This is a genomic window from Winogradskyella rapida (assembly GCF_042675845.1).
In the GTDB taxonomy this organism is placed as follows: domain Bacteria; phylum Bacteroidota; class Bacteroidia; order Flavobacteriales; family Flavobacteriaceae; genus Winogradskyella; species Winogradskyella rapida.
Map to the genome: position 1 here is coordinate 576,716 of NZ_JBHTKM010000063.1, position 57,671 is coordinate 634,386.

Annotated in this window: 58 protein-coding genes (1 of these 58 cut by a window edge); 43 read left to right on the forward strand and 15 right to left on the reverse strand. The window is 36.0% G+C overall.

Annotated features, from left to right (window positions below):
• The 5 genes in view from ACFQ13_RS09975 to rodA are tightly spaced (at most 10 nt apart) and all read left to right on the forward strand, a layout consistent with a single transcriptional unit that may run on beyond the window.
• Positions 1 to 849: the 3' portion of a rod shape-determining protein gene (locus tag ACFQ13_RS09975; RefSeq protein WP_114310558.1), read on the forward strand. It extends 180 nt beyond the left edge of the window; the window shows 849 of its 1,029 coding nt (coding positions 181-1,029); the start codon falls outside the window, past its left edge; it ends in the stop codon at positions 847 to 849.
• A gap of 10 nt (positions 850 to 859) precedes the next feature.
• Positions 860 to 1,681 (forward strand): rod shape-determining protein MreC, encoded by an 822-nt coding sequence (gene mreC / locus ACFQ13_RS09980; RefSeq protein WP_386116873.1) that lies wholly within the window; start codon positions 860 to 862, stop codon positions 1,679 to 1,681.
• Positions 1,674 to 2,180 (forward strand): rod shape-determining protein MreD, encoded by a 507-nt coding sequence (locus tag ACFQ13_RS09985; protein WP_386116875.1) that lies wholly within the window; start codon positions 1,674 to 1,676, stop codon positions 2,178 to 2,180. Before mreC ends, ACFQ13_RS09985 begins: the two co-directional genes overlap by 8 nt.
• Positions 2,177 to 4,114, forward strand: coding sequence for a peptidoglycan D,D-transpeptidase FtsI family protein (locus ACFQ13_RS09990; RefSeq protein WP_386116877.1), 1,938 nt, complete (start codon positions 2,177 to 2,179; stop codon positions 4,112 to 4,114). The genes ACFQ13_RS09985 and ACFQ13_RS09990 overlap by 4 nt, the downstream gene beginning before the upstream one ends.
• 6 nt (positions 4,115 to 4,120) lie before the next feature.
• Complete coding sequence (gene rodA / locus ACFQ13_RS09995) at positions 4,121 to 5,401, forward strand: rod shape-determining protein RodA (RefSeq protein ID WP_386116879.1); 1,281 nt, start codon at positions 4,121 to 4,123, stop codon at positions 5,399 to 5,401.
• 251 nt (positions 5,402 to 5,652) lie between these two features.
• Here rodA and ACFQ13_RS10000 read toward each other — a convergent pair whose 3' ends face one another.
• Positions 5,653 to 8,283: a valine--tRNA ligase gene (locus ACFQ13_RS10000; protein WP_386116881.1), complete on the reverse strand. Its 2,631-nt coding sequence runs from the start codon at positions 8,281 to 8,283 to the stop codon at positions 5,653 to 5,655.
• A gap of 187 nt (positions 8,284 to 8,470) precedes the next feature.
• Here ACFQ13_RS10000 and ACFQ13_RS10005 point away from each other — a divergent pair, with 187 nt between their 5' ends.
• The 12 genes from ACFQ13_RS10005 to ACFQ13_RS10060 all read left to right on the forward strand — a co-directional run bounded on the left by ACFQ13_RS10005 (position 8,471) and on the right by ACFQ13_RS10060 (position 20,270).
• Positions 8,471 to 8,896, forward strand: coding sequence for a DUF1573 domain-containing protein (locus ACFQ13_RS10005; RefSeq protein ID WP_386119414.1), 426 nt, complete (start codon positions 8,471 to 8,473; stop codon positions 8,894 to 8,896).
• A gap of 125 nt (positions 8,897 to 9,021) precedes the next feature.
• Entirely contained in the window at positions 9,022 to 10,212 is a 1,191-nt protein-coding gene (locus ACFQ13_RS10010; RefSeq protein WP_386116883.1) for a pyridoxal phosphate-dependent aminotransferase, read from the forward strand.
• Positions 10,212 to 11,225 (forward strand): UDP-N-acetylmuramate dehydrogenase, encoded by a 1,014-nt coding sequence (murB, locus tag ACFQ13_RS10015; RefSeq protein WP_386116885.1) that lies wholly within the window; start codon positions 10,212 to 10,214, stop codon positions 11,223 to 11,225. Before ACFQ13_RS10010 ends, murB begins: the two co-directional genes overlap by 1 nt.
• Positions 11,226 to 11,426: 201 nt before the next feature.
• A complete protein-coding gene (locus tag ACFQ13_RS10020) occupies positions 11,427 to 11,960 on the forward strand; it encodes an RNA polymerase sigma factor (protein ID WP_114310567.1) in 534 nt (177 codons plus the stop codon).
• Between the two features lie 11 nt (positions 11,961 to 11,971).
• Positions 11,972 to 12,763, forward strand: a complete 792-nt coding sequence (locus tag ACFQ13_RS10025; RefSeq protein WP_386116887.1) for an RNA polymerase subunit sigma-70 — start codon at positions 11,972 to 11,974, stop codon at positions 12,761 to 12,763.
• Between the two features lie 195 nt (positions 12,764 to 12,958).
• The gene (locus ACFQ13_RS10030; RefSeq protein ID WP_114310791.1) at positions 12,959 to 13,162 is read left to right on the forward strand and encodes a membrane or secreted protein; all 204 of its coding nucleotides are present in this window, start codon (positions 12,959 to 12,961) and stop codon (positions 13,160 to 13,162) included.
• 6 nt (positions 13,163 to 13,168) lie between these two features.
• A complete protein-coding gene (locus ACFQ13_RS10035; RefSeq protein ID WP_386116890.1) occupies positions 13,169 to 14,281 on the forward strand; it encodes a glycosyltransferase in 1,113 nt (370 codons plus the stop codon).
• Positions 14,272 to 14,817, forward strand: a complete 546-nt coding sequence (locus ACFQ13_RS10040) for an RNA polymerase sigma factor (protein ID WP_386116892.1) — start codon at positions 14,272 to 14,274, stop codon at positions 14,815 to 14,817. The genes ACFQ13_RS10035 and ACFQ13_RS10040 overlap by 10 nt, the downstream gene beginning before the upstream one ends.
• Positions 14,817 to 16,061, forward strand: a complete 1,245-nt coding sequence (locus tag ACFQ13_RS10045) for an NRAMP family divalent metal transporter (protein ID WP_386116895.1) — start codon at positions 14,817 to 14,819, stop codon at positions 16,059 to 16,061. Before ACFQ13_RS10040 ends, ACFQ13_RS10045 begins: the two co-directional genes overlap by 1 nt.
• Positions 16,062 to 16,111: 50 nt before the next feature.
• Complete coding sequence (lipA, locus tag ACFQ13_RS10050; RefSeq protein WP_386116897.1) at positions 16,112 to 16,984, forward strand: lipoyl synthase; 873 nt, start codon at positions 16,112 to 16,114, stop codon at positions 16,982 to 16,984.
• On the forward strand, positions 16,984 to 17,988 hold the full coding sequence (gap, locus tag ACFQ13_RS10055) for a type I glyceraldehyde-3-phosphate dehydrogenase (protein WP_386116899.1): 1,005 nt from the start codon (positions 16,984 to 16,986) through the stop codon (positions 17,986 to 17,988). The genes lipA and gap overlap by 1 nt, the downstream gene beginning before the upstream one ends.
• Before the next feature lie 41 nt (positions 17,989 to 18,029).
• Entirely contained in the window at positions 18,030 to 20,270 is a 2,241-nt protein-coding gene (locus ACFQ13_RS10060) for an ATP-binding protein (RefSeq protein WP_386116901.1), read from the forward strand.
• Here the strand turns inward: ACFQ13_RS10060 and lpxK are convergent.
• Positions 20,263 to 21,261, reverse strand: coding sequence for a tetraacyldisaccharide 4'-kinase (lpxK, locus tag ACFQ13_RS10065; protein ID WP_386116903.1), 999 nt, complete (start codon positions 21,259 to 21,261; stop codon positions 20,263 to 20,265). The two genes, ACFQ13_RS10060 and lpxK, sit on opposite strands and share 8 nt — an antisense overlap.
• Before the next feature lie 126 nt (positions 21,262 to 21,387).
• Between lpxK and ACFQ13_RS10070 the strand changes: the two genes are divergently transcribed.
• The 3 genes from ACFQ13_RS10070 to msrA all read left to right on the forward strand — a co-directional run bounded on the left by ACFQ13_RS10070 (position 21,388) and on the right by msrA (position 24,077).
• The gene (locus tag ACFQ13_RS10070) at positions 21,388 to 22,482 is read left to right on the forward strand and encodes a Nif3-like dinuclear metal center hexameric protein (RefSeq protein WP_386116905.1); all 1,095 of its coding nucleotides are present in this window, start codon (positions 21,388 to 21,390) and stop codon (positions 22,480 to 22,482) included.
• Between the two features lie 2 nt (positions 22,483 to 22,484).
• Positions 22,485 to 23,270, forward strand: coding sequence for a zinc ribbon domain-containing protein (locus ACFQ13_RS10075; RefSeq protein WP_114310575.1), 786 nt, complete (start codon positions 22,485 to 22,487; stop codon positions 23,268 to 23,270).
• Between the two features lie 144 nt (positions 23,271 to 23,414).
• Positions 23,415 to 24,077: a peptide-methionine (S)-S-oxide reductase MsrA gene (msrA, locus tag ACFQ13_RS10080; protein WP_386116907.1), complete on the forward strand. Its 663-nt coding sequence runs from the start codon at positions 23,415 to 23,417 to the stop codon at positions 24,075 to 24,077.
• A 61-nt stretch (positions 24,078 to 24,138) separates the two neighbouring features.
• On the opposite strand, the gene ACFQ13_RS10085 is transcribed toward msrA, so the two are convergent.
• Positions 24,139 to 24,936, reverse strand: a complete 798-nt coding sequence (locus tag ACFQ13_RS10085) for a class I SAM-dependent methyltransferase (RefSeq protein WP_386116908.1) — start codon at positions 24,934 to 24,936, stop codon at positions 24,139 to 24,141.
• A gap of 42 nt (positions 24,937 to 24,978) precedes the next feature.
• Here ACFQ13_RS10085 and ACFQ13_RS10090 point away from each other — a divergent pair, with 42 nt between their 5' ends.
• The gene (locus ACFQ13_RS10090) at positions 24,979 to 25,671 is read left to right on the forward strand and encodes a hypothetical protein (protein ID WP_386116911.1); all 693 of its coding nucleotides are present in this window, start codon (positions 24,979 to 24,981) and stop codon (positions 25,669 to 25,671) included.
• A gap of 109 nt (positions 25,672 to 25,780) precedes the next feature.
• On the opposite strand, the gene ACFQ13_RS10095 is transcribed toward ACFQ13_RS10090, so the two are convergent.
• The gene (locus ACFQ13_RS10095; RefSeq protein ID WP_386116914.1) at positions 25,781 to 27,184 is read right to left on the reverse strand and encodes a sensor histidine kinase; all 1,404 of its coding nucleotides are present in this window, start codon (positions 27,182 to 27,184) and stop codon (positions 25,781 to 25,783) included.
• A 152-nt stretch (positions 27,185 to 27,336) separates the two neighbouring features.
• Between ACFQ13_RS10095 and kynU the strand changes: the two genes are divergently transcribed.
• The 12 genes from kynU (at position 27,337) to ACFQ13_RS10155 (ending at position 38,091) form a co-directional block, all read left to right on the forward strand.
• Positions 27,337 to 28,602, forward strand: coding sequence for a kynureninase (gene kynU, locus ACFQ13_RS10100; protein WP_386116917.1), 1,266 nt, complete (start codon positions 27,337 to 27,339; stop codon positions 28,600 to 28,602).
• Between the two features lie 402 nt (positions 28,603 to 29,004).
• Positions 29,005 to 30,420: an FAD-dependent oxidoreductase gene (locus ACFQ13_RS10105; RefSeq protein ID WP_386116919.1), complete on the forward strand. Its 1,416-nt coding sequence runs from the start codon at positions 29,005 to 29,007 to the stop codon at positions 30,418 to 30,420.
• 280 nt (positions 30,421 to 30,700) lie between these two features.
• On the forward strand, positions 30,701 to 31,135 hold the full coding sequence (locus ACFQ13_RS10110) for a RidA family protein (protein WP_386116922.1): 435 nt from the start codon (positions 30,701 to 30,703) through the stop codon (positions 31,133 to 31,135).
• An 85-nt stretch (positions 31,136 to 31,220) separates the two neighbouring features.
• The gene (locus ACFQ13_RS10115) at positions 31,221 to 31,790 is read left to right on the forward strand and encodes a DUF4240 domain-containing protein (protein WP_386116925.1); all 570 of its coding nucleotides are present in this window, start codon (positions 31,221 to 31,223) and stop codon (positions 31,788 to 31,790) included.
• Complete coding sequence (locus ACFQ13_RS10120; RefSeq protein WP_386116927.1) at positions 31,781 to 33,223, forward strand: aldehyde dehydrogenase; 1,443 nt, start codon at positions 31,781 to 31,783, stop codon at positions 33,221 to 33,223. Before ACFQ13_RS10115 ends, ACFQ13_RS10120 begins: the two co-directional genes overlap by 10 nt.
• Positions 33,224 to 33,259: 36 nt before the next feature.
• Positions 33,260 to 33,577, forward strand: a complete 318-nt coding sequence (locus ACFQ13_RS10125; RefSeq protein WP_386116929.1) for a GIY-YIG nuclease family protein — start codon at positions 33,260 to 33,262, stop codon at positions 33,575 to 33,577.
• Between the two features lie 35 nt (positions 33,578 to 33,612).
• Positions 33,613 to 34,395 (forward strand): SDR family oxidoreductase, encoded by a 783-nt coding sequence (locus ACFQ13_RS10130; RefSeq protein WP_386116931.1) that lies wholly within the window; start codon positions 33,613 to 33,615, stop codon positions 34,393 to 34,395.
• A 94-nt stretch (positions 34,396 to 34,489) separates the two neighbouring features.
• Positions 34,490 to 35,023 (forward strand): 3-hydroxyanthranilate 3,4-dioxygenase, encoded by a 534-nt coding sequence (locus tag ACFQ13_RS10135; protein WP_386116933.1) that lies wholly within the window; start codon positions 34,490 to 34,492, stop codon positions 35,021 to 35,023.
• Between the two features lie 93 nt (positions 35,024 to 35,116).
• On the forward strand, positions 35,117 to 36,205 hold the full coding sequence (locus ACFQ13_RS10140; protein ID WP_386116936.1) for an amidohydrolase family protein: 1,089 nt from the start codon (positions 35,117 to 35,119) through the stop codon (positions 36,203 to 36,205).
• Positions 36,206 to 36,284: 79 nt separating this feature from the next.
• Positions 36,285 to 36,926: an O-methyltransferase gene (locus tag ACFQ13_RS10145; RefSeq protein WP_386116939.1), complete on the forward strand. Its 642-nt coding sequence runs from the start codon at positions 36,285 to 36,287 to the stop codon at positions 36,924 to 36,926.
• A 6-nt stretch (positions 36,927 to 36,932) separates the two neighbouring features.
• Positions 36,933 to 37,712, forward strand: a complete 780-nt coding sequence (locus ACFQ13_RS10150) for a HipA family kinase (RefSeq protein ID WP_386116942.1) — start codon at positions 36,933 to 36,935, stop codon at positions 37,710 to 37,712.
• Entirely contained in the window at positions 37,702 to 38,091 is a 390-nt protein-coding gene (locus ACFQ13_RS10155; RefSeq protein ID WP_386119416.1) for a DUF3037 domain-containing protein, read from the forward strand. The genes ACFQ13_RS10150 and ACFQ13_RS10155 overlap by 11 nt, the downstream gene beginning before the upstream one ends.
• Before the next feature lie 72 nt (positions 38,092 to 38,163).
• Here ACFQ13_RS10155 and ACFQ13_RS10160 read toward each other — a convergent pair whose 3' ends face one another.
• From ACFQ13_RS10160 to ACFQ13_RS10185, 6 genes are all read right to left on the reverse strand, one after another.
• A complete protein-coding gene (locus ACFQ13_RS10160; RefSeq protein WP_386116945.1) occupies positions 38,164 to 39,666 on the reverse strand; it encodes a S8 family peptidase in 1,503 nt (500 codons plus the stop codon).
• 115 nt (positions 39,667 to 39,781) lie between these two features.
• Positions 39,782 to 40,072, reverse strand: coding sequence for a Sec-independent protein translocase subunit TatA/TatB (locus ACFQ13_RS10165; protein WP_114310591.1), 291 nt, complete (start codon positions 40,070 to 40,072; stop codon positions 39,782 to 39,784).
• A 98-nt stretch (positions 40,073 to 40,170) separates the two neighbouring features.
• The gene (locus tag ACFQ13_RS10170) at positions 40,171 to 42,471 is read right to left on the reverse strand and encodes a M1 family metallopeptidase (protein WP_386116947.1); all 2,301 of its coding nucleotides are present in this window, start codon (positions 42,469 to 42,471) and stop codon (positions 40,171 to 40,173) included.
• Positions 42,472 to 42,537: 66 nt separating this feature from the next.
• On the reverse strand, positions 42,538 to 43,044 hold the full coding sequence (locus ACFQ13_RS10175) for a DUF6702 family protein (RefSeq protein ID WP_386116949.1): 507 nt from the start codon (positions 43,042 to 43,044) through the stop codon (positions 42,538 to 42,540).
• A 42-nt stretch (positions 43,045 to 43,086) separates the two neighbouring features.
• Entirely contained in the window at positions 43,087 to 43,899 is an 813-nt protein-coding gene (locus ACFQ13_RS10180; protein ID WP_386116951.1) for a hypothetical protein, read from the reverse strand.
• A complete protein-coding gene (locus tag ACFQ13_RS10185) occupies positions 43,886 to 44,704 on the reverse strand; it encodes a hypothetical protein (protein WP_386116953.1) in 819 nt (272 codons plus the stop codon). Before ACFQ13_RS10185 ends, ACFQ13_RS10180 begins: the two co-directional genes overlap by 14 nt.
• Before the next feature lie 141 nt (positions 44,705 to 44,845).
• On the opposite strand from ACFQ13_RS10185, the gene pepE reads away from it, so the two are divergent.
• A complete protein-coding gene (gene pepE / locus ACFQ13_RS10190) occupies positions 44,846 to 45,553 on the forward strand; it encodes a dipeptidase PepE (protein ID WP_386116956.1) in 708 nt (235 codons plus the stop codon).
• A gap of 1 nt (position 45,554) precedes the next feature.
• Here pepE and ACFQ13_RS10195 read toward each other — a convergent pair whose 3' ends face one another.
• Both ACFQ13_RS10195 and ACFQ13_RS10200 read right to left on the reverse strand, forming a co-directional pair.
• Complete coding sequence (locus ACFQ13_RS10195) at positions 45,555 to 45,980, reverse strand: GNAT family N-acetyltransferase (RefSeq protein WP_386116959.1); 426 nt, start codon at positions 45,978 to 45,980, stop codon at positions 45,555 to 45,557.
• 158 nt (positions 45,981 to 46,138) lie between these two features.
• Positions 46,139 to 46,525, reverse strand: a complete 387-nt coding sequence (locus tag ACFQ13_RS10200; RefSeq protein ID WP_386116962.1) for an ankyrin repeat domain-containing protein — start codon at positions 46,523 to 46,525, stop codon at positions 46,139 to 46,141.
• Between the two features lie 265 nt (positions 46,526 to 46,790).
• Here ACFQ13_RS10200 and gpmI point away from each other — a divergent pair, with 265 nt between their 5' ends.
• Positions 46,791 to 48,308 (forward strand): 2,3-bisphosphoglycerate-independent phosphoglycerate mutase, encoded by a 1,518-nt coding sequence (gene gpmI / locus ACFQ13_RS10205; RefSeq protein WP_386116964.1) that lies wholly within the window; start codon positions 46,791 to 46,793, stop codon positions 48,306 to 48,308.
• A gap of 43 nt (positions 48,309 to 48,351) precedes the next feature.
• Entirely contained in the window at positions 48,352 to 48,750 is a 399-nt protein-coding gene (locus ACFQ13_RS10210) for a BT0820 family HAD-type phosphatase (RefSeq protein WP_114310600.1), read from the forward strand.
• Positions 48,751 to 48,760: 10 nt separating this feature from the next.
• Here the strand turns inward: ACFQ13_RS10210 and ACFQ13_RS10215 are convergent, their stop codons facing one another.
• Positions 48,761 to 50,029, reverse strand: a complete 1,269-nt coding sequence (locus tag ACFQ13_RS10215) for an acetyl-CoA hydrolase/transferase family protein (protein ID WP_386116966.1) — start codon at positions 50,027 to 50,029, stop codon at positions 48,761 to 48,763.
• 350 nt (positions 50,030 to 50,379) lie between these two features.
• Here ACFQ13_RS10215 and map point away from each other — a divergent pair, with 350 nt between their 5' ends.
• The 4 genes from map (at position 50,380) to ACFQ13_RS10235 (ending at position 53,354) form a co-directional block, all read left to right on the forward strand.
• Positions 50,380 to 51,198: a type I methionyl aminopeptidase gene (map, locus tag ACFQ13_RS10220; RefSeq protein ID WP_114310602.1), complete on the forward strand. Its 819-nt coding sequence runs from the start codon at positions 50,380 to 50,382 to the stop codon at positions 51,196 to 51,198.
• Between the two features lie 13 nt (positions 51,199 to 51,211).
• Positions 51,212 to 51,985 (forward strand): DUF3050 domain-containing protein, encoded by a 774-nt coding sequence (locus tag ACFQ13_RS10225; RefSeq protein WP_386116968.1) that lies wholly within the window; start codon positions 51,212 to 51,214, stop codon positions 51,983 to 51,985.
• 203 nt (positions 51,986 to 52,188) lie between these two features.
• Complete coding sequence (locus ACFQ13_RS10230) at positions 52,189 to 52,971, forward strand: class I SAM-dependent methyltransferase (RefSeq protein ID WP_386116970.1); 783 nt, start codon at positions 52,189 to 52,191, stop codon at positions 52,969 to 52,971.
• 14 nt (positions 52,972 to 52,985) lie between these two features.
• Positions 52,986 to 53,354 (forward strand): DUF423 domain-containing protein, encoded by a 369-nt coding sequence (locus tag ACFQ13_RS10235; protein ID WP_386116972.1) that lies wholly within the window; start codon positions 52,986 to 52,988, stop codon positions 53,352 to 53,354.
• A 63-nt stretch (positions 53,355 to 53,417) separates the two neighbouring features.
• Here the strand turns inward: ACFQ13_RS10235 and ACFQ13_RS10240 are convergent, their stop codons facing one another.
• Positions 53,418 to 54,398: an FAD:protein FMN transferase gene (locus ACFQ13_RS10240; protein ID WP_386116974.1), complete on the reverse strand. Its 981-nt coding sequence runs from the start codon at positions 54,396 to 54,398 to the stop codon at positions 53,418 to 53,420.
• 60 nt (positions 54,399 to 54,458) lie between these two features.
• Positions 54,459 to 54,836, reverse strand: a complete 378-nt coding sequence (locus ACFQ13_RS10245) for a Na(+)-translocating NADH-quinone reductase subunit F (RefSeq protein ID WP_386116976.1) — start codon at positions 54,834 to 54,836, stop codon at positions 54,459 to 54,461.
• Positions 54,837 to 55,147: 311 nt separating this feature from the next.
• Between ACFQ13_RS10245 and ACFQ13_RS10250 the strand changes: the two genes are divergently transcribed.
• The 3 genes from ACFQ13_RS10250 to ACFQ13_RS10260 all read left to right on the forward strand — a co-directional run bounded on the left by ACFQ13_RS10250 (position 55,148) and on the right by ACFQ13_RS10260 (position 57,525).
• Positions 55,148 to 56,593: a sensor histidine kinase gene (locus ACFQ13_RS10250; RefSeq protein WP_386116978.1), complete on the forward strand. Its 1,446-nt coding sequence runs from the start codon at positions 55,148 to 55,150 to the stop codon at positions 56,591 to 56,593.
• Positions 56,586 to 56,981 (forward strand): response regulator, encoded by a 396-nt coding sequence (locus ACFQ13_RS10255; RefSeq protein ID WP_386116979.1) that lies wholly within the window; start codon positions 56,586 to 56,588, stop codon positions 56,979 to 56,981. The genes ACFQ13_RS10250 and ACFQ13_RS10255 overlap by 8 nt, the downstream gene beginning before the upstream one ends.
• 85 nt (positions 56,982 to 57,066) lie before the next feature.
• On the forward strand, positions 57,067 to 57,525 hold the full coding sequence (locus ACFQ13_RS10260) for a Na(+)-translocating NADH-quinone reductase subunit F (protein WP_386116981.1): 459 nt from the start codon (positions 57,067 to 57,069) through the stop codon (positions 57,523 to 57,525).
• Positions 57,526 to 57,671 lie beyond the last annotated feature (146 nt).

The following is a 57,671-nucleotide window of genomic DNA, read 5'->3' on the forward strand; positions in this document are numbered from 1 at the left end:
GAAAACATCAAAACCATCCGTCCTTTAAAAGATGGAGTTATTGCTGATTTTGATGCTTCTGAGCAAATGATTAGTATGTTTATTAAAAACATCCCGGCTTTGAAAAAGAAATTTTTCAATCCTGCGCTACGTATGGTCGTTTGTATTCCTTCTGGAATTACTGAAGTAGAAATGCGTGCGGTAAAAGAATCTTGTGAGCGTGTTAATGGGAAAGAAGTTTACTTAATCCATGAGCCTATGGCCGCTGCTATTGGTATTGGTGTAGATATTATGCAGCCTAAAGGAAATATGATTGTAGATATCGGAGGGGGAACCACTGAAATTGCAGTTATTGCCCTTGGTGGTATTGTTTGTGACAAATCTGTAAAAGTCGCCGGTGATGTCTTTACCAATGATATTATCTATTACATGAGAACACAGCATAACTTATATGTTGGAGATCGAACGGCTGAAAAAATTAAAATTCAGATTGGTGCTGCCACTGAAGATTTAGAATTACCACCTGAAGATATGAGCGTTCAAGGACGTGATTTATTAACAGGAAAACCAAAACAAGTTCAAATTTCATTCCGCGAAATCGCTAAAGCTTTAGATAAATCTATTTTACGAATTGAAGATTCTGTAATGGAAACCTTATCGCAAACGCCGCCAGAATTAGCTGCTGACATCTATAATACAGGAATTTATTTAGCCGGTGGAGGATCAATGTTACGAGGCTTAGACAAGCGTCTTTCTCAAAAAACAGATTTACCAGTTTATATTGCTGAAGATCCTTTAAGAGCTGTGGTTAGAGGAACAGGAATTGTTCTTAAAAGCTTACCTAAATACAAAAGTATATTGATAAAATAAGAAGTAAATAATGCAACAAATTTTCAATTTTGTTATTAGAAACAAAACTTTTCTGTTGTTTTTATTGCTTTTCGGTACGGGCTTAGCTCTTACTATTCAATCGCATTCTTACCACAAGAGTAAATTTATTAACTCTGCTAATGTTTTAACAGGGGGTGTTTACGGTACCATGAATTCTGTAGACCAGTATTTTCATCTTCATACAGAAAACGATATTCTTGCTGAAGAAAACAGGCGCTTAAGAGAGCAACTGCTTAATCTCTATACAAGTAAGGACACCACGTTTATAGACAGTTCTTATACCAAATCTAAATACCGTGTTACTACAGCCGAAGTGTATAAAAACAGTTATGCCTCGGTAAATAATTACCTGACTTTAAATAAAGGGACTAACGACGGAATCGCTCAAGATTTTGGCGTTATTACCTCTAATGGTATTGTAGGGATTATAGATAATACCTCTAAAAACTACTCCACGACGCTATCAATTTTAAATAAAAAAAGTCGTATTAACGCCAAACTTAAAGCCTCTAACCATATAGGTTCATTAACTTGGGACGGCGTATCTCCGGAATTTGTACAATTAGATGATGTCTCACAATTTGCAAATATAAAAGTTGGTGATACCATCCTTACCGGTGGAGAATCTTCAATTTTCCCAAAGGGCATTGGCATTGGTACCATTGCTAGTTTTGATACCGATATCAGTGGAGATACCTATACCATTCAAGTCAAATTATTTAATGACATGACCAATATTGGTAAGGTTTATATTTTAGAAAATTTAGACCGAGAAGAAATTCGTTCCCTAGAAAATAAAACAAATGACTAATGTTACCGGTTTAAATATTGTTCGGTTTGTGCTCCTCCTATTAATTCAGGTGGTGATCTGCAATCATATTAATTTTTTAGGCTACATTAACCCGTACATTTATATCATCTTTATTTTTCTTTTTCCTATTAGAGAAGAACGCCTTTTATTGCTTTTTGTAAGTTTCCTTTTGGGACTTATGGTCGATTTGTTTTCAGACTCTGGTGGCGTGCATGCTGCGGCTGCCGTTTTCTTAGCTTATGCAAGACCTGTACTGCTTAAAAACTCCTTCGGAATGCTTTATGAACACCAATCTATAAAGTTTAATTCTACCGAATTGGGAAGTCTAATCAGCTATATTACATTGGGGACAATCTTGCATCATTTTGTTCTTTTTTCATTAGAAATATTTAACATTTCTAATATAATTTTAATCTTGAAGAAGACGTTATTCTCTAGTATTTTCACTATTATCCTTAGTGTATTACTTATAATTTTATTTAGTCGAAACCGAAAATGAGAAAACTGTTATTATTAACAACTGTTGTTCTTGTTGGCCTTGTTTTTATTGCGCGATTATTTTACCTCCAAGTTTATGATAATTCCGCCTATAATATTTTTGAAGATATTGCCATCAAAAAAGAATATAACTACCCAAAACGTGGTTATGTTTATGACCGAAACGGAGAACTGCTCGTAGCCAACCAACCGTCTTATGACGTTATGGTTATCCCTAGGGAAGTTGCCCCGTTGGACTCCTTAGAAATCGATGAATTTTGTAGGCTTTTAAAAATCACAAGAGAAGATTACGATAAAAAATTAAAACGAGCAACCTCCTATTCCCCGAGACTTCCTTCTCCTTTTGTGCCGCAACTCTCAAAGCGAGATTATGCTGTACTTCAGGAAAAAATGAGAAAATATGAAGGGTTCTATATTCAAAAACGATCTCTTCGCTCCTACCAAACAACCATTGGGGCTAATGTTTTAGGTGATATTGGAGAAGCCAATAGAGCAACCATTGCCAAGAAACCTTATTATAGATTAGGCGATTTAATAGGAAACCAAGGCGTTGAAAAAACCTATGAAGAGGTTTTAAGAGGCGTTAAGGGGATTAAATTTATCCAAAAAGATCGTTTTAATAAAAACATAGGTCCTTATAAAGATGGTATTTACGACACCTTACCGGTTCCTGGAAAAGATATTACGATCACCATAGATTCTGAACTGCAAGCTTATGGCGAGTTATTAATGAAGCACAAACGTGGCGGAATTGTTGCCTTAGATCCAAGCAGCGGTGAAATACTTGCTATGGTTACAGGTCCAAGTTATAACCCTAATGATTTAGTGGGTAGAAATCGTTCTAAAAATTATACTAAGCTTCATTACGATACTATTGCAAAACCTTTATTTGACCGTGGTTTATTAGCGCAATACCCACCGGGATCTCCTTTTAAAGTGATGAATGCCCTTATTGGTTTACAAGAAAATGTCATTGGCGTTCATGATACTTATACCTGCCGATTAGGGTACTATTATGGCAGTAGAAAATTAACAGGCTGTCACCACCATAGCAATCCTACCGATATGAATCACGGGATTTCACAATCTTGTAATGGTTATTTTGTTCATGTGTATCGCAAGATTATAGATAAATACAGCGATGCTGGTGAAGGCATGAATGTCTGGGCCAAACACGCTAGAAGTTTCGGCTTAGGCGACTTTTTACACAATGATTTGTCTGTAGGCCGAAAAGGGCGCATACCAGATGGCGATTATTATGATAGAGCCTATGGTGATAACCGTTGGGGCTCTACCTATATTGTATCTAATGCCATTGGCCAAGGTGAGGTAGAAACCACTCCTATTCAGTTGGCAAATATGACGGCGGCAATTGCTAATCGCGGGTTTTATTACACACCCCATATTATAAAAAAGATTCAGGACGACACGATACCTAAAGCTTATACAACACCAAAATACACCACCATAGATAAGCAACATTTTGAACCAGTGATTCAAGGTATGTTTGATGTTTATAATAAAGGAACCGCGCAATCTTTAAAAGTCCCTGGAATAGATATCTGCGGAAAAACAGGAACGGCAGAAAATTTTATTAAAATAGACAGTGTAAAAACACAGCTTACCGACCATTCTATTTTTGTGGCTTTTGCCCCTAAAGACAACCCTAAAATTGCACTTGCTATATTTGTTGAAAACGGATATTGGGGAAGTCGTTTTGCAGGAAAAATGGCCAGTTTAATGATTGAAAAATACATTAAAGGAACCATTACCAGAACAGATTTAGAAGATTGGATTCTTACGCATAGTCTCGAGGACGAATACAAAAAACCGTATTCTGGCGAGCCTTTTGAAATAAATAGAGGCGCCAAACTTCAAGTCATTGATAATTACGCAACAGAATTACCTGATACCTCAGGCGGATTAAAACTATAACTTTTCATGCTAAGAGAAAACCAAAGACACTTTAAGTTCGACTGGATCACTATAATATTATTCTTATTATTAGTGGGCTTTGGGTACCTCAACATTTTATCGGCCTCACATATTGGGGAGATTACGAGTTATTTTGACACGAGCCAATTGTATGGAAAGCATATGATGTTTATAGGCTTAACCCTTATTCTCATCATACTCATTCTCTCTCTTGAAGCCAAGTTTTATGAAAAGTTTGCCAGTATTATTTACCTGGTGGCCATGCTGGCCTTAGTAGGCCTCTTCATTTTTGGAAAAGAAGTGAATGGGGCACGTTCCTGGTACGGAATTGGTAGCATGACCATACAACCTAGTGAGTTTGCTAAATTTGCAACCGCCTTAGCCGTAGCGCGTTTTATGAGCGATTTGCAAACCAATATGCAAACCTTAAAAGATCAAATTAGAGTGGCTGCCATTATATTTATTCCTGCCCTTTTAATCTTACTTCAAAACGATGCCGGAAGTACCATTGTATATCTAGCTTTCTTTTTTGTGTTTTATCGCGAAGGCTTACAGCAAATTTATCTAGCCATTGCCCTAAGCTTAATTGCACTCGCCGTTATAGGTTTAAAATTTGGCGTTTTAATTACGGCAGCGATTGCAGCCACTATTATCTTTAGCGTTTATTTTCTTAGAAGGAAGAAACGAGGTTCTATTCTTCAATATATAGCCGTCCTTATCTTATGCGTTGGCTTCTCTTATGGCGTACGGTTATTTTATAACCACGTCCTAAAACCGCATCAACAAAATAGAATTAGTCTGTGGTTACGACTAGAAAAAGATCCGGTAAAACTACAGCGTATGAAGAAAGAAGAGGCCTATAACCTTATTCAATCCGAACATGCCATTAGCTCTGGAGGACTTTCTGGAAAAGGTTTTTTACAAGGTACACGCACTACTGGTAAATTTGTACCAGAACAACATACCGATTATATCTTTAGTACCGTTGGTGAAGAATGGGGCTTTTTAGGCTCTAGTGCCGTAGTCCTTTTATTTGTATTGCTCATAATTCGGATTTTATATCTCGCCGAATCTCAAAAATCTCAATTTAGTCGGGTTTACGGGTATAGTGTCGCCTCCATATTGTTTATCCACTTTACCATAAATATTGGTATGGTTATGGGTCTTATCCCAACCGTTGGTATCCCTCTTCCCTTTTTTAGTTATGGGGGGTCTGGACTTTGGGGCTTTACTATTCTACTTTTTATTTTTGTAAAATTAGACAGCAACAAGATTAATGAATGGTAGGCAGTACAGCTTTTAAAGCCTTACAAAAATTTAAAACGCTTATCTGCTAGAATTTCTCCGCACGTTTAAGAAACAATTCTTCGCTTTAAACTCTAGTTGTTAAACACAAAAAGAAACAGGTTTTCAGTTTAGCGATCTTACCCTCTTGTTTCAAAGTTTTAATAAGAGGCCCTATGGCAATTCGCTTTATTCCTTCACAACAAGGCATAAAAAAACCTGCAACGTAAAATACACTGCAGGTTATTATTTTATTATTTTAAACTTGCTAAGCTCGCCGTAATGGTTTCAATCTTAGCTAAAGCATCAGCTTCTTTTTTCTTTTCTGCTGCAACAACTTGCTCCGGAGCTCCGGCTACAAAGCGCTCGTTAGATAACTTCTTTTGAACCGATTTAAGAAAACCTTCCGTGTAGTTTAACTCTTCAGTAAGCTTCTTAATTTCCGCTTCCACATCAATACTCCCTTCCATAGGAATAAAGTATTCATTAGATTTTACTCTAAAAGTTAAAGCACCTTCAACAGGTTCATTTACGTATTCAAATTGCTCTAAATTTCCTAATTTAGAAATCACAGCATCAAAAGTTGTAGATGATTTTTCATTGTTCACCACAGAAAACTTAATCGCATCTTTAAAGGCAATATTCTTTTGTTTTCTAATGTTTCTAATTCCAGAAATCACTTCAGAAGCAAAATCAAATTCAGAAATTAAAGTTGTATTAATAGGTTTCGCTTCTGGCCATTTTGCAATAATTAAAGCCTCTTCTGGAGAGCGCTCTTTAATATATTGCCAAATATCTTCCGTTAAGAAAGGCATAAATGGGTGAACAATTTTTAAGTTATCCTCAAAAATAGACATCACTTTATCATACGTTACTCTATCAATTGGTTGCTGATAAGCGGGTTTAACCATCTCTAGCATCCAACCACAGAAATCATCATAAATTAACTTATAGATCGCCATTAAAGCATCACTTAAACGGTACTTGCTAAAGTGATCTTCAATTTCTAATAAAACAGACTGAAACTTCGACTCATACCATTCTAAAGCAATTTTACTCGATTCTGGTTGTGCAATATCTGCAACCTCCCAAAGATTGGTTAATTGAAAGGCATTCCAAATTTTATTTCCAAATCCTTTTCCTTGTTGGCATAAGGCTTCATCAAACATAAGGTCATTTCCTGCCGCAGAGCTTAACAATAGTCCTACTCTAACACCATCTGCAGTATACTCCTCAATAAGCTTTAAAGCATCTGGCGAGTTTCCAAGAGATTTAGACATTTTACGTCGTTGCTTGTCACGCACTAAACCTGTAAGGTAAACATTCTCAAATGGCTTTTCATCTTTATACTCGTAACCCGAAATGATCATTCTAGCAACCCAAAAAAATAAAATATCTGGCCCTGTTACTAAATCATTAGTTGGGTAATAGTATTTAATTTCTTCGTTTTCAGGATTACGGATACCATCAAAAACACTCATTGGCCATAACCAAGAGCTAAACCATGTATCTAAAGCATCTGTTTCTTGTCTTAGATCTTCAGCTTTTAAGTTGGCATTATTGGTTTTCTCTTGTGCTAATTTCAATGCATCATCAAGGGTTTCTGCAACAACGAAATCTTCTTTACCATCGCCATAATAAAAGGCCGGAATTTGCTGTCCCCAAAGCAATTGACGTGAGATATTCCAATCACGGATATTCTCCATCCAATGTCTATAGGTGTTTTCAAATTTCTTCGGAAATAATTTAATATCGCCATTTTTTAAAACGGCATCAATAGCAGGTTGTGCTAAATCTTCCATTTTCAAGAACCACTGATCACTTAAGCGAGGCTCAATAACAGCCTTTGTACGTTCTGAAGTTCCTACTTTATTGATATGGTTTTCGGTCTTAACCAAAATACCAGCATCTTCTAATTCCTTAGAAATAGCTTTTCTTACAACAAAACGATCTTGACCTTCGTAATGCATTCCGAAGCTATTTAAACTCGCATCATCATTAAAAATATCTACAACCTCTAGTTGATGTTTATCTCCTAAAACCTTATCGTTTTCATCATGAGCAGGCGTCACTTTTAAACAACCCGTACCAAACTCTACATCCACGTACTCATCTTCAATGATAGGAATAACACGACCACAGATAGGCACAATAGCTTTTTTTCCTTTAAGATGTGTAAAACGCTCATCGTTAGGATTAATACAAATCGCCGTATCTCCAAAAATAGTTTCTGGTCTAGTCGTTGCAATGGTTAATTTTTCATCACTTCCCTCTACTTGGTACTCTAGATAGTACAGTAAACCTTGTTTTTCAACATGATTAACTTCCTCGTCAGACAAGGTCGTTTTTGCTTCCGGATCCCAGTTTACCATTCGGTAACCTCTATAAATAAGGCCTTTATTGTATAGATCTACAAAGACTTTAATCACGGCTTCAGACATATCATCATCCATGGTGAACTTTGTACGATCCCAATCACAAGAACAGCCTAATTTTTTAAGTTGCTCTAAGATAACACCGCCATATTCTTCGGTCCATTCCCAAGCGTGTTTTAAAAACTCTTCGCGCGACAAATCGTTCTTATCAATACCTTGTTCTTTTAGTTTGGCTACCACCTTAGCTTCTGTAGCAATAGAAGCGTGATCCGTACCTGGAACCCAACATGCATTTTTCCCCATTAAACGTGCACGACGAATTAAGACATCTTGAATGGTATTATTCAACATATGCCCCATGTGTAAAACTCCGGTAACATTAGGCGGTGGAATTACAATGGTATACGGCTCTCTATCGTCTGGTACAGAGTGAAAGTATTTGTTTTGCATCCAGTAGTCGTACCACTTATTTTCTACGGACAATGCATTATATTTTGATGGGATTTCCATGTTTTGGTATTGTTTTTGTAATATAGCTGTCAAAAATACTTATAATTCCTATTTCGAAAAATTATTACGTTAATAATATATCGCTTCAAAGCATAAAATCTGTTAAATGAAGGGTATTACAACTAATTAATTTTGATTGAAAGGAAAAAGTAACTAGTTTTGAATAATCAATTTTAAAATTAAAATGATGAAAAATTTATTAGCAATTTTGTTTGTAGGACTGATCAGTGTTGGTTCTTTCGCTCAAGAAAAAGTAGCAAAAATCGAATTTAAAACCGACGTGATTGACTATGGTACCATAGAAAAAGGTTCGGATGGTGTTAGAGTCTTTGAGTTTACAAATACAGGAAACGCGCCTTTAGTGATTTCTAATGTAAAATCGACTTGCGGTTGTACCGTTCCTAAAAAACCGAAAGATCCTATTATGCCAGGAGAAACCGGAGAGATTGAAGTAAAATACGACACAAAGCGTGTTAACCCAATACGAAAAACCATTACCGTTTATTCTAATGCTGAAACCCCAACCGTAGCCTTAAAAATTAAAGGTTTAGTTGTAGATTCTGCAAAAACAAGCGTTTTAGAGAAAAAAAGTAAAAGTATGCTAGAGCAATAATCTAGACTTCATTTTATACCATAACAATGAGTTCTCAATTTGAGAACTCATTTTTTTTATCCATTTTTCCCTGATAAGCTATAATAAATTTCAGAACTTAGCACTTTAAAATAAAACACTATTATATGCCCGTTATATCTCAAAAAGGCATCAACATGCCAGAATCACCAATTAGAAAATTGGTACCGTATGCAGAAGCTGCTAATAAACAAGGTAAAAATGTTTATTACCTTAATATAGGTCAACCCGATATAAAGACCCCACAAGTAGCCTTAGATGCTATAAAAAATCAAAATATAGAAACCATAGCTTATAGCCGATCTGAAGGTGCTGAAAGCTATAGAATGAAAATAGCCGAATACTACAAGCGTAATGACATTAACGTTTCGCATAATGATATTATAGTGACCACAGGAGGTAGTGAAGCCTTGCTTTTTGCTTTTGGTAGTATTATGGATAAAGGTGATGAAATTATTATTCCAGAGCCTTTCTATGCGAATTACAACGGTTTCTCTATTGCATCCGGAGTCAATGTTAAGCCTGTTATTTCTAAAATTGAAGATAATTTTGCTCTCCCTCCTATTGAGGAATTTGAGAAATTAATTACTCCAAAAACGAAAGCTATTTTAATTTGTAACCCTGGAAACCCTACGGGGTATTTATACTCAAAAGAAGAAATTAAACAGCTTGCGGCCATTGTTAAAAAACACGATTTGTTTTTAATTGCTGATGAAGTTTATAGAGAGTTTGTTTATGATGGTATAGAACACTATTCTATTTTACAAGAGCCAGGCTTAGAAGACCATGCTATTGTTATCGATTCTGTATCTAAACGTTACAGCATGTGTGGCGCGCGTATTGGTTATTTAGTATCTAAAAACACTGAATTTATTACAACCGCCTTAAAGTTTGCTCAAGCCCGACTAAGTCCGCCAACCTTAGCTCAAATTGCAAGTGAAGCGGCACTAGATACGCCTCAAAGTTATTTTGATGATGTAAAAGAAGAATACGTAAAGCGTAGAAACATCTTAATTAATGCCTTAGAGAAAATTCAAGGTGTTAACGTTGCTAAGCCTAACGGTGCGTTTTATTGTATTGCAGAACTTCCTGTTAAAAGCGCAGATAACTTTGCAAAATGGTTATTAGAGTCGTTTGATTATAACAACGATACTGTAATGGTAGCCCCAGCAGCAGGTTTTTACTCGACTTCTGGTGTAGGCTTAAACCAAATTAGAATTGCTTACGTCTTAAATGAAGACAGCCTTATTAAGGCCGTGAAAATATTAGAGGAAGCTCTAAAAGTTTATAAAGACTAATGACTATAATTAACAACGCTTCCTTACAACCTTATAATACGTTTGGTATTGAGGCTACGGCACAAGAGTATTGTGATATTCGCACTATAGAAGACTTAAAAACCATTCTAAAAGCGCAGCACAGTAAGCCCCTCTTTATTTTGGGAGGCGGAAGCAATATGCTCTTAACTAAAGATATTGACGCCTTAGTTTTACACATGAACTTAAAAGGTATTGAAGTTGTAGAAGAAACTGAAGATACCGTTATTGTAAAAGCTATGGCTGGTGAAAACTGGCATAACTTTGTACTTTGGTGTTTGCAACACAATTATGGTGGCATAGAAAATCTTTCTTTAATCCCCGGTAACATTGGTACAGCTCCAATCCAAAACATTGGAGCTTACGGGGTAGAGCTAAAAGATGTATTTGTAAGTTGCGAGGCCTTAGAGATTGAGAGCCAATCACTAACCACTTTTTCTAAAACAGCATGTCAGTTTGGATATAGAGAATCTGTTTTTAAACAAGACTTAAAAGGGCAATACATTATAACTAGTGTTAATATTCAATTAACAAAGCGTGCGCATACATTACATATAGGTTATGGCGCAATAACTAAAGAATTAGAACACTTACAAATAACCCAGCCCACGATTCAAGATGTCTCTAAAGCGGTTATTGCCATTAGAGAAAGTAAATTACCAGATCCTAAAGAGATTGGTAACAGCGGAAGTTTCTTTAAAAACCCCATTGTAGCCACGGCAGATTTTAAAGCCTTACAAGCTAATTTTCCTGAAATGCCATTTTATGAGATTTCAGATCATGAAGTCAAAATTCCAGCCGGCTGGCTCATTGAAAAAGCAGGTTTTAAAGGCAAACGTTTTCAGAATTATGGCGTGCACGACAAGCAAGCTTTAGTCTTAGTGAATTACGGAGGTGCCAAAGGGAAAGATATTTTTGAATTGGCACAGTTGATCCAAAAAACAATCAAACGGTTATTTAATATCAGCATTGAAACCGAAGTCAATATCATATAAATATAAAAGTCACAATAGAAATTGTGACTTTTAATTACAGAATGATTTCATTTTGAAAACGCTATTAATCAATTTCTTAACAAGAAAAAACCATTCTATAGTACTTAATTAATCACCTTTATTAAGGTGTATTTAAGTATATTTACGGTTACAAATTCAATTTGGACGTTTTAAAAGACACAAAAACAAGATATTAGCATTTTGAGTATTACTCCAACAGAACAAAAAATCATAGCTTACCTTCAAAAAAAAGATAAGCGGGCTTTGAATTTACTCTATGAAAACTATTCCAACAGTTTATATGGTGTAATCTTAAAAATCACCGTTAATGAAGAAGTCGCACAAGACGCTTTACAAGAAACATTTATTAAAGTATGGAAAAATGCTTCTAAATACGATCCTAAAAAAGCAAAACTCTTTACTTGGCTCTTCAGAATTGCGAGAAATACAGCCATTGATAAACTAAGAAGTTTTAATAATCGTTATCATAAGGAAGTCCAAATTGAAACTTCTAACGTATATATTCTACCAACAACAAATTTTAATGAAGACGTCATGGACATTAAAAGACACGTTGGTACACTAGAAAAAAAATATCAAATTGTGTTAGATGCTTTGTTTTTTCAAGGTATGACACAACAAGAAGCGAGTGAAGAATTAAACATCCCACTCGGCACTATTAAATCTAGATTAAAAATAGGGTTACGAGAACTGAAAAAAGTTTATAATCCATAAATTATTTGATCATGGAAAAGCAAGTACAAACCTTTTTAAACTCTGATATCTTACAGAAGTATGTTATTGGAGAAACCACTTCAGAGGAAACTCGAGAAGCGGAACATTTTATTTCTAATTATCCTGAAGTAGCGCAAGCTTACGAAACACTACAAGATAATTTAGAAATCATTGCCAAAGCAGGCGCTACAGATATACCAAAAGATATTCTTGGAGATGTTTTAGAGGCATTAGAAGAGCAAGAGGCTCCTAAGGTGATTCATTTAACCCAAGACCGTAAAACCCCTTGGTACAGTTTTGCAGCAAGTGCAGCTGCAGTCATCTTTGCCGTAACCTCTTTTATGTTCTATCAGAAAAATCAAGATCTGAAAAACGAAAACAATGTGGTCGTTGATGAACTTTTTGATTTACGTAGCGATATTGAAAGCAACAATTACAAGTTAGACGAATTATCTAGAGAGTTATTAAAACTTAATAATCCTGATTCTAAGAAATACGTTATTAATGGTAATGACCGCGCTAAGAATTTAAAAACTGTCGCGTATATTAACCCAGTGGAAAAAACCTCTATGATAGATGTAATTACACTGCCACAATTACCTGAAGAGCAACAATACCAAATTTGGGCTGAGCTACAGGATCGTATGGTTAACTTAGGCATTTTAGACGAGTCTGACCGTAAGTTAAAACAGATTCCTTATATGGAAGATGCCTTAGCTTTAAGCATAAAAATAGGCACCAAAGGTGTTAATGCTAACGAGAATGATACTGAAGTTGCAGAAATTTCATTAAAGGATAAATAATTCCCTTCATTACTATACTAAAAAAGGAGCCCGAAAACGGCTCCTTTTTTTATGGAATCGTATTAAATGTCTTAAAAACCTATAATTATAACATAAATAATACTTTCAATAACGCTATAGAAAAACAGCTTCTAATTGGGCTTTAGAATAAATGTAAAAGCCTTATCTTTGCATCAAATTACACAAATTCTTATTATGAAATTACTATTCATTACTTTAGGATTATTAGCCCTTGCCGTTGGCGGTATCGCTATAAAGATTTGGGCTAAAAAAGATGGAAAATTTGCAGGTACCTGTGCCAGCCAAAATCCTATGCTTAATAAAGAAGGAGAAGCTTGTGGTTTTTGTGGAAAAACGCCAGACGAATATAAAGACTGTAGCGAACCACAACACTCTTAAGTTTCAATGACGCTTACTTTAGTTTTATTTTATGCATTTATTGCAGTAGTTAGTGTTCAAATTATTTATTATTTAAGTTTTCTTTTTTCCTTCGGATTAAAATCTCCCGAAACTCGGTTAAAAAAACAGATTCCGATATCTATAATTGTCTGCGCCAAAAATGAAGCAGAGAATTTAAAAAAAAATATCCCTTCCCTATTAAATCAAGACTATTCTAGTTTCGAAATTGTCCTTGTTAACGATAGCTCGTTTGATGACACTTTAGAAATCATGGAAGACTTTGCTGCAAACAACAGTCAGGTAAAAGTTGTAGATGTTAAAGTGAGTGAAGCGTTTTGGGGGAATAAAAAGTACGCCCTTACTTTAGGTATTAAAGCTTCTTCTTACGATACCTTAGTGTTTACCGATGCCGATTGTACTCCAGCTTCAAACCAATGGTTGGCCCATATAAGTAGTCAATTTTCAAATGAGAAATCAATCGTCTTGGGCTATGGAGCTTATGCTAAAAAGAAATTCTCCCTACTCAATAAACTGATCCGTTTTGAAACCGTAATGACGGCTCTTCAGTATTTCTCTTATGCTAAAATGGAAATCCCGTATATGGGTGTGGGGCGAAACTTAGCCTATAAAAAAGAAGTGTTTTTTAACAACTGTGGTTTTAACAGCCATATGGCTCTAAAATCTGGCGATGATGATTTATTTATCAACGAAGTAGCCAATGCCACAAATACAGCACTGTGTTTTTCAAAAGAAAGTTTTACCATTTCAGAGCCTAAACACTCGTTTAAATCTTGGATTCTTCAAAAACGAAGACATGTAAGTACGGCAAAATATTACAAGGCAAAACACAAACTATTACTAGGCTTATTTTATCTCACACAATTAAGCTTTTGGATTTTAGGAGGGATTTTTATATATCTAGGTGTCTTGCTCCCATGGATCGCAGCACTTATAGCACTCCGCTTTCTTATACAGTGGATTTGCTTTGGCTTTACCGCTAAAAAATTGGAAGAAACAGACCTCATCCTACTTTTACCTTTACTAGAAATTTCACTTATTACCTCACAATTAAGTATCTTTATAGCTAATTTGATATCTAAGCCAACACATTGGAAATAAAAGACGCCATAAACAAAGCTAAAAATAACAATCAAATTGCATTCAATTTTCTTTTAGATACCTATTGGAGTGATGTGTATGCCTTTCAACTCAAACGTACCCTAAATGAAAATGATGCTGAAGATATTACCATACAAACATTTTCTAGAGCCTTTGATAAAATAAACAGCTATAACGAAAATTATAAGTTTAAAACTTGGCTGATTACAATTTCAAAAAATATTCATATTGATCTTATTAGAAAACAAAAGCACGCTATAGGCGATACTTCTAAAGATAATGACGAACGTTATTTTGATATTGTTGATAACTCCCCTACCCCTGAAGATAAAATTATTACAGAACAAAATCTCGCTAAACTCTTAAGGGATATAAAAAAGCTAAAACCCCATTATCAAGAAATTATTAATCTCAGGTATTTCCAAGAGTTGAGTTATAAGGAAATTTCAGAGCATCTAAACGAGCCTATTAATAATGTTAAAGTGAAACTACTCCGCGCAAAAAAATTATTAGCGGCTATTATTACCAAAAGTTAGTGTTTGCTTTATTAAAAAAATTAGGTCCGGGCATTTTATTTGCAGGTGCAGCGATTGGGGTCTCTCATATTGTTATGTCTACAAGAGCTGGTGCCGATTTCGGTTTAGGATTACTATGGGCTTTACTGCTAGTACATCTGTGTAAATACCCTTTCTTCTTATTTGGCGCAAAGTATGCTGCAGCCACCGGAGAAAGTCTTATTTATGGGTATTACCGCTTAGGAAAAGGCGTATTACTAACGTATTTTATTCTAAATATAGCTACAATTTTCACCATACAAACGGCAGTAACGATTGTTACAGCTGGGATTGCAGACACGCTTTTTGGTGATATTAGTTTTCTAAACTTTGGCTATACTCAGATCTCTAGTATTGAAATTTGGACCGTGATCACCTTAGCAATCTCCTTACTTATTTTATTCTTGGGCAATTATAAGGCCTTAGACAAAATTATAAAACTGATTATCTTTTTACTCACCCTAAGTACGCTTATCGCCTTGTTCTTTGCGTACGACGGCTTCTCCGAACCTATGAATTTTACGCAAGTACTACCTAAGACTTCAGTAGAAATGGCATTTTTAGTCGCTTTTATGGGCTGGATGCCTGCACCATTAGATGTTTCCATCTGGCATTCCATTTGGGCTATTGAAAAGCAAAAAGAAAACCATGACGTATCACCAAAATCCATTCTATTAGATTTTAATATGGGATACTTTGGGGCCATGCTCTTAGGTATTGGCTTCCTTAGTTTAGGGTATTTTGTCATGTATGGTTCTGAGACTCCTTTTAGTCCAAAGGCCACACTATTTGCAAGTCAACTGATAGAGATGTACACTTCAAATTTAGGACAATGGGCCTATATTGTTATTGGTATAGCCGTGCTCACCACCATGTTTAGCACCACTTTAACCACCTTAGATGCCTCACCAAGAGCCATGAACAAAAGTATGGAAGTGCTCACCCACAAAACTTTTAAAAACGGTTATCTCTTCTGGATTGTTTTACTGACTCTCGGAACTTTAATTATCTTTTTTGCCTTTGCTTCAGAAATGGGCATTCTAATAAAAACGGCTACCGTACTCTCTTTTCTTACCGCGCCATTTTATGCCTTTGTAAATTATAGATTAATATGCAGCAAGCATACACCTGAAACTTGGCGACCTAAACGCCTATTACACCTTTTAGCGTGGTTAGGTATTATTTTTCTAATTGCATTTAGTCTGTGGTACGTGGCAATACTATAGATAATTTAATTATTTACTTTGTATCTTTGCAACAAGAAATTGATAATTGCATGGAAACCACAGTTGCTTCAAATATTTTACTAGAAAGAAAACCGAAATGGTTAAGAGTAAAATTACCTACGGGCAAAAAATACACGGAACTCAGATCTTTAGTAGACAAGTATAAATTAAATACTATTTGTACCTCTGGAAGCTGTCCTAATATGGGAGAATGTTGGGGAGAAGGTACTGCAACCTTTATGATTTTAGGAAATGTTTGTACCCGATCATGTGGATTCTGTGGTGTTAAAACCGGACGTCCAGAAACGGTAGATTGGGATGAGCCAGAAAAAGTAGCACGTTCAATCAAATTAATGCAAATTAAACATGCCGTTTTAACGAGTGTTGACCGTGACGATTTAAAAGACATGGGAAGCATTATGTGGGCAGAGACTGTAAAGGCGGTTAGACGTATGAATCCTGAGACCACCTTAGAAACGCTTATCCCAGATTTTCAAGGTATTGAAAAACACATTGACCGTATTATTGATGTAGCTCCGGAAGTGGTTTCGCATAATATTGAAACCGTAAGACGTTTAACGCGTGATGTAAGAATACAAGCGAAATACGATCGTAGCCTTGGTGTTTTAAAATATTTAAAATCGCAAGGTCAACGTCGTACAAAATCAGGAATTATGCTTGGTTTAGGTGAAGAACGCGAAGAAGTGATCCAAACCCTTCACGATTTAAGAGCTAATGATGTAGATGTGGTGACTATTGGGCAATACTTACAACCTAGTAAAAAACACTTACCTGTAAAATCGTTTATCAATCCAGATCAATTTAAAGAATACGAAGACATTGGCTTAGAGTTAGGCTTTAGACATGTAGAAAGTAGTGCCCTAGTGCGATCGTCTTACAAAGCACAAAAACACATCAATTAATGATCAGAGTAGCCATCAATGGTTTTGGTAGAATAGGTCGACGTGTTTTTAGATTAGCTTTAGCGCATCCGGATATAGAAATTGTTGCTATTAATGATTTAGCGGATAGTAAAACACTAAGCCATTTACTAAAATACGACAGTATTCACGGCGTTTTAAAAGATAAGGTTTCCTTTGATGACCAACATATTATCATCAATGAAGTGGCTATTCCGTTATACAATTACACACATCCACAAGACATTAAATGGTCTGCTGTAGCACCTGATTTTGTTGTGGAATCTACTGGAAAGTTTAAAACTAAAACAGAACTGCAACACCATATAACCAATGGTGCAAAACGCGTTATATTATCAGTTCCGGCTGTAGATGACGATATTAAAACTATCGTTTTAGGTATTAATGACCAAAGTATTGATGGTAGCGAAACAATTTTATCTAACGCCTCGTGTACCACCAATAATGCCGCCCCTATGATTGCGTTAATAAAAGCGAATTTAGGAATTAAGCAAGCCTATATTACAACGATTCATTCGTACACTACCGACCAAAGCTTACACGACCAGCCTCATAAAGACTTAAGACGGGCTCGTGCTGCCGGACAATCTATAGTTCCAACAACCACTGGTGCAGCCAAAGCCTTAACCAAAATTTTTCCAGACCTCTCCGAGGTCATTGGAGGTTGTGGTATTAGAGTTCCGGTTGCCAATGGTTCTTTGACCGATATTACAATTAATGTTGAAAAACCGACATCGATTGCTGCAGTTAATTCTATTTTTAAAAACGCTTCAGAAAATGAACTTAAAGGCATTTTAGAATACACTGAAGACCCGATAGTATCAATTGACATTGTTGGAAATCCGCACTCTTGTATCTTTGATGCCCAGATGACCTCTGTGATTGGAAATATGGTTAAAATAGTTGGATGGTACGATAATGAAACGGGGTACAGTTCTAGAATTCTAAATTTAATTTGCAATATATCGGACAAAAAAGCACTTTAATCGAATAAATAATTATATTTGTTCAAATTTAAATGCGCTGAATGTCACCGATTAAACACATCATATTTGTAATTTTAGCCTGCTTTTGTAGTCTTTTGTTTGCACAACAAATAGGAGCTGATGATGACGGTATGCTCTCCATAAGACTTTTAGAACACCTCAATCAGGCCAAATTAGACAGTAATCGTGGTAAATATTATAACGCTTTAGATAATCTAGACAAAGCGTTAAATGCTTCAATTAAAATAGGCGATCAATCCCAACAAGGAAAAATTTATTTGAAAATTGCCAAAGTGCAATTCTTAGTCGGTGAGAAGGATAAAGCTAATCTTTCCATCAGCAAAGCCATGAAAATCCAACGTGAAATTGGTGATTATGGTAATTTAGCCGCCGCGTATAATATTAAAGGGGTAATGTATAGCACCCAAGAAGAATACGAGGAAGCTTTAGATTATTTTAATTCAGCAAAAACCTTATTTGAACAAGAAGGCATCGAAGAATACACCTCTGATGTTACCCTTAATGAAGCCAAGGTTTATATTGCCTTAAAACGCTACGCAGAGGCTAAGGCCGATTTAGAAAAGACCATTATCATTGCTAAAAAATACAACCAACAACGCCGTCTTAGTGGCGCGCTTATTTACAGCGGAAAAGTATTTTGTGCTATGGGCAACCTTAGAATGGCAGAGATGCAAACCGAAGAAGGTCTTGCCATTGCTCAAGAACTCAATAATTTTAGCGATGAAAATGAAGCTTACTTAACCCTTAGTGATATTCATGAAAAAAATGGCGACTATAAAAATTCGCATTTCTATATCAAGAAACACATCCACTTATCAGATTCGCTTTTAAATGTAAAGCGTCAGAATATTGCGACTGGCATTTCTAACGAATCAATTACCGACTATAAAGATGCCCAAAACGAACAACTTAAGGCCCAAATAGACGAGGTAAATGCAGAAAGTGCGTTTAGTAGAATTACAACGATATTGAGTATCGCCTTAATTACCATTTTATCCTTATTAACCTTATCCTTATATAAGAACAATAATATTAGGCTGAATACAAATACCATGCTTCATAAGAAGAATGACGAATTAATATTGGCAAAAGAAAAAGCAGAATTAGCATCTAAAACAAAGGCCAACTTCCTATCTACTGTAACCCACGAGCTAAGGACGCCATTATATGCCGTTACGGGTTTAACAAATATGCTTTTAGATGAAGACCCTAAACCGCATCAAATTCCGCATTTAAAATCTTTAAAATTTTCAGGAGATTACCTCTTAACCTTTATCAATGATATTCTTCAAATTAATAAAATTGAGGCCAATAAAGTCGAAGTAGATCCGGAACACTTTAATTTAAAACTGAAATTAGAGAATGTTATCTCTGCCTTAAGCAATTCAGCAAAAGATCAGGATACCACGATACATTTCGACTACGCCAAAGACCTCCCAGAGAATTTTATTGGAGATCAACTTAAGATTTCGCAAATCTTAATTAACCTTCTTGGTAATGCCATTAAGTTTACACAAGACGGTGATATTTGGGTAAGAACCTCTAAAATAGATCAAAACGACGATACCTATAGACTTCGTTTTGAGATTGAAGATAACGGAATTGGGATCACCAAAGAGAAGCAAGAACACATGTTTGAAAGCTTTTCTCAAGGGTCGGTACAAATTAATAGAAAATATGGCGGTACAGGTTTAGGCTTATCTATTGTTAAAGGATTAATTCAAATTCTGAAAGGAAAAATTTACCTGAAGAGTGAATTGGGTAAAGGAACCACCTTCTTTTTTGAAATCCCATTAGAGCATGATAAAACGGCCGATAAGCCAGAAGTTATAGAAGTTAAAAAAGGGAACAAGATGGAGGATTTGGATTTAAGCAATGTTAAAATTCTTATCGTAGAAGACAACAAAATAAACCAAATGATCACAAAAAAGATTCTGAATAAGATGAACTTAAATTGTGACGTTGTGGATAATGGTGAAGCTGCCGTAGAACAAGTTAAAATCGTTAAGTACGATGTGGTTCTTATGGACATTCATATGCCAGGAATTAGCGGACTAGAAGCCACTAAGATTATTAGATCTTTTGATAAGGAATTAACCATCTTTGCACTAACCGCTGTAACTTTAGAGGATAAAATGCACGAGTTTGGAGAGGCTGGTTTTGATGATATTATTTCCAAACCGTTTAAACAAGAAGACTTTGAAGACAAACTTCATGCAGCGCTTACCGGACAAAAAATAGTGTCTAGTTTCTTTAATTAACACTAGCCTTAACCACAGCATTAAACTCCGCCGCTTTGTCTAACTTAATTTCTATAGGCAGGTAAAAGAGTTTAGTTTCTAAGGTGCTATAATCTTTTAATCGCACATAGTCTTTTTCAGTAGTTATAATTAACGACTTCCCTGCTAAATTAGAAATATCAGAAGCCTTAAAATTATAGTGATCTGCAAATTCTAAATGGTCAAATTCCAGGCCTTTTTCCTTTAAAAATTGCACTAGAGGATTGGCATTTGCAATCCCTGTGACTAAGGTGAATTTTGGCAGCGTCGCCAAGTCTAAAGATCGCTCTACTGAATAGACTTCTGTGGCATAATCTACATGACTAAAAAAGAGCGATTGCTCATCTTTTAATTTCAACTTTAAACGAATCTTTTCTTTTTCAGACGCCGAAATAGAAGGATCACATTTGGTAACCACAACGACATCGGCACGTTTAGCACCCGATTTAGGCTCTCTTAAATTTCCGGTAGGCAAAACAATATCCTTATAGTATAAATTAGAATAAGCCGTTAACAAAATTGTAAAAGAAGCTTGTACTTTTCGGTGTTGGTACGCATCATCCAATAAGATGACTTCCGGAGCCTCATCAAGACCTCTTAGTTGCGCAATCCCATGTTGCCTATTGGCATCTACAGCCACTTTAATACCCTTAAATTTTCTATAAAACTGAAAAGGCTCATCTCCTATAGTATCTGCATTAGCTTGGCTATCGGCCAAAACAAAACCTTCAGTTTTTCGCTTATAACCACGACTTAGGGTCGCTATAGATTTTTCATCTTTAAGCAAGCGTATAAGATATTCTATCATTGGGGTTTTCCCGGTCCCGCCCGTACTTAAGTTTCCCACACATAGCAACGGAAAATCATAAGTCTTAGACGTTTTAATCCCCACATCATACAACCAATTTCGCAACCATGTTATGGCATAATAAATTGGAACAATAGGAAATAATATATAACGAATAATTTTCATAGCGCTGTAATCACGTGTTTTATGCTGAAAGAAGAACCATAACCAAGAGTCTTGGCTAAACTGATATTTGAATATTGATATTTCACAACAGCTAAATTATAGTATTTTTGAAACAAATATACACTTATGATTATACAAGACGTCATTAATCACTTGCACAACTTAGCCCCATTAGCTTATGCTGAAGATTTTGATAACGTAGGACTCTTAGTGGGGAATAAAAATGAGAAGGTCACAGGAGTTTTAGTAACTTTAGATACCCTTGAAGCCGTCGTTGATGAAGCCATTGAAAATCAATGCAATCTTATCGTAAGCTTCCACCCTATTATTTTTAAAGGTTTAAAAAAACTTACGGGAAAAACCTACGTAGAACGCGTTGTTATAAAAGCTATACAGCATAACATTGCCATTTTCTCCATACATACCGCATTAGACAATGCTTTTCAGGGCGTTAACGACATTATCTGTAACCAATTAGGGTTGATAAATAAGAAGGTTTTAATCCCCCAAAGCGGCACTATTAAAAAATTACAGACCTACGTCCCCAAAGCAGACGCAGAAGCCCTAAGAACGGCTTTATTTAAAACGGGTGCAGGAAGTCTAGGGCATTATGAATCGTGTAGTTTTAATATGGAAGGCCAAGGCACGTTTTTAGGCAATGCCGATGCGAATCCTATAATTGGCAAAAAAGGCGAATTACATACCGAACCTGAAACTGCAATCTCCATAACCTTCAAAAAACATCTTGAAAGTACCGTTTTACGAACACTTTTTGAGGCACATCCTTATGAAGAAGTGGCCTATGAAATTACAACCTTAGAAAATTCAAATCAACATATTGGTATTGGAATGCTTGGAGAGCTTGAACAAGAAATGCCTGCTGAAGCCTGTTTAAAGTTTATTAAAGACCAAATGCAAACCGACTGTATAAGACATACAAGCCCTTTAGATCGTCCCATAAAACGCATAGCGGTACTTGGAGGCTCTGGTAGTTTTGCAATTTCTGCGGCAATGGCTGCTAAAGCCGATCTATTTATTACCGCAGATTTAAAATATCATGATTTTTTTAGTGCCGAAAACAAGATTATTTTAGCCGATATTGGTCATTATGAAAGTGAACAGTTCACAAAATCATTTTTAGTAGACTATCTATCAAAAAAAATCACTAATTTTGCAATCATTTTATCAAAGACAAATACAAATCCGATAAAGTATTTATAATTATGGCAAAAAAAGCTGAAGTTTCTGTTGAAGAGCGATTGAGAGCACTATATGATTTACAATTAATTGACTCTAGAGTAGATGAAATAAGAAATGTCAGAGGTGAGCTTCCTTTAGAAGTTAGAGATTTAGAAGACGAAGTTGAAGGACTTAACTTAAGATTGGAAAAGCTAAATGATAGCTTAACGATTATCGACGAAGACATCAAAGGAAAGAAAAACTTAATTGAAGAAGCTAAAACTTTAATTAAGAAATACAGTGAGCAACAAAAGAATGTTAGAAATAACAGAGAATATAACTCATTGACTAAAGAAGTTGAATTTCAAGAATTAGAAATTCAATTGGCTGAAAAGCACATTAAAGAATTTAAAGTTCAGATAGAACAGAAAAAAGAAGTTATTTCTGCCACTAAAGACCGTTTAAAAGATCGTATGGCTCACTTAAAGCACAAAAAAGGCGAGCTTAACGAAATTTTAAAAGAAACGGAAAAAGAAGAAGAGGCTTTAAAATTAAAGTCTGAAGATTATCAAAAGAAAATTGACGATCGTTTAGTAAAAGCTTACCAGAGAATTAGAAATAATGTGAAGAATGGTTTAGCGGTTGTAGCGATAGAACGTGGTGCTTCTGGTGGATCTTTCTTTACTATTCCTCCACAAGTGCAAGTAGAAATTGCATCTCGTAAAAAAGTTATTACTGATGAGCACAGTGGTCGTATCTTAGTCGATGCTGAATTAGCAGAAGAAGAAAAAGTAAAAATGAACAAATTATTCGCTAAACTTAGCAAGTAATTTTTCAATTTCATATAAAAAAGCCTTTGCCAACGCAAAGGCTTTTTTTATACCCTATGGTCAACTAAAGGTCTTAACGTAATTTTATAAATATCTGTATTAAGGTTTTGTAATTTCACACGACTAAGCCTTAAAATTTAAAAGATGACCAAATTTCTCTCTATTCTAACCATCAGCTTACTTTTTAGCTGTCATAACCAAGCCCAAGTCAACCCAAAACAACAAGCAGTAATCAATGCAGACCCTGTTGAAGTTCCCCTCCAAGACGGAAAGGCAAGAGCCTATTTTGCGAGTGGTTGTTTTTGGTGTGTTGAAGCGGTCTATGAAAGTGTAAAAGGTGTTGAAGAATCTATTTCTGGCTATGCCGGAGGGTTTACAGAAAACCCAACTTACGCCGCTAGTAACACCGGAAAAACAGGACATGCCGAGACTGTAGAGATTATCTACGATCCAGAGCTTGTTAGTTTTTCAGAACTTGTTGATGTGTATTTTGGCTCTCAAAATCCAACCCAAGTTAATGGTCAAGGACCAGATCACGGATCGCAATACCGCTCTATAATATTTTATCAAAATAAAGAACAGAAACAAATTATTGAGCAAAAGAAAGCAAGCTTAGCAAAGAAGCTTGATGCTCCTATTGCCGCCGAAGTTTATCCTTTCCAGAAATTCTGGCTGGCCGAAGATTATCATCAAAACTATGAGCGTCTGCATCCAGAAAACCCTTATATACAAAAGGTATCGATTCCGAGACTACAGAAATTTAAATCTAAATTTCCAGCATTGCTAAAAGATAAGACGCAACATTAACCCCAAAAGCCTACAACGTTTCAAACTCTTGTAGGCTTTTTATCTTCAACCTAAGGTCGCGTTATTTACGAGCCTTAATTTCAAAAATAAACGGAAATAAAGGCGATTTAGCTCTATACATCCCCGAAGCATTTGGTACTAAATCGGGAAAAATATCATAAGGCGTTTCATCATATTCCTTAAAACTTTCAATTTTTAAGCCTGCTTCAATTAAGGCGTTTACTACCGAACTTAAACTGTGGTTCCAACCGTATTCTTTACTTATCATTTCCGAAGTTTTATCAGCGTACGTCCCTTTATATTCTTCGTAAATAACCTGCTCTTGACTGTAAGGATAGTTCATCTCCATACGGCCATTGACCTCCTCAAACATCCAAACTATAGGGTGGAATTCTACCATGTAAAAGGTACCTCCTGGTTTTAATCGTTCTGAAATCATCTTAGCCCAAGGTTTTAAATCGGGCAGCCAACCTATAACGCCATAACTTGTAAATACCACATCAAAGGTCTCGGAAATATGTGCTGAAGTGTCTAAAACATTACAACATACAAATTTTGCATCTTGCTGAAGTTCGGCATTCAAGCTTCTAGCCAATTCAATACCGGTTTCACTAAGGTCCACTCCAACACATTTTGCGCCCATTCGACTCCAACTTAAAGTATCTTGACCAAAATGGCATTGTAAATGCAATAAGGATTTTCCTTCTACATCGCCTAAAGCGTTGAGCTCATAAGGTTTTAAAGAACTTTCTCCGTCTTTAAAGGCTTCAAGATTATAAAAATCACTCTTCGCATGGATATTCACCTTTTTATTCCAAGTGGCTTTATTAACTTCAAAATAATTAGTCCAATCACTCATGGTTATTTAATTTTATATCACAATCAAAAAAACAACGTTTTAATGAAGTCATTTTATATCAGTATGGTTTGTTTATGCTTTTTGTTGAGCTGCAAGTCAGATAAAAAACAAACCGCAGAACCTGTACAAGTTAAGCAAGAATTAACAACGGCACAAAAAATTGCTCATGCTCATGGTTTTGAACATTGGCCAAAGGTCTCTAAAGTTCAATTTACCTTTCAGGTTGACAAGGACACGGTAAAAGGTAAAGGTCGCGCTTGGACCTGGTACCCTAAGGAACACCGTGTTATTTTAAAAACAGCACAAGACACTGTAGATTATGTCCGTAAGGAGGTCGATAGTACGTATAAAGCAGCCGACCAAGCTTTTATTAACGACAAGTTTTGGTTATTCATACCATTTCAATTGGTGTGGGATACAACCGCTGAGCTCTCAGAACCTAAAACAGCCACTGCACCGATAAGTAAAACGCCATTAAACATGATAACACTGACCTATCCTGAAGTGGGCGGATATACCCCTGGAGATGCCTATGACATCTATTATAACAATGACTACATCATTAAAGAATGGACTTTTAGAAAAGGAAATAGCAAGGAACCAACCTTATCAACCACTTTTGAAACATTACAAGATTATGAGGGCATTAAAATTGCTAAAGATCACAAGCAAGAAGGCGGCTTATGGAATCTTAATTTTACAGATGTCAGTATAACTTTGGACAACAAGAATTAACCGCTTACTTTTGCGGCCTATAATGTAAGTTTCACGCTATAGTAACCACTAAAAGCGTATAGCTTACATTTTCCGCCAAATGGCGTCTATATATAAAAAGCACTTCATTCTATTCAGATTGAGGTGCTTTCTCTTTTAAATCCATATCAATTTCAAACAAAAAGGAAGTACCTTCTCCGTAATGACTTTCTAATTCTAATTGCCCACCTAACATTTCAATAAAAGCTTTAGAAATTGATAAGCCAATACCAGAACCATGGAGCGCATCTTTGTTTAAAACATCAACCTGATAAAAGGTATTAAAAATGGATTCTAATTTATCTTTAGGAACGCCAATTCCGGTATCATTAAGTATAAAATTTAATTGAGAGGTTTCGATGTTCACATTGCAATTAAGAATAATATGACCGCCTTCTTCGGTATATTTTATCGCATTTTCCATTAAATGTTTTAAAACGTCCGTAAACTTACCTTGGTCAGAATTAATCATCTGATCCTTATTAGCGATAAAATTATTTAAGGTTAACTTAATCTGTTTGGCTTTAGCTTCTGCCAAAAACGAGGTAAAAATAGAATCGATAACCGCATTAACATTAAAATTTGTAATGCTCAAGGTCATTAGGCCAGTTTCTATTTTAGAGATATTCAAAATATCCGTCATTACATCTAGGAGCTCTTGCCCATTACCTTCAATAATACTTACGTATTCTTTAAACTCTTCATCATCGGTATTGTAAGATTTTAAAAGGTCCGCACAACCAAGAATACCATACATGGGTGTTCTAATTTCATGACTCATATTAGCCAAAAAGGCCGTTTTCAATTGATCGGACTGCTCTGCCTTTTCTTTAGCTTTAATAACATTTTCATGTTTTATAACTAAAGCCTCCTGTAAAGAATTTTCTTTTAAAAGGGCATTATGCAAATGCTGTACTAAAAATGAAACTGAAAAAACCGCCATAAGGATGAACAGAATATTATTGACAAATACAATAATAATGACCTGTATTTGTTCATCTTGAAACACTTTAAAGTCAAAGATTTTAAAATAGACGCTCAGCGCGATAAGGAAATAAACTAAAGCTGCGGCTAAGGCCGTATTTACTCCTGATTTTCGTCCACTAAAAAGTGTTACCAATACACACAACATAAAGAGTATCAAACCGCTACTACTTTTAAGCCCAGTATGAAGCACCAGAGCAAAGGACAATACAAACAAATTAGCCGCAAAGACTACTTTTTTTGTATTCAAACTCATTTTATTATTAAAAAATAAAAACGCAATTAATGAAATCGCAATGGTATCGACATAAAAGACAAAAGGCTTGTCTAAAATTAAGGCCGTAATAGCACTAGGTATATAAGAAATAACCCCTAGCGGAAGAATTAATATTAATATTGATACAAATAATTTATTTCTAAAATAAGCCAACTCATCCTGCCCATCTTCTTTTGAGAAACGACTATATTTAATATACCATTGGTGATATGCAGACCAAAGCCTCTTTAGCATAAGAAATTAATTGTAGTTACTAAACTAAACAGAAAAACTCTTTTAAACTATTTATTTTTGAGATATTCTTAAGAATTTTCAGCAAATTATCAATTTCATAAAATATCATTTAAATATCTTATTTTTGTTAACAACCGAAAAACCCACGAACTTTGTCCGATTATAAATTAGGTCTTGACTATGCAAAAGCACAAGACAACTTAGATGAATTATCTGCATATAAACAACAATTTCACATCCCTAAAGACGCCGATGGCAAAGCGCTTATTTACCTCTGCGGAAATTCTTTAGGCTTACAACCAAAATCAACGAAAGCCTACATCAATCAAGAATTAGAAGATTGGGCAAATCTTGGTGTTGAAGGCCATACGGAAGCTAAAAACCCATGGTTACCTTATCATGAATTTTTAACCGAAGCTACCGCTAAATTAGTCGGAGCTAAACCTATTGAGGTGGTTACCATGAACTCCTTAACGGCCAACTTGCATTTTATGATGGCGTCGTTTTATAAACCAACTAAAGAACGCTATAAAATCCTAATTGAAAGTGATGCCTTTCCGTCAGATAAGTATGCGGTTGAATCACAATTAAGACATCATGGTTTCGATGATAAAGACGGTTTAATTCTATGGTCACCTAGAGAAGGAGAAGAATTATTACGTAATGAAGATTTAGAAGCTATTCTCAAAGCACATGGTTCTGAAATTGCCCTCATTATGGTGGGTGGCGTTAATTATTATACCGGTCAATTTTTAGACTTTAAACGCATTACAACGCTAGGACATCAACATGGATGTAAAGTAGGCTTTGATTGTGCTCATGGCGCAGGAAATGTCGATTTAGATCTGCATAACTCAGGAGCCGATTTCGCGGTTTGGTGTACCTATAAATACATGAATTCAGGCCCTGGCAGTTTATCGGGTTGCTTTGTTCATGACCGCCATGCTTATGATAAAGACCTTAACCGATTTACAGGTTGGTGGAGCCACAATAAAGATACACGTTTTAACATGCGACACGAATTTGATGTTTTACCAGGAGCCGAAGGTTGGCAATTGAGTAATCCACCAATTTTGTCCATGGCAGCCATTAGAGCGTCTTTAGATATTTTTAATGAAGTTGGCCTTGAAAAACTAATTAAGAAATCGAAAAAACTTACGGGTTATTTTGAGTTTCTACTGAAAGACTTAGGTGAAGATACCATTAGAATTATCACCCCAGAAAACCCTGAGGAACGTGGATGCCAACTCTCTATTCAGGTTTTAAACGCCGATAAAGCTTTACACGACAAATTAACCGAAGCCGGTGTTATTAGCGATTGGCGAGAGCCCGACGTGATCCGTTGCGCACCAACACCGTTGTATAATTCTTATGAAGATGTGTATAATATGGTTGAAGAATTAAAAGCCTTGTTATGAAAACAGTTTGGTCTATTATTTAAAATGAAAACAGGCTTCTATCCCTTAAAAAGAAATCAGAAATCAGTTTTTTTGAATATCATATCTTAGGCCTGTTATCTTTTTTTACGCGTAAAGGGCATGACTATTTTATAATAACAGACCAACGGATTGTCTATCTAATAAAAGATGAGCTCATAAAACATGTAGAATTTCAAAGTTTTGAAAGTATTCAATTTAATTCTAATAACAACAACTTAAGTTTTAAGAATCTTAAAGGACAAACGGAAATCATTAATCTAAATAAGTTTAGACCGTCTTATGAAGACATTCAGATCATAAAGCAAAAATTACATCCATCTAATACGGCATCAAAAACACTTTAATCCTAATCGATAAGATCTAACCCATTTTAATTTTACCATGGCAAACAATAACAAACTTAATAACCAACAGAACATCCTTATCATTGGTGCCGGGCTTTGCGGAAGCTTATTGGCCCTTAGATTAGGACAAAGAGGATTCCATGTTACCGTTTATGAGATGCGCCCAGATTTAAGAAAAACCGATATTTCTGCGGGACGCTCTATTAATTTGGCCTTTTCAGATCGCGGTAATAAAGCCATGAAACTTGTAGGGTTAGAAGACAAAGTAAAGGAATTATGCATTCCGATGAATGGACGCATGATTCACGATAAAGAAGGCCAAACCTTTTTATCCAATTACAGCGGAAGAGATTACGAATACATTAATTCCATTTCTAGAGGGGAGCTGAATAGTTTACTCTTAACCGAAGCCGAAAAACATGAAAACGTTACCATACATTTCAATAAAAAATGTAAGTCTGTAGATTTTGAAAACACCACCGCTTTATTTCAAGATTACAATACTAAAGACGAATTTGTAGAAGATGCCGATTGTATTATCGCCACAGATGGTGCTGGCTCGGCCCTCAGAAAAAGCTATTATTTAGGCAAAAAGTTCTTATTCAGTTTCTCACAAGATTATTTAAGTCATGGTTATAAAGAACTAAGCATTTTACCTACAGAAACTGGCGACTATAAAACCTATAAAAACGCCTTACACATCTGGCCAAGAAGCAGTTTCATGCTGATTGCATTACCTAATTTAGATGGCAGTTTTACGGTCACCCTATTTTTAAGTTATGCGGAGGGCGAGTACAATTTTAATAATCTAACCACACCAGAATTGGTAACAGCATTCTTCCAAAAAGAATTTCCTGATGCCTTAGCTATTATGCCGAATTTGGTTGATGATTTTTTCGAAAACCCAACAGCTGCTTTAGGCACCGTAAAATGTTCTCCTTGGCATTATAAAGGCAATACCTTACTAATGGGGGATTCTGCCCATGCTATTGTCCCTTTTTACGGACAAGGGATGAACGCCTCTTTTGAAGATGTTGTTGAATTTGATAAGGTGCTCAACCAAAATCTAGACAGTTGGGAAGCCACGTTTGAAACCTACGAGAAAAACAGAAAGAAAGATACCGATGCTATTGCCGATTTAGCCATCGATAATTTCCACGAAATGAAAGGTCATGTGGCCAATCCTATTTTTCAAGAAAAACGAAAAATTGAAATGGCCCTGGAAAAAGAATTTCCTAATCAGTATTCTTCAAAATATAGTTTGGTTACTTTTAATGAAAACATAGGGTATAGACAAGCCATGTTACAAGGAAGAGCACAAGACAAGGCGATTTTAAATATGTTAACCGATAAAGTGATTTCATCAGAAGACAATTTGAAAGATATTTTAGACAAAGTAAATGCCGGAACTGAAGCTATTTTAGAAGATGATAGGATTGCGGGATTGTATTAGTTGTTAGCTGTTAGTTGTTAGTTGTTAGTTGTTAGTTGTTAGCAAAGATTAAAATATAACTCGGGAAGAAAACAAAAATCAACAAAAGTTAATATCCCAAATCAATTCAGAGAATTGAACATCAAAATTCAGAAATAATGAGGGAAGGAATGAAGATGCGAAGCGAAGCTTCAACCACGAAATTCCGAGAGCGAGTGTTCCGAAGGAATTTCCTATATTTTGATTGTGATTTTTGGTTCGTTTGCATCAAGGCAAATGAACAGAATAAAAAAAATAAAACATGAGTAAAACAAATGATAAGATTCCTGCTTCTACAGGAACAGGAGTAACACCAAGAGGCGCCTACCCACACGTCAAACAAGTAGGCGATTTCATTTTCGTTTCAGGTACGAGTTCTAGACGTGCAGACAACACGATCGCAGGTGTAGACATCATTGACGAGATGGGAACAAAACGCCTAAACGCCTACACACAAACCCAAGAAGTTCTAAAAAACATCGATAAGAACCTTCAAAAAGTAGGTGCAAGCTTAAAAGATGTCGTAGATGTCACCTCATTTTTAGTCAATATGAATGACTTTGCAGACTATAATAAAGCCTACGGAGAATTCTTTGAAAAAGAAACCGGACCAACTAGAACAACCGTTGCGGTACATCAGTTACCACATCCAGATTTGGTGGTTGAGATAAAGGTAGTGGCGTATAAGAAATCGTAAACTGAAATTTATTAGTCTAATATTTTTCATACTAACATTCTGTGCATGTTCAGGGCAAAAAAGTGAAACCAAAAAAGAAATAAAAATGATTGATACTTCTAACTTACATAAAGTTTCTGAAATGTTAGACCAAGACCTTTTTTGGACAATAGTTGATAAATCTATCAAAGAATCTACAAGTCCAGAAGAACAGGAACAAAAATTAATCAAAGAAATATCAAAGCTTTCACTCAAAGAAATTATTGGTTTTAGATTAAGAACAGACAAACTACTTTATGACACTTACAATTCTGAAATGTGGTGTGCTGGTTACATCATGAATCAAGGCTGTTCGGATGATGGTTTTGAATATTTCCGAAATTGGATTATTTCTAGAGGTAAAGACGTTTTTTATAATGCAAAATCAAATCCAGATTCTCTAATAAGCGAAATAGAACATCAAGTTTATGGCTTTTATGAATTTGAAAGTTTTTGGTATGTTGCTTTAGAGGCTTTCAATATAAAAACTGGTAAAGACCTTTATGATTATATCGATAATGACACCTTTAAAACAAATGAAGGCCATTATCCCCGGTTCGAGTTTACATGGAAAGAAGATGAACCTGAGACTATGAAGAGTATTTGTCCAAATCTATATTCTAAATTATGGAATTAATCAAAAACTACATCAACGGCAATTTCCAAAATCCAATTCAAGACCACTGGATAGACAACTACAATCCATCTAATGGAGCGATTTACGGACAAATCCCTAATTCAACAAAAGAAGATGTTGAAAAAGCATACAAAGCAGCAAAATCTGCTTTTCCAACTTGGAGTAAAACGACGCTAGAAGAACGCAGTAGAATCCTCATTAAAATTTCAGAATTATTAGAAGCGAATTTAGACCGTTTTGCCGAAGCCGAAAGTAAAGACAACGGCAAACCTATAAGCTTAGCAAAAGCCGTAGATATTCCACGAGCAGCAAGTAACTTTAGATTTTTTGGGAATGCCATAACGCAATTCGCCAGTGAAAATCATGAGTCTGTGGGTCAAAACGCCATAAATTATACCTTGCGTCAACCCATTGGTGTAGTCGGCTGTATTTCACCTTGGAACCTTCCCCTCTATTTATTCACCTGGAAAATCGCACCTGCATTAGCTGCAGGAAATTGTGTAGTCGCCAAACCTAGTGAAGTTACACCAATGACGGCGTATTTATTAGGCGAAGTTTGTAACGAAGCAGGTTTACCAAAAGGCGTCTTAAATATCGTTCACGGATTAGGCACCAGCACAGGACAAGCCATTATTGAACACCCAGACATAAAAGCGATTTCCTTTACAGGAGGTACAGCAACAGGCGCACATATTGCCAAAGTCGCCGCACCAATGTTCAAAAAGCTATCTTTAGAATTAGGTGGAAAAAATCCGAATATCATTTTTGCCGATTGCGATTACGAGGATATGTTGAACACCACAGTTCGTTCGTCATTTGCGAATCAAGGACAAATCTGTTTATGCGGGAGTCGCATTTTCGTGGAAGCGTCACTTTATGAAAAATTCAAGAAAGACTTCGTCGAGAAAGTCAAACAACTTAAAGTCGGGCATCCTTCCGAAGCAGACACTAATATTGGCGCCTTGGTGTCCAAACCGCATCTTGAAAAAGTAAAAGAATACATCAACATTGCGAAAACAGAAAATGGAACTGTACTTTGTGGAGGCAATGAAGTGACTGTAACAGGTTTTGAAAACGGTTATTATTTAGAACCAACGGTTATTGAAGTCCCTAATGACAATTGCCGTGTAAACCAAGAAGAAATTTTTGGACCTGTAGTAACCCTAATGCCTTTCAACACCGAAGAAGACGTTTTAGAAATGGCCAATAAAGTTAAATACGGACTTTCAGCCACCTTATGGACCAACAATTTAAAACGTACCCTGACATTAAGTAACCAACTTCAAGCAGGCATTGTTTGGGTAAATACGTGGATGATGCGCGACTTAAGAACGCCATTTGGAGGTGTAAAAGCTTCAGGTGTAGGACGTGAAGGTGGTTTTGAAGCCTTGCGCTTTTTTACGGAAGCTAAGAATGTTTGTATAAAATATTAGTTAAATGTCACCTCGAGCGCAGTCGAGAGGTCGCTTATGAAAACCTATTATGTTTACATATTACAATGCTCAGACAACCTCACTTATACGGGGGTAACAAATGATATTTCAAGACGTTTTGGAGAACATCAAAAAGGATTAAACAAAAATTGTTTCACATATAAAAGAAGACCTTTAAAATTAATATTTCATCAAGAATTTAACGATATTGAACAAGCAATATTCTTTGAAAAGAAAATAAAAAAATGGAGCGCAAAGAAAAAATATGCTTTAGCTAAAGGCGATTATGATTTGTTACAAAGTCTATCTGAATGCAGAAATTCATCACATTCAAATTATAATCCCGAAAACTAAGCAGGTCTCGACTGCGCTCGACCAGACAAAATATTATGAATCTACAACTAAACAACAAATACGCACTAGTATGCGGAAGCACCGCAGGAATAGGAAAAGCAACAGCAATGGCCTTAGCCGCCGAAGGTGTTCAAGTCACTCTTGTTGCTAGAAACGAAGACAAATTAAAAACGGTACTTTCAGAATTACCTCAATCTCAAACACACGATTATATTGTGGCTGATTTTTCAAATCCTGAAGACTTAAAAACGAAAGTTTCAGAATATGTATTCCACCATCACGGCTTTCATATTTTGGTGAATAATACAGGTGGACCAGCTGGTGGACCTATTTTTTCGGCTGAAGTCGAGGAATTTGAATCGGCTTTTACGCAACATTTAAAATGTAACCATGTGTTAGCGCAAGCCCTTGTTCCGTTTATGAAACAAGAAAGTTACGGCAGAATTATCAATGTTATTTCCACCTCCGTTAAACAACCTTTAGACGGTTTAGGTGTAAGCAATACCATCAGAGGAGCGGTAGCCAGTTGGAGTAAAACATTAGCCAATGAATTAGGGCAATTTGGTATTACGGTTAACAATGTGTTACCGGGAGCTACAGGCACAGACCGATTAGCTGAAATCATCAAAAACAAAGCTCACAAAACGGGGAAAACAGAAGAAGAATCGGCCCAAGCTATGAAAAGCACCGTCCCCGCAAAACGATTTGCTAAACCTGAAGAACTTGCCGATGCTATTACCTTTTTAGCCAGCGAACGTGCCGCGTATATCAATGGAATTAACCTTCCTGTTGATGGCGGAAGAACAAAATCTTTGTAACTTTATACCGCTTGGACATTTAATTAAACTGTAAACTAAACAAGCTTAAACCCTTTAATACATTTCCTTTCAACAGGAATAAAACTATAAAACCATGAGTAAAATATATCCTCCTATTAATTTCAAAGCATGGATTGAAGAGAACCGTCATTTGTTAAAACCACCTGTGGGGAATAAAGTGGTTTGGAAGGATGGTGATTTTATAGTTATGGTGGTAGGTGGCCCTAATAATAGAAAAGACTACCATTATAATGAGACGCCTGAATTTTTTCATCAAATTGAAGGCGATATTGTCTTAAAAATTATTGAAGACGGCCTCCCTAAAGATATTCATATTAAAGAAGGTGAAATTTTTCTCTTACCACCTAAGGTACCACATTCGCCACAACGCGGGGCGAATACAGTAGGACTTGTTATTGAATACCCAAGAGAAGAAGGTGTAAAAGATGCCTTATTATGGTTTTGCGAAAACTGTACCACCAAGCTTTATGAAGAAGATTTTACGGTTAAAAATATAGAAACCGACATGCCTGTCATTTTTGATCATTATTACAATGACAAATCAAAACGAAGCTGCCCTAATTGCGGCGAAGTCATGGAGCCACCACAAAAGGTAACCCTAGAATAACACTTAGATTTTATTCCTTAACACCTAAGGCTTACCTTTAAAGAGCAATCAACCCTATTAAACGAGACACGCAATTTCAGCTTAGTATAACTTATGAAAGAAAGACGAAAACTTAGAATAAACGGTCACTCCCACCTTCTTCCCTATCCAGAGGAAATCCCTCAGTTTATGAAAGAGAAAGAAATCTTTTGGGTCGATAAAGATCGTAAGTTTATGCTTCAGAAAGATTGGAACCGCCCAATAACCGATTCTAGTTTCTTTTTAAATGAGAAATTGGCTTGGATGGAACGTTTTAACATAGATCATGCCGTGGTTTTAAACCTCTCACAGCTTTACGGCAACGGTCTTCGTGTAGAAGAAATGAAGCAAGCCCTACGTTTTCAAAATGATTTTAATGCGAAAATTCAACGTGAGAACCCGAGTAAATTCACCTGCGGATTTGTGGTACATCCCGGCTTTGTACGAGGTGCTTGTTGGGAAATTGAACGTTGCGTAGAAGAACATGGTATGCAATTGCTTTGTTTGCCTACCCATTATATGGATACCATAGGTACTTGGCGCTGTATTTTCGATGAGGAAAATGAACCTATTTTTGAATTGGCCAATAAGTATAATCTCGCTGTTGAAATTCATCCTTATGACGGAGAAAAATTTATTAAGCTTGAAAATACCTCATGGCGATTCCACCTTATATGGATGTTAGCCCAATGTGCTGATGCTTATCATTTCTTAACCTTAAACGGCTATCAAGACAAATACCCTAATATGAGAACTTGTTTTGCGCATGGTGGACAATTAGCGCAAATAAACTTAGGGAGACGTATTCAAGGATTTGACGGACGTCCAGATTTATTTGAAGGTAAAAGTCATCCTAGAAAAGCTGTAGGACACAAAAACATATTCTTTGACACTTTGGTTCACGATACAGGAGGATTGGAGTTACTTTTGAAAAACCAAGGCTCTAAACAAGTTATTATGGGCTTAGATGACCCTTACCCACTAGGTGAAATGGAAAGTGAACAACAATCATCTTATCCTGGTAAAATTATCGATTTGGCTATGGAGCGCAATATTGTAACCGAAACTCAGCGTGATGCAATTTGGGAAGATAACGTGATTCAATGGCTTTGCGGTGATGATGAAGCAGCAAAAGAAAAGCTACTTTCTCGTATTATGTCCTAAAGTTATCTCAACCGTTTATTAACTTTGCGTTTTGGATTAATTAATCCACATACCTCATCTGTTTATTAAAATCCATGCCATGTATTTTTTACCTGAAGCCTTAGATCAGTACGTCGTTGCACACTCGGAGCAAGAGCCTGCATTATTGCAGCAACTTACACGAGAAACGTATCAAAAAATATTACAACCCATTATGCTTAGCGGCCCTTATCAAGGACGTGTCTTAAGCATGGTGTCTAAACTCATAAGGCCAGAACGTATTTTAGAATTGGGCACCTTTACAGGCTATGCTACCTTATGCTTAGCAGAAGGTTTACCATCTTCAGGAACCTTACACACTATTGATGTGAATGAAGAATTGGTCGATTTTCAACGTAAATACTTCGATCGCTCTGCATACGGTTCACAAATTATTCAGCATACCGGAAGTGCTATCGATATTATTCCGACCCTAGAAGAAACATTCGACTTGGTATTTATTGATGCTGACAAACCGAATTACAGTAATTATTTTCACTTAATTATTGACAAACTAAATCCTGGTGGAATCATTTTATCGGACAATGTATTATGGCACGGAAAAGTGGTAGAACCTGTAGGTAAAAAAGACATCTCTACCCAGGCTATTTTAGACTATAACACGCTCTTAAAATCAGATCCTCGAGTAGAAACCGTAGTCTTACCTATAAGAGATGGCTTAACCATTAGTAGAAAATTATAAGCGCTTATGGCTAATATTGAAATAAGAACTGTAGAGGTTGTAAAGTACATTACCCCTTTAAGAGAAGGAGGCTCTTTACCTGCCATTGTAGAAGCTAGTGATGGATTTCTCTATGTGTTGAAGTTTAGAGGCGCCGGACAAGGTAAAAAGGCCCTAATCTCTGAATTTATAGGTGGGGAATTAGCACGTGCTATTGGTTTAAAAGTCCCTGAAATGGTATTTATGAATTTAGACGATTCGTTTAGTAAAACCGAACCCGATGAAGAAATTCAAGATCTACTAAAATTTAGCGTTGGCCTTAATCTTGGCTTACACTATCTAAGCAGCGCTATTACCTATGACCCTTTAGTCTCTGAAGCCGATGCGTTAACCTCTTCTAAAATTGTACTTTTAGACAGTATTATTAGCAATATAGACCGAACTGTAAAAAACAGCAACCTCTTAAATTGGCATAAAGAATTGTGGGTTATAGACCACGGGGCTAGTTTTTATTTTCATCATAATTGGCCTACTTGGGAGCAACATCTTAACCGTAGCTTTCCGCTTATAAAAGACCACGTGTTATTAGAGCGTGCCATCAAATTACCCGAAGCTTCAGAAGGAATTATCGCCGCATTGACACCAGAAGTTATTGAAGATATTGTTTCTAAAATTCCGGAAGATTGGCTGCATAACGAATCGGACACCATGCGTCCTGAGGCCATAAAAGCGGCCTATATAACCTACCTGAATTCTCGACTTTCTAAAATAGATGTGTTAGTTAAAGAAGCCAATGATGCCAGATAAAGTGACTTTTGAATACGCGATTATTAGATTTGTACCTCGTGTAGAACGTGAAGAATTTTTTAATGTTGGTGTGATCTTATTCTCCAAACGCAAGAAATTTTTAGGGGTTAAATTTCATGTAGACCAACATAAACTAAAAGCCTTTCCTGCTGCTTTAGATTTAGAAACTGTCAATGCTTATTTACAAGCATGGGATCGCATCGCAAAAGGCGATTCAACCTCAGGAAAAATTGGTGAATTTGAAATGTCGGACCGTTTTAGATGGTTAGCGGCTTCTAGAAGTACAGTGATTCAAAGTTCTAAAACGCATTCCGGATTAACAGACAATCCTGAAGAAACTCTACAATGCATCTTTGAACAACAGGTGTTACATCCGTAGTATTAAACCATAAAAAAAGCAAGGTTCAACATAATGAACCTTGCTTTTTTTTAGCTTGAAATTTTACTGTATTTACTGCACTGCTTGTAAAGCATCAATATTTCCATACCCAAAACTGCTGTCCTTATTAGGGTAAAATTCTGAAGACTGCTTTAAGCGATTTATAATTTGGCTTCTTGACCAAGTTGGATATTTAGACCAGATTAAAGCCGCAATCCCTGCTGTGGTTGCCGTTGCCACAGATGATCCGCCTGTATAACGACGCTCACCATTATAGAAACTTAAAACAGGAGGCGCCTTACTCGTATTATTATCACCTTCCATAATAATGGTAAAATCAATTTTACTTCCGCTATGGCAGGTTTCGCAACGCTCATAACTACTCCCATCATTAACTCCTGTAACGGCTATGGTTTCGCTCATGGTAGCCGGAAAAATAACGCCATACCCATTGGTAAAGCTTGTAGAGGTTCCGCCTGCAGCAAAGATTAGCTTTCCTTTACTGTAAGCGTATTTTACAGCATCTTCAATATTGCTTATCGACCAAACATACCCAATTGACATCGAAATAATTTTAACGTCGCTACGATTCCCTAATTGCGTTAAAGCATCAGACACGCCTTTGCGCTCATGGTAATCATTTAACAACACATCTTCTGTGGCTCTGTACGCCACTAAATTGGCATTATAAGCCACACCCACTGGCATGCCGTTATCATTTCGTGGTGCCGCCATGGTAGATCCCATTGCAGTTCCATGTCCGCATTTATCATGAACGCCATCATAATTGCTAGACCACCACCAATTAGAGTCTATAAAAGTCCCATACTTCTCTACAGATCGTCCAGAAGAATAGCCGTCGTTAAACCCTACGGTATTTAATAAGTTTTGAGATTTTGAAACACCTGTATCGATTAAACCAATGGTAATACCAGCTCCTGTAGATTCGGTCCAAGCTTGCTGAATATTATGCTCATTAAAATGCCAAGATACTTGCGCATTGTTGGGTGAAACCGTGTCATAATGCGCCGGATTAATAGAAGCCCCAGCCGTATCGCATCCCGAACTGGATTTTTGAACGACCTCAGCCGTGTATTGGTTATAGCCATTAGGTTCTAGATACCTTATATGCGCACTTTCTCTTAAGGCCATAACGGTTTCTATTTTGGTAACCTCAGCATCAAAAACGGTTAAGACTTGATCTTCTCGAATCTTAAAATCCGCTTTACTTACGGCTTCTTCATTTCTAATCGTGTTGATGAGTTCGTTCTTTTTTCTGATGAGTTCGGCATCTGGCTTTTCAGAAAAACTTTGTCCTTCATCACCATAGCCAACGGTTAAAACATATTGTCCATGGGTTAATGCACTCCAAAGGAAATGGGCGTCCACATCGTTCCAATTAAAATCTCCTGTACTTTCAATGCGTTCACTTATGTGTGCATTAATAGCTTCAACAGTTAGGGGTTCTTCAGGAAATTGTAATGTAGCGTCTGACGACTCTGTTAGGGTCTCTTTAGAACAAGACCACACTGAAATGGCAAGGATAAATGTTAGGATAACGTAAATTCTTTTCATATTACATATATTTAGATAATGAATTGATTCTAAATATATTAAATATAAGCCTGAAATTTAAAGGCGAATTTAATTTTTCGACAAAAAACAGAAAGGTTTACTGAGAAATCAGCAATTATTGATTACGCTTAAGTGATCCAGTAAAATCTTCAAGATCATCTTTTACCTTATTTAATTCGTCTTTAACGCTTTTAGTAACGTCATTATCAATAAGGCTATTGTCTTGAGCACTTTTTGTGACTTCGTGCTTAATGTCATTGGTCGCATCTTTAATTTGACGCATTGCCTGACCGAGTCCACGTGCGATTTCGGGAAGTTTGTCTGCACCAAATACCAATATAACTATGAATAGTATAAAGACGATTTCAGTACCTCCAATAAATAAAAATGTTTGTAGTTGTATCACGTTGCAAATATAAAGTGAGTTTGTGAATAATGCACCTCAAATAAAGAAATAAAAAAGCCGACTTCAAAAAAAGTCGGCTTAAACTTATGTTATAATATTTAGTTTCTCACTTTTTGCTTAAACTTATCGAAGTCGCTTGATTTAACTTCTTTAGGCCAAGAATTATTAGAAGTGTCAACATCTGCAGTTTCCAAATCTGGATCTACTACGATACTTACAATTTCTTTTTCACTAGCAATAGCTTTACTCACTTCTTGATCATTAAGTCTCCAAACTTGTGCTGGGTACGTTTCTCTAGACGTTGTTCCGTCTGCATAAGTAAACTCAACAATTAAAGGCATTACTAACCCGCCTGGCTTTTCAAAAGTAACTTCGTAAAAGAATTTAGGCGTCGTTTTCATTTGCTTCTGTTGTGCCGGTGTAAAGTTATCCATAATGTATTCTTTTACCGTTGGTAAATCATCTATGCTTTCATTACGCTTCATTGATGCTTCGTAACCTTCTTCACCTTCAGCAATAAAATACACTAAACTTTTAGGGTCTATATTATTACGTTCAGCTATTTTCTTTCCATTTTCATTAGGAGTTGATGTTACGGCAAATTTCTTCACTTCTTTAACACCAATATCTGTGTAATCGGTAGTATAGAACCATCCTCTCCAGAACCAATCTAAATCAACAGCAGAGGCATCTTCCATAGTACGGAAAAAGTCTTCTGGTGTTGGGTGTTTAAACATCCATCGGTTAGCATACTCACTAAATGAATAATCAAAAAGCTCACGCCCCATGATGGTTTCTCTTAAAATATTTAAAGCGGTCGCTGGTTTACCATAAGCATTATTACCAAATTGGTAAGTATTTAAACCTTTAGTCATAATAGGCGCAATATAATCTTGCTTACCTCCCATATATCTTACTATATTTTTAGCAGGTCCTCTTCTTGAAGGATATACTTTATCATTTTTAGATAATGCTTTAGGATACCATTCGCCAAAATCTTGTTCTGCAACATATTGCGTAAAAGTGTTTAAACCTTCATCCATCCATGTCCACTGACGTTCATCACTATTTACAATCATTGGAAACCAATTGTGCCCAACTTCATGAATAATAACACTAATCATTCCGTATTTTACTCTATCGGAGTAACTACCGTCTTTATCCGGACGACCATAATTCCAACAAATCATTGGATATTCCATACCTTGCTGTCTAGCATGAACAGAAATTGCTTTATGGTAAGGATAATCAAAAGTCATTCTAGAATACGTTTTTAATGTACTCGCAACTGCTTTAGTAGACCATTGCTCCCATAAAGGGTTTCCTTCTTTTGAATATAAGGATACCGCCATTACATCTTTATCGCCTAATTTTACAGCCATCATATCCCATAAAAACTTACGAGAGGTTGAAAAACCAAAATCACGCACCATTTTAGCAGATAATTTCCAAGTCTTTTTCTTTTTACTTTTAGACTTCTCTGCTTTCTCAGCTTCATCTTGTGTTACTATCATTACAGGTTCGTCATACGATTTCTTCGCTTTTTTATAGCGCTTCATCATATCTTTAGTGAACACCTCTTCTCTATTGGTTAAAACCCCTGTACCATCTAAAATATGATCTGCAGGCACAGTGATATTTACGTCAAAATTACCAAATGGTAACGCAAATTCATCACGCCCCCAAAATTGAGAATTTTGCCATCCTTCTACATCATTATAAACAGCCATACGTGGATAAAACTGCGCTATAACGTATAAACGATTGTCGTTTTCTTCAAAATATTCGTATCCAGAACGTCCACCATCCTTTATATAATCATTAATGGTATACCACCATTTGATTTTGAATGAGAATTTATCTCCAGATTTCATTGGTTTTGGTAACTCTACACGCATCATTGTACGGTTAATTGTATGCTCTAAATCGTTACCGTTAACGTCTTTTACGTGCTCTATATGAAAACCACCATCAAAAGATTCTTTTAAGTAAGATTTTACCACACTAGAAGACACTGCAACAGGTCTTACCACAGAGTTATTAATCAATGGCGTTTTAGAATCTCCCGAACGCATATTCTGGTCTAACTGTACCCAAAGGTAATTTAGCTCGTCTGGTGAATTATTGGTATAAGTAATGGTTTCAGCACCGTATAACTTTGCGTTATCATCATCGATTTCGATGTCCATTTGGTAATCGGCTTGTTGCTGATAGTACCCTGGTCCTGGTGCTCCAGATCCTGTTCTAAATACATTTGGAGTTGAAAACTCGTCGTATAATTGCTTGAATTTGTTTTGGTTAGTGTGCCCTTGCTGGCGTTCTGGTTTTACCTCATCTTGAGCGTATGTGCTAAACGAGGTAAAAAGCATAGCGCATAAAACGTACTTAAGTAATTTCATAGTTATTGTTAGTGTTATTAAAAAGTGATGCCTAAAGTAATAATTTATGGCGGTTTTGGTAGTGTTTTACTTAAAGTTTAACATGCAAGTATCCTTCTCTGGCACGAGTAGGAAGCTTTTATTTCGATTTAAAAGTTTTAACCGAACAATATTTTCTTGGCCTTCAAAGACATCAAAAAGAACTTGATTTGTAACTTCTATAGATTGTATAGCGGATACATTTTCAATTTCTAAATAACAATAGGTAATGCCTTCTTTGTATTCTTTTCCTAAGAAATTAAATTTGATTTCAGCTCCATTAACCTTCAGCCTTAATTTATCGGTTAAATAACGCTCCATATATACCGCTACCAATTCAGATTCATCTTCTGAGGTTAAAGTAAGACTGTCATCATAACGTTTCCGAATTAAGGTTTCGAAATCGTCGGTATAAATTTGAGTGATTATTTGAAGCGATTGCTCTTTCTGAACATACTCTACTTCAGTAACACTCACATAATATTCATGCTCTGCCTCATTAGACATCAAAAATGGTAAAATGAGAAATGCGATTAAAACGGGGATGGATTTCATTTTTATTTAAGGGAATTCAAAAGTTTACAAGTGTGCTCAAAATTACTCTTTATTAAATGATTTTCTATGCCCTTGATAGACTTTAAGCTTTTCTTGTAAAAACTCGATTAAGACAATGTCATTATTTTCTTGGCAAAGGTCTAGAAAGCGTTCATCTTCTTGGCAAAAAAGAAAATACTCTGTACGTAGGTTCTCAGCGAGGTCTACTTTTTCAAAAAGGAACGTTTCATAATCGCGCTTTAAGCGATTGATACAGCCCTCTCGGTTATCTAATTCTACAATAGCTTTTAATTTTTTGGTGCGACCACTAATGGTATTTAGTAATTTATGGAGGTTTATACTTGGTCCTAAACCGTTGGTACCGCCTAACAGACTTACCATTGGTCCGGCATCAGCATCATAGAGTTTACGCTCATTTTGGGTTAACGGTTTTCCGGTATATCCTGGAATTCCTAAATCGTAAAAATTTACTTCAGGCTTCAGGTTTAAGCTTTCAATATCAGAGGTCAAACTTCCTGTAAAAATCTTCCCCACGACCACCTCATCAAGTTCACTTACATTTTTTTCCATGAATACCTCAAAATGTCCAAGCGCTACCATAGAAGCGGTAATTATTACTTCTTGTTTTTTATATTGAACTCCAGAAATAATCAAGGTATCTGACGCTTTCGCAGGGATTACAAAATGCCCATCGTCTTGAGAAATGGTGTATTCTGCTGCGGTTTTATTTTGAATATGTAAACCTTCAAGCTCTGCTTCTGCCACAAGTTGCCCTTTGAGATCAACACGCTGTGCATGACCCCAAACAAAACTGAGAAAAGCAATAGTAAAAAGAAATCGTTTAATCTTCTGCACTATTCTCCTTTAAGAAAGCTTTACTTAATTGTGAAATACGCTCTAAAAGCTGCATTTCTTTACCTTCTTCAAATAAAGTAGGATCCACACCTTGTACTTCAACATAATCGGTAAAGGCCTCCACTTGTTCTAAAGGAATATCAAAGTTATTGTGAATATAATTGACGCTAAACGTATCTAAAGCTTGTTTAAAAGGAGTGAGTTCTTTTAACTTTTCATCTTTAGTCTTAGCCCCTTTAAAATCTAAATCGACCACCTGTTTTAATAAAAATCCAGCCACATTGACCAAATCTAACATATGCTCCATATGTGGATGGTACTCGTTAAAAGCAAGGTTATCTGCCTTAGTTTTATAATCGGCAGAAAACTCAAAATCCTCAATATGGTCTAAGCCAAAATACACATCGTCTAAACTTACATTATAGGTCCGCACGTTTTCTAAATCGGCATATAAATTCCCCGTTAAATCGAAAGGTAATAAGACTACCTCATCTAACTTATTAACCTCTTCCACTAAAATAACAGTAAGACGCTTAGAGGCCATAACTTTTTCTGTAATCACCACAGTAAAATCTTTAAACTGAAGTGCTCCAAATTCTATAACATCATTTAAACCGACGGCTAGCTCAAAGTTTCCATCGGCATCGGTATAGGTTCCTTTATTAGCTGAAGAATTAAAAACAGCTACACCTTCTTTTTCATCTATGGAGACCACAATTCTACCTTTTACAGTAACGCGATCTATATTTTGAGCGTAAGTTACAAGGGTAAAAATCCCCAATAATAAGAGTAATGTTTTCTTCATAATTTGATTCTTTTATTAAAAATCGGGTTTATTCTTGAATTGACACAGAAATTGAATAGTAAAAATTTGTTAAATGATTGAGTCTTCCTTTTAAAAAAGTTTAATTTTCTTTGCCGTAATTAAGCGTTAAAACCTAAAAATTTGAAATCAATTATAATTGCAAGCACTTCTACCATACATGGAAGTGGTTATTTAGAATACTTACTAGAACCTCTAAAACTTCATTTTAAAAATGCGGACACCATTTTGTTTGTCCCTTACGCCAGACCCGGTGGTATTTCTCATGATGACTACACCAGTAAGGCGGCTAAAGCCTTTGCTAAAATAGGAAAATCGGTACGAGGACTTCATGAATTTGATGATGCTGAAGCTGCGGTTAAAAACGCTGAAGGTATTTTTGTAGGTGGTGGTAACACCTTTGTTTTAGTAGACCAATTGTATAAAAACAAAGTCTTATTAGCCCTAAAAGAAGCTGTTATTAAGGGGACCCCTTATTTGGGAACAAGTGCAGGAAGCAATATTTGTGGTTTAACCATGAATACCACTAACGACATGCCTATTGTGTATCCGCCAAGTTTTAAAACTTTAGGCTTAGTGCCTTTTAACATCAACCCGCATTATTTAGATCCAATTGAAGGCAGCACCCATATGGGAGAAACTAGAGAAACGCGAATAAAAGAATTCCACATTTACAACAGCCCACCCGTTATTGGCCTAAGAGAAGGAAGTTGGATTGCCGTTGAAGGTGACACCCTTCGCCTACAGGGCACTTTAGAGGCGCGGATATTTGAGTACAATAAAACGCCGTATGAGGTGGCTCCTAATTCGGATTTAACCTTCTTAAAATAGTTTATATTTTTTTAAGAAAGTGATAGCCTAGAATTTGAAACCCTTCATTATAATAAAACTTATGTGAAGGGTAATTTTGCACGTAAGTATTCAGTTCTATAGATTGGTAGCCTTTCCCTTTTATATAATTGGCAATCCAAGCCATAAATTGTTTTCCTAGGCCGCTTCCACGGTGTTCCGATTGAATATACACATGATCGAGTTCTGCTGATTTCCCGATATAGTGTCGGGTACAAAACCACATCCCTGCCACGCCAATTAGCACCTCGTTATGCTTAATTACCGCACATTCATAATTCTGTTGCTGCATCTCTTTAAAACGCGATTGCAACACGTCTAAACTTATTTTTCCATTATTAAGTTCATAAACAAGGGGCACAATATTTTGCAATTCTGCATTGGGTAATATTTGAAACTGATAATCCATAGGGGGAAACTTAAAACAGCAAAAGTAAATCTTTTTTCAGCTTCTAATGTTCACACTACGCCCCCGCTCTTGTTAAAAAATATATAAAACTAAAAAAGCGTCCTGACGGACGCTTTTCAAACTAACTAACTCAAATATTTGTCTACTCCTAGACCTAACTATTTTTTAAAACGCTTAAGAAATGACGCCGCTTCTTTGGCGTTTGATTTCTCAGCATAGCGCACAGGTGTAAATCCGGCATCACATGAGGTGTGAATTTCAGAACCTGCAGTGATAAGCGCTTTTATAATTTCTACACGGTTATATTTTGCGGCATAATGAATGGGCATTAAACCATTAGATTTTGCATTGACGTCTGCCCCTGCTTCAATAAGTTTATTAACCTCTTGTAGGTCGCCTTTTGCTACCGCTTTACACAATGGACTCACCTTTACAGGATTGGTGACCACCGGATAAGATTCTAAAGCTGTTGCAGCATGAGCGGCATTGACATTTGACATTGAAAACCCTAAGGCTAAAGCGAATACGATTACTGATTTTTTCATGATGAAAGATTTTAATTAATTGATTGTTTATATTTTGATTATACCAAATAGACGACTTATCAGAACAAGTGTTACAGCAATTAGGAAGTGATAACGATTTTTTAACACCTTAACGCTTAATTTGTTAAGGTTTTCACAATATTTAACCCTTAGGTTATCAATGTTTTAAAAAATCTTAAAACAGCGTTAACACGCTAAATTTTTTCACATTACGAATTTGTGTTAGCGTTGTAAGTGTTATCTTTGAAGAACAAATTTTAGACACATGAATAAGAAGGTTATTTTAATGATTTTAGATGGTTGGGGAAAATCTCCTGACCCTAAAGTTTCGGCAATTGACAATGCACAAACCCCATTTATAGATTCGTTATATACGACGTATCCTAACGCAAGTTTAAGGACCGACGGCCTGCACGTAGGATTACCTGAAGGCCAAATGGGAAATAGTGAAGTAGGACATATGAATTTGGGTGCTGGACGCATCGTATACCAAGATTTGGTAAAAATAAATCTTGCTGTTGAGAACAATACCTTACGTGAAGAACCTGTTTTAAAAACAGCTTTTGAATACGCTAAAACCAACAACAAAAACGTACACCTTTTAGGATTAGTAAGTGATGGTGGAGTGCATTCTCATATTAAGCATCTTTTTGGATTATTAGAGGCGACAAACGATTACGGCTTAGACAATGTCTTTGTTCATGCTTTTACCGATGGTAGAGATGTAGATCCTAAATCTGGCGCCGGTTTTATTGCCGATTTAGAACAACACCTTGAAAACAATTCAGCCAAATTAGCCACTGTAACCGGACGTTATTACGCAATGGATAGAGATAAGCGTTGGGAACGTGTGAAACTAGCTTACGATGCTCTTGTACAGGGAGAAGGTGAAAAAACTAACGATGTTGCAGCTGCTATTAAAGCTAATTACGCTAACGATGTTACCGATGAATTTATAAAGCCAATTATTGCTACAGACGCGAATAATACTCCTGTTACCACGATTAAAGAGGATGATGTTGTAATCTTCTTTAACTTTAGAACAGACCGTGGACGCCAATTAACAGAGGCCTTATCACAGAATGATTTCCATGAGTACAATATGCATAAGTTAAACTTACATTATGTGACTTTAACCAACTATGACGATAAGTATGAAGGTATAAATGTAGTTTTCAACAAAGACAATTTACAAGAAACACTTGGAGAGGTCTTAGAAAAGCACCAGAAAAAGCAGATTCGTATTGCTGAAACTGAAAAATACCCACACGTTACGTTTTTCTTTTCTGGAGGACAAGAAAACCCGTTTGAAGGTGAAACAAGAATTCTTAGAAATTCGCCAAAAGTTGCCACTTACGATTTAAAACCAGAAATGAGTGCTTACGAATTGCGTGATGCTTTAGTTCCGGAATTAGAAAAAGGCGAGGTCGATTTTGTTTGTCTTAATTTTGCTAATGGAGATATGGTCGGTCATACAGGTGTTATGGAAGCGGCAATACAAGCCTGTGAACATGTTGACACTTGCGTAAAAGATGTGGTAACAACAGCTTTAGACAACGATTATACCACCATCTTAATTGCAGATCACGGAAACTGTGAGACTATGATTAACCCTGATGGTAGCCCTAATACGGCGCATACCACAAATCCAGTCCCTATTATTTTAATTGATAAAGATTTAAAATCTATAGAGGATGGTATTTTAGGTGATGTGGCTCCGACAATTTTAAAACTAATTGGACTTCCTCAACCCAAGGCAATGACACAAAAGAGTCTTGTATAACAGCTTGATAATTGTATTTTTGTCCTTGACTTGAATAAGAAGCATGAATTTTCAGAACAGATTAATTATAGCCGTTGATTTTGATGGCACCATAGTAGATGACGCCTATCCGAAGATTGGTAAAACGCGTATTTTCGCTTTTGAAACCTTAAAACGTCTTCAGCAAGATGGCCATCGCTTAATACTATGGACCTACAGATGTGGTTCTAAATTAGATGAAGCGGTAGAATTTTGTAAAGCAAACGGCATAGAGTTCTATGCCGTTAATGCTAGTTTTCCTGAAGAAAAATTTGATCCCAACAGAAGTCGGAAAATTCATGCTGACTTATTTATTGATGACAGAAATATAGGGGGAATTCTTGGTTGGGGAGAAGTTTATCAACTCATCACCAACGAAGAACCCAAAATCAATACTCCCCCTAAAAAATGGTGGCAATTTTAATACCTGCCATTTATTTTATCATATTAAAATAGGCTTTGTCAATAGCCTCTCTATGATCTGGATGTGCAATATCTACTAAGGCTTTTGTTCTGTCCTTAATCGTTTTACCATATAAATTGGCAATTCCGTATTCCGTTACGACATAATGTACATGCGCTCTAGAAGTTACCACCCCTGCACCTGGTTTTAATACAGGAACAATTCTACTAATACCACTTTTAGTTACTGATGGTAGTGCAATTATAGCTTTTCCGCCGTCACTTAAAGACGCCCCTCTAATAAAGTCCATTTGTCCTCCCACGCCTGAATACATATTAGAACCAATAGAATCGGCACAAACCTGCCCTGTTAAATCAATTTCTATAGCCGAATTAATAGCGACCATTTTAGGGTTTTGTTTAATATAAGAGGTATTATTGGTGTAGTTAGACGCACGCATTTCTACAAAAGGATTATCATCTACATAATCGTACAAGCGTTTAGAACCAATTAAAAAGGTAGACAACGCACGACCACGATTAATCTTTTTATAGTTTCCTGTAATAACGTTACTTAAAATTAAATCGATAACACCATCAGAGAACATCTCGGTATGCAAACCAAGATCTTTATGGTTTGTTAAACGCGTTAAAACAGCATTGGGTATAGAACCAATTCCCATTTGTAGTGTACTTCGGTCTTCAATTAAACTGGCCACATAGTTCCCAATCTTACTTTCAATAGCACTAGGTTCAGCCATATGATGTTCTGGAATAGCTTCATCAGCTTCTACAAAATAATCGATTTCAGAAACATGCAATATACCAGCACCATGAGTTCTTGGCATTTGCGGGTTTACTTGAGCAATGACGATCTTAGCATTATCAACAGCAGCTAAAGTAGCCTCTACAGAAACCCCTAATGAGCAATAACCATGACGGTCTGGAACCGACACATGAATTAATACAACATCTATATCTAATATATTTTGATGAAACAATCTTGGCAATTCACTTAAAAAAACAGGCGTATAAGAGCCATTGCCGGCCTTTAAGGTGTGTCTTACATTTTTTCCTATGAAAAAGGAATTCACATGAAAACTGTCTTTATATATGGGATCAGCATAAGGCGCAACACCCTCGGTATGCAAGTGACATACTTCTACATTTCTAAGTTCCTCATATCTTGCTGACAGAGCTTTTACAAGCGATTGAGGGGCTGCTGCTGCAGCTTGAATATAAACACGATCATTAGACTTAACAACTTTTAAGGCTTCTTCTGCGGTAACGGTTTTGTACATAATAATTATATTTTATGCGACAAATTTAGAGTACAAAAAGGACCTATAAACTGTTATTTATCATGTTTTGGAAATAATTTAAAATTCTTAAACACAGTAAATCATCACATTACTCGCGTCATTGACCAAACCTTAAATTTCAAATTAAGTTCACAAGATATTCATTAAAAGGCCGTTCCGTTTTCTTTCAGAAAAAAGCAAAACCACTTTATTTAGGACATCAGAAAATGGTCTCATAAATAAAGACACCCCATTTTTTTAAACAGTTTCATAAAAAAAGGTTATTTCTTATCTGTAATTTATACCAAGAAAATGGGAATACCTATCTTTGCCGCTCAATAATAGGAATCATGATTATAGTAAAAACAGCAGAGGAAATTGAATTAATGCGTCAAAGCGCCCTTATCGTATCTAAAACCTTAGGGATGCTCGCTAAAGAAACTAAAGAAGGAGTAACCACCAATCATTTAGATGCTATAGCGGAAGAGTTTATTAGAGATATGGGAGCTATCCCAGGATTTAAAGGACTTTACGATTGTCCTTCTACGTTATTATGTAGTGTTAATGATGCCGTTGTACATGGTTTACCTACAGATGTTCCTTTAAAAGATGGTGACATTGTATCTATAGATTGTGGTTCTATAATGAATGGCTTCTATGGCGACCATGCCTATACCTTTGAAATTGGTAACGTTGCTGAAGAAACTAAAAAGTTAATTCAGGTGACAAAAGAATCGCTTTATAAAGGTATTGAACAGTTAAAATTAGGAAACAGAGTTGGTGATGTTGGTTACGCTATTCAGCAGCATACTGAAGCTCAAGGCTACGGTGTGGTAAGAGAATTAGTGGGTCATGGTCTAGGACGCAAAATGCACGAAGATCCTGAAATGCCTAACTACGGAAAACGTGGTCGTGGTAAGAAGTTTATTGAAGGTATGGTTGTGGCTATAGAACCTATGATTAATTTAGGAACTCACAAAGTAAAGCAATTGAGCGACGGTTGGACCATTGTTACCCAAGACGGAAAACCAAGTGTGCACTTTGAACATGATGTGGCCATTGTAGATGGAAAACCGGAAATACTTTCAACTTTTGCTTATGTACACGAAGCTTTAGGGATTACTTCTGACGAAGAAACTCCATTCAGACAAAATGCTTTAGTACTCTAAACCTTATTTTTTTATGACGATTGAACACTTAGAAAGCCAATTAGCCGATTTAAGAGAAGCCTTAAACCATCATAAATTATATAGTGCCTTAGCCTCAATTGAGGATATTAAGGTTTTTATGGAACAGCACGTGTATGCCGTTTGGGATTTTATGTCGCTTTTAAAAGCACTTCAGAATCAATTAACCTGCACCACACTTCCATGGACACCGGTACCGAATCCGGCGACCTCACGTTTTATTAATGAGATTGTTTTAGGGGAAGAAAGCGATGTTAATGAGCTTGGAGAACCTAAAAGTCATTATGAAATGTACTTGGACGCCATGCAGCAAGTTGGAGCCAGTACACAACCTATTGAAAACTTTGTACAGTTAATTGAACAAGGACATTCTGTGGCACAAGCTTCTCAAATTACTGCCTTACCAGAAGCTACAGCAACTTTTGTAAACTATACGTTTAAAGTTATCGCTACGCAAGCCTCGCACAAAATTGCCGCTGCATTTACATTTGGACGTGAAGATGTGATTCCTGATATGTTTTTTCAGATCATAAATCAGTCTAAAACCAGCGATAATACATATAGCAAACTCACCTACTATTTAAAACGTCATATTGAATTAGACGGTGATGAGCATGGGCCACTTTCGTTAAAAATGATTGAGGAATTATGTGGTGACGATGAACAAAAATGGAACGAAGCTTTAGAAGTAGCGAAGGCCTCTTTACAGCAACGTATTGCACTTTGGGATGGTATTTATAATTTAATTTCTAGTCCAATAGAAGCCTAGGTATTGAGCGCAGAGGGCTAGAAAAATTCACCGATGTACATACCGTTCAAATATGGGCGTGTAAGGTATTTGGTGATTTTCCCATTGGATGGTTACTCAATGGCAACATTAAATTAAAAAAATGGTATAAAACGATTCATAAATACCACACAGTAAGCACTCCGAAAAACGCTGTGCATTTTTATGAATCTCTGAGTAACAGTATGAAAAAACTCTTTAAACTCATCCTTAATACAGTTCCAAGACCTTTGCTCATAAGGCTTAGTTATTTGGCCAGCCCAATTTTAACCGTCTTATTAAAAGGAGATAAATTCACTGACCCTATAGATGGTAAACAGTTTAAAACCTTTTTACCTTATGGTTATGGCAATCAACGGAACAATGTGTTATCGCCTTCAACTTTAAGTTTAGAGCGTCACCGATTGTTATGGTTGTATTTACAAAATGAAACTAATTTCTTTTCACAAGATACAGCATCAAGTTCAGGATTAAGTGTTCTTCATTTTGCTCCAGAACAATGTTTTTTAAAACGGTTTAAAGCTTTAAAAAATTTAGACTATACCACTACAGATTTGCTATCGCCTATTGCCGATGTTAAAGCAGATATTTGCGATTTACCTTTTAAAGATAACAGCTATGATATTATTCTCTGTAATCATGTTTTAGAACACATCCCTGATGATACTAAAGCCATGCAAGAACTATATCGGGTTATGAAACCTGGTGGTTATGGAGTGTTTCAAATTCCGCAAGACCTATCTAGAGCAGAAACATTTGAAGATGATTCTATAACAGATAAAGCGGAACGTGCTAAGATTTTTGGACAATACGATCACGTTAGAGTTTATGGTCGTGATTATTTTGATAAGCTACGTTCTATAGGTTTTAAAGTTGAAGAGGTCGATTATACGGCCTCACTCTCTGATGAAGACATTGAAAAATACTGTTTAGCTAAAGGAGAAATTATTCCCGTAGTTTATAAATAATACAACTTATTAAAATGACACAACACATTATAATTGCAACAGGTGCTTTATTTGGAATGTTAGCTGTAATATTTGGTGCTTTTGGTGCCCATGCTTTAAAGAAAGTTTTATCTACAGACCAATTACACAGTTTTGAAGTGGGTGTAAGATACCAAATGTATCACGCCATCGTATTACTCGCTTTAGGTCTAAGCGCAACCAATGTCACCACAACAACCTATTGGTGTTTTACAATCGGTATTATACTCTTCTCGTTTAGTATTTACGGATTGGTATTATCTAATGCTAAAGGAAAAAAACTTCGATTTTTAGGCCCTGTGACGCCATTAGGAGGTCTACTTTTAGTTATCGGTTGGTTATTGGTATTGATTAATGCGTTTTAAGAAACGCATCTTAAGGCTTCAATAAAACACCAACTTACTCTATAAAAACTTAAGAGCTTAAGCTTATTCTGGGAAATTATTCAAAGCTAAAGTCTCAAATTCTTTGGACTCATTCTCAAAAATAATAAACACTTTGACCTCCGGATGTCTTTCGGCAAAGGCTCTTACTTTTTCTATTCCCATAGCCTGAAAAGCGGTTGCATAACCATCAGCAGTCATACAATCTTCGGCAAGTACCGAAACACTTAATATATGAGTTTTTGATGGGTAGCCTGTTTTAGTATCAATGATATGCGCATAGCGGTTTCCGTTCTCGTCAACTTTAAACTTACGGTAGGTTCCTGAAGTCGCCATCGCCTGATCTGTAAGTTCTATAACCTTAGAATAGGATTGTTCTCCTTCAAAATTAGGATCGTCAATACCAACTTTCCAAGCCGTTTGTTTTTCTAGGTTAATACCTTTTGCTCTAAGCTCTCCTCCTATTTCCACTAAATAATTAGTCACATTGTGTTGCTCTAAAAACTCAGCAATAACATCTACAGAATACCCTTTTGCTATGGCATTAAAATCAATAAAAGAACCTTCATTTTTTATGATTTTATCGGCCTTAAGTCCCATTCTATTAAAACCGACAGACTTCATTAACCCTTTAATCGCGGCACTATCAATATGTGCAATTTTTCCTTCAGGACCGAAATCCCAAGCATTAACGACAGCACCTATTGTAGGATCTAATGCCCCTTCGGTCTGTCTGTAAATTTTCTTAGCTTGGGTAAATACCCTTTTAAAATGGGCATCAACCTCTAAGACTTCACCCTTATTAATTCTAGAGATTTTAGACTCTGGAATATAAGTAGACATCGACATGTTAATGACATTAAAAAGGCTATCAAATTGCTTTTTATAATTAACATCCTCTGGCGAATGGTATTGCACACTGAATGAGGTTCCGAATACAGGACCTGATAACTTTATATTCTTAGGTTCTTTTTCGCAAGCCACAAAAAGCAAAGCGAGACTAAATAATAGAAGTAATTTTTTCATTTTAAAAACGGAATTAGGGCGTGTGTTAATAGCTTATTAGCCTAAGGTGAATTATTGATTTTAATTGAGATTCATGTCTAAAACTTGAATACCATTATATTCTATAAGATAGTCTTCATTGAGGTATATAGGGAGATCTTCCCCGTTAGGATTTCCGAGACCAACTCCTGCGTACAACACTTTAGCATCCTTATCAAAAGCGTGTTTTTTAAAGGTTTCCATCCAGACCACATCATAATTATTAGGGTTTTCCGGCAATAGAACAGCGCGTACAATTACAAAATAATATTGACTATTCTTATCGATACACACAAATTGCGGGTGCCGTTTAAGCTTACTATTGATGGCTATAAATTCAAATCCACGTGCTTCTAAATCTTTACCTACATGATTCATGGCAAGATTATGGAGTTCTTGAGGTGTCAGTGCTTTACTCATGCCACAAAAATACAAACTTGGCGATTAAAATGGGATAATAAGCGTATTGATTATAAGACAAAATTTTGCGGTCTTCGTTAAAGAAAAACACAGACCTTATGCTTTGATATTTTTTAGACATTTAGAAGCATAATCTAATAATTACGCATTAAAAACAGAAAAGGCTTACAGATAAACCAATGTTTATCGTCTTATCGTGTATTTTATATTTTATAAACAGAATTTAAAAGTTATATTTGCTCTTTAAAAACCCCTCAAAATTCTTCATTTTGTATACCCCTAATACGCCATCTCATAATAATATTAACTTATTGAATTTTATACAAGAACGGGCCTCCATTGGTACTTGGGAATATAATCCTAAATCTGCGGAATTGAATTGGAGTAACCAAACAAAAAAGATCCACGAAGTGGCCTTAGATTTTGAACCTAATGTTCAAATTGGATTAGCGTTTTATAAAGAAGGGCATAGTTTAGAAACCATAAATGAATTATTTACAAATTGTTTAGAAGAACATAAAGATTTTGATACCGAGGTTCAGATTGTTACTGCCACAGGAAAAGACAAATGGGTAAGAGCCATTGGAATACCTATTGTTGAAGATAATGAATGTGTATTTGTACAAGGTTTGTTTCAAGATATAGATAACCGTACCAAGAATGCAAAAGCCTTAGCGTTAAAAGAGGAGCAATTAAGACGCACCTTTGATACCGCCTTAGTCGGAATGGCCATTATAGATTTGGAAGGTCAGTGGATTAATGTTAACAAAAGTCTTTGTAAAACTTTTGGGTATAATAAGGAGGAGATAAAATCCCTTTCGTTTATGGACCTCACCCACCCTGATGATCTTAAAAAAGATTATAAGGCCATGTTGAGTATGATGAGTGGAAATTTAGATTATTTTGAAACCGAAAAGCGTTATATTAATAAGAAGGGGGAAACGATATGGGCCCAATTATTTATTTCTATTGTAAGAAATGATAATGGTGTCCCACAGCATTTCGTAGCTCAAATTAATGACCATACAGAGATTAAGAAAAGTAGTGAAAAAGTAAACCAATTACTAAGAACTACTGAAGACCAAAATAAACGCCTTCTTAATTTTGCCCATATTGTATCGCATAACTTAAGATCGCACTATGGAAATTTAGATATGCTTTTGGATATTATTAAAATGGATTTGCCTGAAACCACAGACAATGAAATTTTTCCATTGGTAAAACAAGCTGTAAGCCACTTAGGCGAAACTGTAGCCAACCTAAATGAAGTGGCCGCTATAAACATTCAAAAGGATTTAAAAACCGAAAAATTAAATTTACTAAAGTGTTTTAACGGGGCATTCTCTAGTATCTCTGCACTCATTATAGAGTCTAAAACCTCAGTCTCTGTACATATAGACCCTGATATTGCTATTAAAGGCGTACCGGCCTATTTAGATAGTATTATCTTGAACTTTTTAACGAATGCTATTAAGTATAAGAAACCTCAAGAACCTGCCAAAATAGAAATTAATGCTCGTGAAGAGGAAGACGATGTCATCTTAGAAATAAGAGATTATGGGCAGGGTATCGATTTAAAAAAGTACGGCGAAAAATTATTTGGAATGTATAAAACATTTCATCAGCACGCAGATTCAAGAGGCCTTGGACTGTTTATAACCAAAAATCAAATAGAAGCACTTGGCGGTAAAATTGAAGTAAAGAGTCAAGTTAACGAAGGGACAACCTTCTACATATATCTAAAAAAATATGAATAAAATTGACGTTGCTTGCATCATTGATGACGATCCTATTTTCATTTTTGGGGCCAAAAGAATGATGGAATTATCAGATTTCTGTAATTCATTTATGGTCTTTAAAAATGGCCAAGAAGCTATAAATAATCTAAAACCGATAATGAATGCGGGGCAAAATGTTCCTGATGTTATCTTATTAGATATTAACATGCCTATTATGGATGGCTGGCAGTTTCTAGATGAATTTGTTAAAATTGAATCGCATAAGAAAATGACCATCTATATTGTGAGTTCCTCTATAGATCCGGTAGATCTTAAACGCGCTGAACGCTACGATAATATCACCAATTACATTATAAAGCCTATTTCATTACAGACCTTAAAAGATATCCTAGAAGAAACGCTTTAAGGGATTTACAACAGCACTTTTATAAAGTTACAAAAATTGAATATCAACAATTTTTTGTAACTTTTTTGCTTTAAACCCTTTAGCTATGAAAAATTCAATCCGATTTGAAGCTGCCCTTCACAAATTATACATCGCATTTCACAACCAAACACTGAACCCTGACGATTACAAACAATGCGCGGTTGGCAACCTATTAGACGGTAAGACCAGTTGGCAATATATTACGGATGTTCATGGATCTACAACCTTAAACTATATCGGTTTGGTGAATCAACATCTGGGAAAACGCTTCAACGGCTATAACCCTAAAGAACTACTCTATATTGAACGTGCATTTTTAAAAGGCTGTGGATATCACTTTAGTGCTAATCAACGCTTAAAACGGCCTAAAATCATTGATGATAACCGTCTATTTAATGGACTCACTGCGGTAGTCGCAGAACTTTGCAAGTTAGATGGGGTACCCAACGTCATGGATTGCGAAAAACGCTTTGACTTTAGCTATACCCCTTCAACAAAAGCAGAACAAGTAGCCACAGTTTAGCGTTTCACTATGAAGCATCAATTGTACAACTCCATGTTTTATATTAACGGATGAATTGGCAACGGACAACCCTGTTTAAAAGTTACATCAACAATAGGACTACAACTTCCTAAAATCAGGCTTAAAACGAAGCCTCTGAATTTCAA

Bases quoted from the DNA above. Each gene is read 5' to 3' on its own strand.
- mreC (WP_386116873.1), top strand. From the start codon at position 860: ATGCAACAAATTTTCAATTTTGTTATTAGAAACAAAACTTTTCTGTTG.
- ACFQ13_RS09985 (WP_386116875.1), top strand. From the start codon at position 1,674: ATGACTAATGTTACCGGTTTAAATATTGTTCGGTTTGTGCTCCTCCTA.
- ACFQ13_RS09990 (WP_386116877.1), top strand. From the start codon at position 2,177: ATGAGAAAACTGTTATTATTAACAACTGTTGTTCTTGTTGGCCTTGTT.
- rodA (WP_386116879.1), top strand. From the start codon at position 4,121: ATGCTAAGAGAAAACCAAAGACACTTTAAGTTCGACTGGATCACTATA.
- ACFQ13_RS10000 (WP_386116881.1), bottom strand. From the start codon at position 8,283: ATGGAAATCCCATCAAAATATAATGCATTGTCCGTAGAAAATAAGTGG.
- ACFQ13_RS10005 (WP_386119414.1), top strand. From the start codon at position 8,471: ATGAAAAATTTATTAGCAATTTTGTTTGTAGGACTGATCAGTGTTGGT.
- ACFQ13_RS10010 (WP_386116883.1), top strand. From the start codon at position 9,022: ATGCCCGTTATATCTCAAAAAGGCATCAACATGCCAGAATCACCAATT.
- murB (WP_386116885.1), top strand. From the start codon at position 10,212: ATGACTATAATTAACAACGCTTCCTTACAACCTTATAATACGTTTGGT.
- ACFQ13_RS10025 (WP_386116887.1), top strand. From the start codon at position 11,972: ATGGAAAAGCAAGTACAAACCTTTTTAAACTCTGATATCTTACAGAAG.
- ACFQ13_RS10030 (WP_114310791.1), top strand. From the start codon at position 12,959: ATGAAATTACTATTCATTACTTTAGGATTATTAGCCCTTGCCGTTGGC.
- ACFQ13_RS10035 (WP_386116890.1), top strand. From the start codon at position 13,169: ATGACGCTTACTTTAGTTTTATTTTATGCATTTATTGCAGTAGTTAGT.
- lipA (WP_386116897.1), top strand. From the start codon at position 16,112: ATGGAAACCACAGTTGCTTCAAATATTTTACTAGAAAGAAAACCGAAA.
- gap (WP_386116899.1), top strand. From the start codon at position 16,984: ATGATCAGAGTAGCCATCAATGGTTTTGGTAGAATAGGTCGACGTGTT.
- ACFQ13_RS10060 (WP_386116901.1), top strand. From the start codon at position 18,030: ATGTCACCGATTAAACACATCATATTTGTAATTTTAGCCTGCTTTTGT.
- lpxK (WP_386116903.1), bottom strand. From the start codon at position 21,261: ATGAAAATTATTCGTTATATATTATTTCCTATTGTTCCAATTTATTAT.
- ACFQ13_RS10070 (WP_386116905.1), top strand. From the start codon at position 21,388: ATGATTATACAAGACGTCATTAATCACTTGCACAACTTAGCCCCATTA.
- ACFQ13_RS10075 (WP_114310575.1), top strand. From the start codon at position 22,485: ATGGCAAAAAAAGCTGAAGTTTCTGTTGAAGAGCGATTGAGAGCACTA.
- msrA (WP_386116907.1), top strand. From the start codon at position 23,415: ATGACCAAATTTCTCTCTATTCTAACCATCAGCTTACTTTTTAGCTGT.
- ACFQ13_RS10085 (WP_386116908.1), bottom strand. From the start codon at position 24,936: ATGAGTGATTGGACTAATTATTTTGAAGTTAATAAAGCCACTTGGAAT.
- ACFQ13_RS10090 (WP_386116911.1), top strand. From the start codon at position 24,979: ATGAAGTCATTTTATATCAGTATGGTTTGTTTATGCTTTTTGTTGAGC.
- ACFQ13_RS10095 (WP_386116914.1), bottom strand. From the start codon at position 27,184: ATGCTAAAGAGGCTTTGGTCTGCATATCACCAATGGTATATTAAATAT.
- ACFQ13_RS10105 (WP_386116919.1), top strand. From the start codon at position 29,005: ATGGCAAACAATAACAAACTTAATAACCAACAGAACATCCTTATCATT.
- ACFQ13_RS10110 (WP_386116922.1), top strand. From the start codon at position 30,701: ATGAGTAAAACAAATGATAAGATTCCTGCTTCTACAGGAACAGGAGTA.
- ACFQ13_RS10115 (WP_386116925.1), top strand. From the start codon at position 31,221: ATGATTGATACTTCTAACTTACATAAAGTTTCTGAAATGTTAGACCAA.
- ACFQ13_RS10120 (WP_386116927.1), top strand. From the start codon at position 31,781: ATGGAATTAATCAAAAACTACATCAACGGCAATTTCCAAAATCCAATT.
- ACFQ13_RS10125 (WP_386116929.1), top strand. From the start codon at position 33,260: ATGAAAACCTATTATGTTTACATATTACAATGCTCAGACAACCTCACT.
- ACFQ13_RS10130 (WP_386116931.1), top strand. From the start codon at position 33,613: ATGAATCTACAACTAAACAACAAATACGCACTAGTATGCGGAAGCACC.
- ACFQ13_RS10135 (WP_386116933.1), top strand. From the start codon at position 34,490: ATGAGTAAAATATATCCTCCTATTAATTTCAAAGCATGGATTGAAGAG.
- ACFQ13_RS10140 (WP_386116936.1), top strand. From the start codon at position 35,117: ATGAAAGAAAGACGAAAACTTAGAATAAACGGTCACTCCCACCTTCTT.
- ACFQ13_RS10145 (WP_386116939.1), top strand. From the start codon at position 36,285: ATGTATTTTTTACCTGAAGCCTTAGATCAGTACGTCGTTGCACACTCG.
- ACFQ13_RS10150 (WP_386116942.1), top strand. From the start codon at position 36,933: ATGGCTAATATTGAAATAAGAACTGTAGAGGTTGTAAAGTACATTACC.
- ACFQ13_RS10155 (WP_386119416.1), top strand. From the start codon at position 37,702: ATGCCAGATAAAGTGACTTTTGAATACGCGATTATTAGATTTGTACCT.
- ACFQ13_RS10160 (WP_386116945.1), bottom strand. From the start codon at position 39,666: ATGAAAAGAATTTACGTTATCCTAACATTTATCCTTGCCATTTCAGTG.
- ACFQ13_RS10170 (WP_386116947.1), bottom strand. From the start codon at position 42,471: ATGAAATTACTTAAGTACGTTTTATGCGCTATGCTTTTTACCTCGTTT.
- ACFQ13_RS10175 (WP_386116949.1), bottom strand. From the start codon at position 43,044: ATGAAATCCATCCCCGTTTTAATCGCATTTCTCATTTTACCATTTTTG.
- ACFQ13_RS10185 (WP_386116953.1), bottom strand. From the start codon at position 44,704: ATGAAGAAAACATTACTCTTATTATTGGGGATTTTTACCCTTGTAACT.
- ACFQ13_RS10195 (WP_386116959.1), bottom strand. From the start codon at position 45,980: ATGGATTATCAGTTTCAAATATTACCCAATGCAGAATTGCAAAATATT.
- ACFQ13_RS10200 (WP_386116962.1), bottom strand. From the start codon at position 46,525: ATGAAAAAATCAGTAATCGTATTCGCTTTAGCCTTAGGGTTTTCAATG.
- gpmI (WP_386116964.1), top strand. From the start codon at position 46,791: ATGAATAAGAAGGTTATTTTAATGATTTTAGATGGTTGGGGAAAATCT.
- ACFQ13_RS10210 (WP_114310600.1), top strand. From the start codon at position 48,352: ATGAATTTTCAGAACAGATTAATTATAGCCGTTGATTTTGATGGCACC.
- ACFQ13_RS10215 (WP_386116966.1), bottom strand. From the start codon at position 50,029: ATGTACAAAACCGTTACCGCAGAAGAAGCCTTAAAAGTTGTTAAGTCT.
- map (WP_114310602.1), top strand. From the start codon at position 50,380: ATGATTATAGTAAAAACAGCAGAGGAAATTGAATTAATGCGTCAAAGC.
- ACFQ13_RS10225 (WP_386116968.1), top strand. From the start codon at position 51,212: ATGACGATTGAACACTTAGAAAGCCAATTAGCCGATTTAAGAGAAGCC.
- ACFQ13_RS10230 (WP_386116970.1), top strand. From the start codon at position 52,189: ATGAAAAAACTCTTTAAACTCATCCTTAATACAGTTCCAAGACCTTTG.
- ACFQ13_RS10235 (WP_386116972.1), top strand. From the start codon at position 52,986: ATGACACAACACATTATAATTGCAACAGGTGCTTTATTTGGAATGTTA.
- ACFQ13_RS10240 (WP_386116974.1), bottom strand. From the start codon at position 54,398: ATGAAAAAATTACTTCTATTATTTAGTCTCGCTTTGCTTTTTGTGGCT.
- ACFQ13_RS10245 (WP_386116976.1), bottom strand. From the start codon at position 54,836: ATGAGTAAAGCACTGACACCTCAAGAACTCCATAATCTTGCCATGAAT.
- ACFQ13_RS10255 (WP_386116979.1), top strand. From the start codon at position 56,586: ATGAATAAAATTGACGTTGCTTGCATCATTGATGACGATCCTATTTTC.
- ACFQ13_RS10260 (WP_386116981.1), top strand. From the start codon at position 57,067: ATGAAAAATTCAATCCGATTTGAAGCTGCCCTTCACAAATTATACATC.